52 protein-coding genes are annotated in these 55500 nt (G+C 71.6%); 20 read left to right on the top strand and 32 right to left on the bottom strand.

The annotated features are described in order from the left end of the window. Positions 1-112 precede the first annotated feature (112 nt). Together ACQKM2_RS31050 and purU are read left to right on the top strand one after the other, a co-directional pair. Entirely contained in the window at positions 113-559 is a 447-nt protein-coding gene (locus tag ACQKM2_RS31050; RefSeq protein WP_125603043.1) for an SCO4402 family protein, read from the top strand. Between the two features lie 14 nt (positions 560-573). Further along, positions 574-1461 (top strand): formyltetrahydrofolate deformylase, encoded by an 888-nt coding sequence (purU, locus tag ACQKM2_RS31045; protein ID WP_285343476.1) that lies wholly within the window; start codon positions 574-576, stop codon positions 1459-1461. A gap of 24 nt (positions 1462-1485) precedes the next feature. Here the strand turns inward: purU and ACQKM2_RS31040 are convergent, their stop codons facing one another. Together ACQKM2_RS31040 and ACQKM2_RS31035 are read right to left on the bottom strand one after the other, a co-directional pair. Next, the gene (locus ACQKM2_RS31040) at positions 1486-2451 is read right to left on the bottom strand and encodes an immunity 49 family protein (protein ID WP_427715567.1); all 966 of its coding nucleotides are present in this window, start codon (positions 2449-2451) and stop codon (positions 1486-1488) included. Between the two features lie 122 nt (positions 2452-2573). Next, positions 2574-3089 carry an EF-hand domain-containing protein gene (locus ACQKM2_RS31035; protein ID WP_427715565.1) on the bottom strand — a complete coding sequence of 172 codons (516 nt, stop codon included), beginning with the start codon at positions 3087-3089 and terminating at the stop codon, positions 2574-2576. A gap of 291 nt (positions 3090-3380) precedes the next feature. Between ACQKM2_RS31035 and ACQKM2_RS31030 the strand changes: the two genes are divergently transcribed. After that, the gene (locus ACQKM2_RS31030) at positions 3381-3959 is read left to right on the top strand and encodes a sigma-70 family RNA polymerase sigma factor (RefSeq protein ID WP_007265652.1); all 579 of its coding nucleotides are present in this window, start codon (positions 3381-3383) and stop codon (positions 3957-3959) included. Then, positions 3956-5182 carry a zf-HC2 domain-containing protein gene (locus ACQKM2_RS31025; RefSeq protein ID WP_427715562.1) on the top strand — a complete coding sequence of 409 codons (1227 nt, stop codon included), beginning with the start codon at positions 3956-3958 and terminating at the stop codon, positions 5180-5182. The genes ACQKM2_RS31030 and ACQKM2_RS31025 overlap by 4 nt, the downstream gene beginning before the upstream one ends. Before the next feature lie 72 nt (positions 5183-5254). Here the strand turns inward: ACQKM2_RS31025 and ACQKM2_RS31020 are convergent, their stop codons facing one another. From ACQKM2_RS31020 to ACQKM2_RS31005, 4 genes are all read right to left on the bottom strand, one after another. Continuing rightward, positions 5255-6502 carry a transglycosylase family protein gene (locus tag ACQKM2_RS31020; RefSeq protein WP_427715560.1) on the bottom strand — a complete coding sequence of 416 codons (1248 nt, stop codon included), beginning with the start codon at positions 6500-6502 and terminating at the stop codon, positions 5255-5257. A 142-nt stretch (positions 6503-6644) separates the two neighbouring features. Next, positions 6645-8288: a CHAP domain-containing protein gene (locus tag ACQKM2_RS31015; protein ID WP_427715558.1), complete on the bottom strand. Its 1644-nt coding sequence runs from the start codon at positions 8286-8288 to the stop codon at positions 6645-6647. 219 nt (positions 8289-8507) lie between these two features. Further along, positions 8508-8786, bottom strand: a complete 279-nt coding sequence (locus ACQKM2_RS31010; RefSeq protein WP_427715556.1) for a hypothetical protein — start codon at positions 8784-8786, stop codon at positions 8508-8510. Positions 8787-9095: 309 nt separating this feature from the next. Continuing rightward, the gene (locus tag ACQKM2_RS31005; RefSeq protein ID WP_427715553.1) at positions 9096-10784 is read right to left on the bottom strand and encodes a class I adenylate-forming enzyme family protein; all 1689 of its coding nucleotides are present in this window, start codon (positions 10782-10784) and stop codon (positions 9096-9098) included. A 153-nt stretch (positions 10785-10937) separates the two neighbouring features. Between ACQKM2_RS31005 and ACQKM2_RS31000 the strand changes: the two genes are divergently transcribed. From ACQKM2_RS31000 to ACQKM2_RS30980, 5 genes are all read left to right on the top strand, one after another. Continuing rightward, complete coding sequence (locus ACQKM2_RS31000; RefSeq protein ID WP_427715550.1) at positions 10938-12131, top strand: amidohydrolase family protein; 1194 nt, start codon at positions 10938-10940, stop codon at positions 12129-12131. A 1-nt stretch (position 12132) separates the two neighbouring features. Next, positions 12133-13287: an acyl-CoA dehydrogenase family protein gene (locus ACQKM2_RS30995; RefSeq protein ID WP_427715548.1), complete on the top strand. Its 1155-nt coding sequence runs from the start codon at positions 12133-12135 to the stop codon at positions 13285-13287. A gap of 6 nt (positions 13288-13293) precedes the next feature. Further along, a complete protein-coding gene (locus tag ACQKM2_RS30990) occupies positions 13294-14202 on the top strand; it encodes an acyl-CoA dehydrogenase family protein (protein ID WP_427715546.1) in 909 nt (302 codons plus the stop codon). Between the two features lie 310 nt (positions 14203-14512). Next, positions 14513-14974 carry an ATP-binding protein gene (locus ACQKM2_RS30985; protein WP_427715544.1) on the top strand — a complete coding sequence of 154 codons (462 nt, stop codon included), beginning with the start codon at positions 14513-14515 and terminating at the stop codon, positions 14972-14974. Between the two features lie 185 nt (positions 14975-15159). After that, on the top strand, positions 15160-15579 hold the full coding sequence (locus ACQKM2_RS30980) for a hypothetical protein (protein ID WP_427715542.1): 420 nt from the start codon (positions 15160-15162) through the stop codon (positions 15577-15579). Here the strand turns inward: ACQKM2_RS30980 and ACQKM2_RS30975 are convergent, their stop codons facing one another. The 4 genes from ACQKM2_RS30975 to ACQKM2_RS30960 form a co-directional block, all read right to left on the bottom strand. Then, positions 15580-16473 carry an immunity 49 family protein gene (locus ACQKM2_RS30975; RefSeq protein ID WP_427715541.1) on the bottom strand — a complete coding sequence of 298 codons (894 nt, stop codon included), beginning with the start codon at positions 16471-16473 and terminating at the stop codon, positions 15580-15582. Further along, the gene (locus ACQKM2_RS30970) at positions 16449-17306 is read right to left on the bottom strand and encodes an immunity 49 family protein (RefSeq protein ID WP_427715538.1); all 858 of its coding nucleotides are present in this window, start codon (positions 17304-17306) and stop codon (positions 16449-16451) included. Before ACQKM2_RS30970 ends, ACQKM2_RS30975 begins: the two co-directional genes overlap by 25 nt. 1 nt (position 17307) lies before the next feature. Beyond that, positions 17308-17703 (bottom strand): hypothetical protein, encoded by a 396-nt coding sequence (locus ACQKM2_RS30965; protein ID WP_427715537.1) that lies wholly within the window; start codon positions 17701-17703, stop codon positions 17308-17310. Positions 17704-17823: 120 nt separating this feature from the next. Further along, entirely contained in the window at positions 17824-19896 is a 2073-nt protein-coding gene (locus ACQKM2_RS30960) for a hypothetical protein (protein ID WP_427715535.1), read from the bottom strand. A 372-nt stretch (positions 19897-20268) separates the two neighbouring features. On the opposite strand from ACQKM2_RS30960, the gene ACQKM2_RS30955 reads away from it, so the two are divergent. The 3 genes from ACQKM2_RS30955 to ACQKM2_RS30945 all read left to right on the top strand — a co-directional run bounded on the left by ACQKM2_RS30955 (position 20269) and on the right by ACQKM2_RS30945 (position 22696). Beyond that, positions 20269-20349 (top strand): tryptorubin family RiPP precursor, encoded by an 81-nt coding sequence (locus ACQKM2_RS30955; protein ID WP_221265269.1) that lies wholly within the window; start codon positions 20269-20271, stop codon positions 20347-20349. 87 nt (positions 20350-20436) lie between these two features. Next, positions 20437-21498: a cytochrome P450 gene (locus tag ACQKM2_RS30950; RefSeq protein ID WP_427715534.1), complete on the top strand. Its 1062-nt coding sequence runs from the start codon at positions 20437-20439 to the stop codon at positions 21496-21498. After that, a complete protein-coding gene (locus ACQKM2_RS30945) occupies positions 21488-22696 on the top strand; it encodes a cytochrome P450 family protein (RefSeq protein ID WP_427715532.1) in 1209 nt (402 codons plus the stop codon). Before ACQKM2_RS30950 ends, ACQKM2_RS30945 begins: the two co-directional genes overlap by 11 nt. Positions 22697-22706: 10 nt before the next feature. On the opposite strand, the gene ACQKM2_RS30940 is transcribed toward ACQKM2_RS30945, so the two are convergent. After that, positions 22707-24107, bottom strand: coding sequence for a pentapeptide repeat-containing protein (locus ACQKM2_RS30940; protein ID WP_427715529.1), 1401 nt, complete (start codon positions 24105-24107; stop codon positions 22707-22709). Then, positions 24104-24763, bottom strand: coding sequence for a TetR/AcrR family transcriptional regulator (locus tag ACQKM2_RS30935; RefSeq protein WP_427715527.1), 660 nt, complete (start codon positions 24761-24763; stop codon positions 24104-24106). The genes ACQKM2_RS30940 and ACQKM2_RS30935 overlap by 4 nt, the downstream gene beginning before the upstream one ends. 71 nt (positions 24764-24834) lie before the next feature. Here ACQKM2_RS30935 and ACQKM2_RS30930 point away from each other — a divergent pair, with 71 nt between their 5' ends. Next, complete coding sequence (locus ACQKM2_RS30930; protein WP_427715525.1) at positions 24835-26313, top strand: FAD-dependent oxidoreductase; 1479 nt, start codon at positions 24835-24837, stop codon at positions 26311-26313. Here the strand turns inward: ACQKM2_RS30930 and ACQKM2_RS30925 are convergent. The 3 genes from ACQKM2_RS30925 to ACQKM2_RS30915 all read right to left on the bottom strand — a co-directional run bounded on the left by ACQKM2_RS30925 (position 26296) and on the right by ACQKM2_RS30915 (position 30735). Next, entirely contained in the window at positions 26296-27318 is a 1023-nt protein-coding gene (locus tag ACQKM2_RS30925; protein WP_427715522.1) for a hypothetical protein, read from the bottom strand. The genes ACQKM2_RS30930 and ACQKM2_RS30925 overlap by 18 nt on opposite strands. 94 nt (positions 27319-27412) lie before the next feature. Next, positions 27413-28378 (bottom strand): hypothetical protein, encoded by a 966-nt coding sequence (locus ACQKM2_RS30920; RefSeq protein WP_427715519.1) that lies wholly within the window; start codon positions 28376-28378, stop codon positions 27413-27415. Next, entirely contained in the window at positions 28375-30735 is a 2361-nt protein-coding gene (locus ACQKM2_RS30915) for a hypothetical protein (RefSeq protein ID WP_427715516.1), read from the bottom strand. The genes ACQKM2_RS30920 and ACQKM2_RS30915 overlap by 4 nt, the downstream gene beginning before the upstream one ends. Positions 30736-30954: 219 nt before the next feature. On the opposite strand from ACQKM2_RS30915, the gene ACQKM2_RS30910 reads away from it, so the two are divergent. Further along, a complete protein-coding gene (locus tag ACQKM2_RS30910) occupies positions 30955-31965 on the top strand; it encodes an FUSC family protein (RefSeq protein ID WP_427715513.1) in 1011 nt (336 codons plus the stop codon). Here ACQKM2_RS30910 and ACQKM2_RS30905 read toward each other — a convergent pair. The 7 genes from ACQKM2_RS30905 to ACQKM2_RS30875 all read right to left on the bottom strand — a co-directional run bounded on the left by ACQKM2_RS30905 (position 31954) and on the right by ACQKM2_RS30875 (position 38316). Further along, positions 31954-32604 carry a DNA alkylation repair protein gene (locus tag ACQKM2_RS30905; protein ID WP_427715596.1) on the bottom strand — a complete coding sequence of 217 codons (651 nt, stop codon included), beginning with the start codon at positions 32602-32604 and terminating at the stop codon, positions 31954-31956. The two genes, ACQKM2_RS30910 and ACQKM2_RS30905, sit on opposite strands and share 12 nt — an antisense overlap. A 26-nt stretch (positions 32605-32630) precedes the next feature. Next, positions 32631-33098 carry a hypothetical protein gene (locus ACQKM2_RS30900; protein WP_427715510.1) on the bottom strand — a complete coding sequence of 156 codons (468 nt, stop codon included), beginning with the start codon at positions 33096-33098 and terminating at the stop codon, positions 32631-32633. Further along, on the bottom strand, positions 33098-33958 hold the full coding sequence (locus ACQKM2_RS30895) for an immunity 49 family protein (RefSeq protein WP_427715508.1): 861 nt from the start codon (positions 33956-33958) through the stop codon (positions 33098-33100). The genes ACQKM2_RS30900 and ACQKM2_RS30895 overlap by 1 nt, the downstream gene beginning before the upstream one ends. Positions 33959-33969: 11 nt before the next feature. Beyond that, positions 33970-36549: a hypothetical protein gene (locus tag ACQKM2_RS30890; RefSeq protein WP_427715506.1), complete on the bottom strand. Its 2580-nt coding sequence runs from the start codon at positions 36547-36549 to the stop codon at positions 33970-33972. A gap of 54 nt (positions 36550-36603) precedes the next feature. Further along, complete coding sequence (locus ACQKM2_RS30885; RefSeq protein WP_427715504.1) at positions 36604-37002, bottom strand: hypothetical protein; 399 nt, start codon at positions 37000-37002, stop codon at positions 36604-36606. A gap of 260 nt (positions 37003-37262) precedes the next feature. Next, positions 37263-37460 (bottom strand): DUF397 domain-containing protein, encoded by a 198-nt coding sequence (locus ACQKM2_RS30880; RefSeq protein WP_427715502.1) that lies wholly within the window; start codon positions 37458-37460, stop codon positions 37263-37265. Between the two features lie 4 nt (positions 37461-37464). Beyond that, positions 37465-38316, bottom strand: coding sequence for a Scr1 family TA system antitoxin-like transcriptional regulator (locus ACQKM2_RS30875; RefSeq protein WP_427715499.1), 852 nt, complete (start codon positions 38314-38316; stop codon positions 37465-37467). Between the two features lie 240 nt (positions 38317-38556). On the opposite strand from ACQKM2_RS30875, the gene ACQKM2_RS30870 reads away from it, so the two are divergent. After that, complete coding sequence (locus tag ACQKM2_RS30870; protein WP_427715496.1) at positions 38557-38979, top strand: ATP-binding protein; 423 nt, start codon at positions 38557-38559, stop codon at positions 38977-38979. Between the two features lie 52 nt (positions 38980-39031). Here ACQKM2_RS30870 and ACQKM2_RS30865 read toward each other — a convergent pair whose 3' ends face one another. The 4 genes from ACQKM2_RS30865 to ACQKM2_RS30850 form a co-directional block, all read right to left on the bottom strand. Continuing rightward, a complete protein-coding gene (locus ACQKM2_RS30865; protein ID WP_427715493.1) occupies positions 39032-39559 on the bottom strand; it encodes a hypothetical protein in 528 nt (175 codons plus the stop codon). Positions 39560-39876: 317 nt separating this feature from the next. Beyond that, complete coding sequence (locus ACQKM2_RS30860; protein ID WP_427715490.1) at positions 39877-40830, bottom strand: IS481 family transposase; 954 nt, start codon at positions 40828-40830, stop codon at positions 39877-39879. A 103-nt stretch (positions 40831-40933) separates the two neighbouring features. Next, the gene (locus ACQKM2_RS30855; protein WP_427715487.1) at positions 40934-41428 is read right to left on the bottom strand and encodes a MarR family winged helix-turn-helix transcriptional regulator; all 495 of its coding nucleotides are present in this window, start codon (positions 41426-41428) and stop codon (positions 40934-40936) included. An 81-nt stretch (positions 41429-41509) separates the two neighbouring features. Further along, a complete protein-coding gene (locus tag ACQKM2_RS30850; protein WP_427715484.1) occupies positions 41510-42436 on the bottom strand; it encodes a cyclase family protein in 927 nt (308 codons plus the stop codon). A gap of 106 nt (positions 42437-42542) precedes the next feature. On the opposite strand from ACQKM2_RS30850, the gene ACQKM2_RS30845 reads away from it, so the two are divergent. From ACQKM2_RS30845 to ACQKM2_RS30835, 3 genes are read left to right on the top strand one after another with little or no spacing between them, the layout of a single operon-like run. Continuing rightward, a complete protein-coding gene (locus ACQKM2_RS30845; RefSeq protein WP_427715482.1) occupies positions 42543-43454 on the top strand; it encodes an SDR family NAD(P)-dependent oxidoreductase in 912 nt (303 codons plus the stop codon). Between the two features lie 11 nt (positions 43455-43465). Further along, positions 43466-44662: an acyl-CoA dehydrogenase family protein gene (locus ACQKM2_RS30840; protein WP_427715480.1), complete on the top strand. Its 1197-nt coding sequence runs from the start codon at positions 43466-43468 to the stop codon at positions 44660-44662. Beyond that, the gene (locus ACQKM2_RS30835) at positions 44659-45726 is read left to right on the top strand and encodes a Zn-dependent alcohol dehydrogenase (RefSeq protein ID WP_427715477.1); all 1068 of its coding nucleotides are present in this window, start codon (positions 44659-44661) and stop codon (positions 45724-45726) included. The genes ACQKM2_RS30840 and ACQKM2_RS30835 overlap by 4 nt, the downstream gene beginning before the upstream one ends. Before the next feature lie 28 nt (positions 45727-45754). Here ACQKM2_RS30835 and ACQKM2_RS30830 read toward each other — a convergent pair whose 3' ends face one another. Then, the gene (locus ACQKM2_RS30830) at positions 45755-46654 is read right to left on the bottom strand and encodes a hypothetical protein (RefSeq protein WP_427715475.1); all 900 of its coding nucleotides are present in this window, start codon (positions 46652-46654) and stop codon (positions 45755-45757) included. Positions 46655-46713: 59 nt separating this feature from the next. Continuing rightward, the gene (locus ACQKM2_RS30825) at positions 46714-47328 is read right to left on the bottom strand and encodes a flavin reductase family protein (RefSeq protein ID WP_427715595.1); all 615 of its coding nucleotides are present in this window, start codon (positions 47326-47328) and stop codon (positions 46714-46716) included. 119 nt (positions 47329-47447) lie between these two features. Here ACQKM2_RS30825 and ACQKM2_RS30820 point away from each other — a divergent pair, with 119 nt between their 5' ends. Both ACQKM2_RS30820 and ACQKM2_RS30815 read left to right on the top strand, forming a co-directional pair. After that, on the top strand, positions 47448-48011 hold the full coding sequence (locus ACQKM2_RS30820) for a hypothetical protein (protein WP_427715472.1): 564 nt from the start codon (positions 47448-47450) through the stop codon (positions 48009-48011). Positions 48012-48135: 124 nt separating this feature from the next. After that, positions 48136-48930, top strand: coding sequence for a VOC family protein (locus ACQKM2_RS30815; protein WP_427715594.1), 795 nt, complete (start codon positions 48136-48138; stop codon positions 48928-48930). 55 nt (positions 48931-48985) lie between these two features. On the opposite strand, the gene ACQKM2_RS30810 is transcribed toward ACQKM2_RS30815, so the two are convergent. From ACQKM2_RS30810 to ACQKM2_RS30795, 4 genes are all read right to left on the bottom strand, one after another. After that, positions 48986-51115 carry a DUF11 domain-containing protein gene (locus ACQKM2_RS30810; RefSeq protein ID WP_427715470.1) on the bottom strand — a complete coding sequence of 710 codons (2130 nt, stop codon included), beginning with the start codon at positions 51113-51115 and terminating at the stop codon, positions 48986-48988. Positions 51116-51194: 79 nt separating this feature from the next. Next, positions 51195-53270 carry a lectin-like domain-containing protein gene (locus tag ACQKM2_RS30805; RefSeq protein ID WP_427715467.1) on the bottom strand — a complete coding sequence of 692 codons (2076 nt, stop codon included), beginning with the start codon at positions 53268-53270 and terminating at the stop codon, positions 51195-51197. Next, on the bottom strand, positions 53267-54457 hold the full coding sequence (locus ACQKM2_RS30800) for a DUF11 domain-containing protein (RefSeq protein WP_427715464.1): 1191 nt from the start codon (positions 54455-54457) through the stop codon (positions 53267-53269). Before ACQKM2_RS30800 ends, ACQKM2_RS30805 begins: the two co-directional genes overlap by 4 nt. A 108-nt stretch (positions 54458-54565) precedes the next feature. Further along, positions 54566-55369, bottom strand: a complete 804-nt coding sequence (locus tag ACQKM2_RS30795; protein WP_427715461.1) for an enoyl-CoA hydratase/isomerase family protein — start codon at positions 55367-55369, stop codon at positions 54566-54568. Between the last annotated feature and the right edge of the window lie 131 nt (positions 55370-55500).

Genomic DNA, 55500 nt, shown 5'->3' with positions numbered 1-55500 from the left:
CGGTCACGCGCAGGTGCTTCAAGATCGCACTACTCGGGAACGTACGATCGAAAGCGTGACATTCGCCCAAGGTTCGAAGAACTCTTCCCGCCGCGGCGGCCGCTCCTCCACCATGGGCGGCATGCCCCTCAACGACATGCCGTGGTGGCGCTGGCGCAGCAACGTGCGCTCCGCGCTGCACATGCTTTCCGACCCGCTGTTCCAGGAGGAGGTCTGGGTCGCGGGCGCCGAAGGGTACGGCGACGTCACCGACGCCGTGTACCGGCTCGTCGAGGACACCTGGCTCGACAGCTGGTCCGCCGACAAGTACGTCGGCACGATCTTCCGCGACGCGCAGGAGGCGGCCCTGGTCGACCACGTCGTGCTGCGGGTGCTGCGGATCCTGCACCAGGTCGGTCCCGACGCGCACGTCTCCGCGTACCTCGGCCACCAGGACTGGCCCGAGGCGGTCCGGGCGGCGCGCGAGGCGCACGTGCGGATGTCGACGGCTGACGGGGAGGACCCGGACGACCGGCCGACCTCCGTCGACGTGCTGAAAACGCTGACCCGCGTGGTGTGAAAGGCTGTGCCGTCATGAGCGCAGACCCACAGTCCCAGGCCCAGCCCGAGGCCCAGGCCCAGTACGTCCTGACCGTCTCCTGCCCCGACAAGCAGGGCATCGTGCACGCCGTGTCGAGCTACCTCTTCATGACCGGCTGCAACATCGTGGACAGTCAGCAGTTCGGAGACCGGGAGACCGGGCTCTTCTTCATGCGGGTGCACTTCGAGGCCGAGCCCGCCGTGACGGTGGAGAAGCTGCGCGCCAGCTTCGCCGCGATCGGCGACTCCTTCCGGATGGACTGGCAGATCCACCGCTCCGACGAGCGGATGCGGATCGTGCTGATGGTGTCGAAGTTCGGGCACTGCCTGAACGACCTGCTGTTCCGCTCCCGGATCGGCGCGCTGCCGGTGGAGATCGCGGCGGTGGTCTCGAACCACACCGACTTCGCCGAGCTGGTCGGCTCGTACGACGTCCCCTTCGTGCACATCCCGGTCACCAAGGACACCAAGGCGGACGCGGAGGCGCGGCTCCTGGAGCTGGTGCGCGAGCAGAACGTCGAGCTGGTGGTGCTCGCCCGCTACATGCAGGTGCTGTCGGACACCCTGTGCAAGGAGCTGAGCGGGCGGATCATCAACATCCACCACTCCTTCCTGCCGAGCTTCAAGGGCGCGAAGCCGTACCACCAGGCGCACGCGCGCGGTGTGAAGCTGATCGGCGCCACGGCCCACTACGTGACGGCCGACCTCGACGAGGGCCCGATCATCGAGCAGGAGGTCGAGCGGGTCGGCCACGAGGTCACCCCGGACCAGCTGGTCGCCATCGGCCGGGACGTGGAGTGCCAGGCGCTGGCGCGGGCCGTGAAGTGGCACAGCGAGCACCGGGTCCTGCTCAACGGCTCGCGGACCGTCGTCTTCGCGTAGCCCCGGGCCGCGGGCCGCGGGCCGCTACTTGGCGACCCAGCCGCCCAGCCCGTTGACCTGGGTCCGGCCGGCCAGGCGCATCGCGTCGGTGAAGCCGAGCAGCTCGGGCGGCAGGTAGCCGGAGCGGACGCCGAGCTCCCACTGGTGCGTCTGGACCGCGAGGGCGGCCAGCGCCAGCGGGCCGAGCGGCAGCAGGGTCCGGGGCGCGGGGTCCGGCTCGGCCTCCGCGCCCGCGCGGTGGGCGGCGAGCCGGTCCGCGAGGGCGCTCTCGAAGGCCGCCCGGTCGTCGTCGAGGAGTACGCGCAGCAGCCGCTGGTCCGCGGTCAGCGGGCCGGCGGCGTCCAGGGCGGCGGCCGCCGCGGCGCGCGCGGCGGCGTCCGGCTTGCACAGGGGTACGGTCGGCCAGTCGCTGGGCCGGTGGCCGGTGCTCTCGGCGAGGTAGCCGCACAGGGCGTCCATCGCGGCGAGGTCCCCGGGCTCGGAGTGCGAGGCGTGGGGCGAGTACGGCACCCCGTCGCGGAGGGCGGGCGCGTAGTCGTTCCGCAGCAGCAGGCCGATGACCTTCTGCCAGTCCCACACCAGGCCGCTGACCACGCTGGTCTCGAACGCGTCGAGCCAGGTCCGGGCGGTGGGGGCGGCGGTGACGGCGCCGCGGAAGTCGAGGTCGTCGCTGCTGAGGGTCTCGCCGATCAGCGGGAGCGGGACCTCCTGGTCGCCGCCCGGGAAGCAGCCGATGCTCAGGGCGCCCATGGCGCACTCCGCGGCGGTGTGCAGCGCGGTGCGCGGCCCCTCGCCGAGCCGTCCGCCCTCCGTGGTGCAGGCGGCGACGTGGTCGAGGATCTCCTCGGACAGGCTCCACAGCCGCTCGGGGGACGGGTCGCACTCCAGGCGGGCGTGGCGCATCAGGGTCCGCAGGACGATGTCCTGGAGGGCCGCGGACGTCCGCTCCCCGCCCACCGAGTGCCGTGCCACTTCTCGTACTTCCTGCATGCCGAGCCGCCTCCCGTGATCGTTCCGGCCGGTGGCGGCACGCTATCAGCGCGCTCGGACAGCGCCCGGGGGGACGGCCCCGGGCGGGTGCCGGGCGGGTGCCGGGGCCGGGGGCCCGGGGCTCAGGCGTCGGGGTCGACGCCGCAGTAGCCGGCGAAGGCCTTGAGGATCTCGTCCTCCGAGATGCGGCCGTCGCCGTCCGCGTCCAGGGCCGCCGCGACCTGGGCGGCCAGGGCGGGTTCGGTGCCGAGGACGCGCAGCACGCGGGCCGCCGCCGCGGGGCTCGCACCGGCGCCGTCCCCGTCCGCGACGGCGATCACGGCGTGCAGGAACGGACGGGCGATCTCCGCGAACCGCTCCGGGTTGTCCCGCAGCCGCTTCGCCGCGCCCGTGACGAACTCCTCGCGGGAGACGCGCTGGTTGCCGTTCACGTCGGCGATCCCGGCCATACCCTGCCAGAACGCCTCGGCGCCGTTGAAGACGGCCTGGCCCTTCTCCGAGCGTGCGGCCGTACCGAATTCGGCCAGCACGGCCTTCGCCGCCGTGCTGAAGTCCTCCCGGTCGATATAGCCGGACCCGTCCTGGTCGAAGGTGGCGAATCGGGCGGCGATCTTGCGCTCGTACTCTGCGCTGTCCATGTTCGGCGTTCCGCCTTCACGTGTGCGTTGGGGCTGCGGTCGGGGTTCAGATCAAGACAGGCAGGAGCGTAAGGCTTTCGTGGCCTGCGCGTTAAGCGAAGCGGTCAAGGAGGTGGCCGCATCGAACCCGCGCACGGGGAGCGCGCCGGGGCGCGTACGCGTGTGCCAACGCGCTGACCCGGGCGGGCCCTAGCACGGCGGTCGCACGTGCGGGGGGAGGTTCCCGCAAAACCGGCGCGTTCCGTCCGTTGCCCACTACATTTGACGGGTCGACACACGGTTGGAGGCACGATGGCGAAGGACGTTCCACCGCGCTGGGACCGTCGCATGCAGCAGCGCCTCGCCCGCGGTGAGGCCGCGGCGCTCGGGGAGCTCTACGACCGCTTCGCCTCGCTGGTCCACAGCCTGGCCCACCGGGTCCTCGGCGACGAGAAGGCCGCCGACCGGATCACCCGCGAGGTCTTCGGCTACATCTGGGAGAACCCGGACGCCTACGACCCCAAGCAGGGCTCCATGCGCTCCTGGGTCGCCCGGATCACCCAGGGCCAGGCCGTCGCCCGGCTGCGCCAGGCCGAACTGGGCCGCGGTTCGCGCGAGGAACTGGAGCAGAAGGTGCGCAGCGCCAACGCGGCCGCCCGCGCGGACTACATCGTCACCTCCATGCCCGCGCCGTTGCGGGCCGCCCTGGAGCTGGCGTACTTCAAACGCCGCGACTACCGCCAGGCCGCCGCCGACCTGCAGATCAGCGAGGACGAGGCACGGCGCAGGCTGCGGCTCGGCCTCCAGCTGCTGTCGACCGCCAACGTCCTCCCCCGGGAGGACACCGCCCCGCCCGGATACGGCCCACGCGGATACGGAACGCCCCGATGACAGGACCCTCCGAAGACACCCCGGACGACGCGTACGAGCAGCGGGCGGGCGGTCGCGCACGGATACCGGGTCCCCGCGCGGCCGGTGACGACCTGGACGCCCCCGAGACGCTGCCGCCCGCACCGCCCTCGCACGCCGTGCTGAAGTCACTGCTCGGCGCGTGGGCGCTCGCCGCCTGTTCCGCGGAGGAGACCCAGGCCGTCGAGGACCACCTCACCGAGTGCGCGCCCTGCGCCGAGGAGGCGCTGCGGCTGCGCGACGCGGTGGGCCTGCTGCATCCGGAGGAGAGCCTCGACCTCAAGCCGCTGCTGCGTTCGCGGGTGCTGGAGGACTGCCTGGGCAAGCGGCCCGCCCGCATCCCCGTGCCGGTGTGGGCGACCCCGTACGACACCGAGACGGCGCGGCTCGACGCGCTGCTTCGGGACTTCGGCGACTCGGAGTGGCACACCCCGGTGCGGCTGAAGTGGTTCGAGGAGGAACGGCGGCGCTCGCACCGCACGACGGTCGCGGGGGTGATCGGGCACCTGCTCACGGTGGACGGGATGATCGCGACCGCGCTGGGGCTGGACGACCCGCTGGGTCCCGAGGCGCCGCCGGGCGGCCCGGCCGACCGTACCGAGCACTTCTGGAACTCCTCCCCCTACCCGGTCACCCGCAAGGTCCGCGAGCCCTGGCGGGCCCAGGGGCACACGCTGGTCCGGACGGTCTCCTTCGCGGGCCGGGGCGTGGCCGAACTGTCCGTGGACTACGGCGGGTTCGCGCTGCCGCTGGGGGACGCCTTCCTGGAGCGGGCCTTCGAGTGCTGGGTGCACGCCTGGGACATCGCGGAGGCGGTGGACTACCCGTACGAGCCGCCCTCGGGGCCGCACCTGCACCGGATGATCGACCTCGCCGCCCGGCTGCTGCCCGGAGCCCTGGCGGGCCGGCGTCGTTCGGGGCTGGCGGCGCCGGCGCGCGGCCTGGTCGCGGCGGGCGCTCCGGGCCGGACCCTGCACCTGGAGATCGAGGGCGCGGGCGGTGGCGGCTGGGACATCGCCCTGGACTCCCCGGCGGCGAAACCGTCGCGGGAGCACACGGTGGCGGAAGTCGCTCTGGACGGACTGGAGTTCTGCCAGCTGGCCGCCGGCCACATCTCCCCGGAGGAGGCCGCGGTCGGCCAGACCGGCGACCGGGAGGCCATCCGCGACGTGCTCTTCGCGGCGGCGTCGCTGAGCCGGCTGTAGCAACACGCGCGGGTACGCGGCTCCGGTGGTCCGGAGCCGCGTACGCGGGGTGCTGCCGGGGTGGTCAGACGGTCAGGCGGTCGGCAGGCCGGTGATGAGGGCGGCCGGGACGCTGACGACGTCGTTGAAGCTGAGCTTGCCGGGGCCGAACTCGTCGGCGGTCATGGCCCGCTTCTTGCCGCCGGTGACCTGCCAGACGGTCGCGTCGCCCTGGGCGAGGAGCATGGTGCCGTCGGCGGGGGCGGTCTTGGCGACGGCGGTGCCGAGCCAGGTGCCGGGGATGGTCTCCAGGGGGCGCTTGTCGTAGCCGAGGCCGGTGAAGTCGGCCCAGGTCAGCGAGACGGCCTTGCCGCCGGCCATCACGTAGATGGTGGGGTCGTCGGCCTTCTTGACGACGGTGCCGTTGGCCAGCTGCTTCGCGGCGGCGGCGGCCAGCCAGCTGGTCGGGACGCCCATCTCGGGACGCTGATTGTAGCCGTTGGCGGTCCACTCGGCGGCCGAGATCGGCACGGCGGTGCCGTTGACCATCACGTAGCGGGCCGGGCCGCCGGACTGGTCCATGACCACGGTGCCGTTGGCCGGAGCCTTCGCGGCGGCGGCCTGCAGCCAGGCGGTCGGCACGCCCATGTCCGGGAGGGCGTTGTAGCCGTTCGCGGTCCAGTCGCCGGCGCCGATGTGCAGGGCCGCCCCGGCGATGATCACGTACCGGCTCGCGCCGCCCGCCTGGTCGTGGACGACCGTGCCGGCGGGAGGGGAGGCGGGCAGGGCGTTGAACGCCGAGTCCTCGATCAGCACGATCTTGGACAGGTCGTAGTGGTCAGGCGTGACGTCCGAGCCGGCGACCGGGACGCCCGCACCCTTGATCATGACCTTGACGGCGGGGCCGTTCGGGGACTTCACGAGGGTGCCGTCGGCGAGCGAGGACGGGCTCGGGTAGGTGGGGCCCGACGGGTACGGGTCGGCGTGGTCGTAGGCCAGGCCGGCGGCCGAGCCGCAGCTGCCCCAGGCGCCCGCGCCCTGGCCGGCGAGGATCTTCTCCGCGATCAGGATCTGCTGCTGCTTGGTGGCCTGGTGCGGGTAGGCGGCGTAGGTGCGTCCGCCGAAGGCGTCCCAGGTGCTCTTGAGTATCTGGAGGCCGCCGTAGTAGCCGTTTCCGGTGTTGATGCTCCAGTTGTCGGTGCTCTCGCAGTGCGCCACCTTGTCCCAGGTGGCGACCGAGGCGGCCGAGGCGCTGGTGCTCGTGGCGAGCGGGGCGGCGATGGCGAGGAGGGCGGTGGCGGTGGTGAGGAGTACGGACTTCTTGCGGGCGGCGGAGCGCATGACGGTGTCCTCGGAAGGTCTGGGGCGGCGGCGGGGCGACGGGCCGGCGGGGAGGCGAGGGCCCCGGCCGCCCGGCCGGCGGGGGCCGGGCGGCTCGGGGATGGTGCTCAGGCGGTGCTGCTCAGGCGGTGCCGAGGGACCGTCAGACGGCCGGCGGGGTGGTCGGCGTGGCGGTCGGCAGGCCGGTGATGAGGGCGGCCGGGACGCTGACGACGTCGTTGAAGCTGAGCTTGCCGGGGCCGAACTCGTCGGCGGTCATGGCCCGCTTCTTGCCGCCGGTGACCTGCCAGACGGTGGCGTCGCCCTGGGCGAGGAGCATGGTGCCGTCCGCCGGGACCGCCTTGGCGACGGCCGTGCCCAGCCACTCACCCGGGATGGTCTCCAGGGGGCGCTTGTCGTAGCCGAGGCCGGTGAAGTCGGACCAGGTCAGCGAGACGGCCTTGCCGCCGGCCATCACGTAGATGGTGGGGTCGTCGGCCTTCTTGACGACGGTCCCGTTGGCCAGCTGCTTCGCGGTCGCGGTGGTCAGCCAGTTCGTCGGGACGCCCATCTCGGGACGCTGGTTGTAGCCGTTGGCGGTCCACTCCGCCCCCGAGATGTGGATGGCGGTGCCGTTGACCACCACGTAGCGGGCCGGGCCGCCGGCCTGGTCCATGACCACGGTGCCGTTGGCCGGAGCCTTCGCCGCGGCGGCCTTCAGCCACTCGCCGGGGACGCCCATGAGGGTCATCTCGTTGTACTTGTAGGCGTTCCACTCGGGCTCGGTGATGTGCAGGGCGGCGCCCTCCACCATCACGTAGCGGGCCGGGTCCTTGCCGGTCTGGTCCATGACGACCAGGCCCGTGGTGACCTGCCGCTGCGCGGCGGTCTTCAGCCAGGCGGTCGGGACGCCCATGTCCGGGCGCTGGTTGTAGCCGGCGGCGGCCCAGTCGTCGGCGCCGATCTTCAGGGCCGCACCGTCGATGATCACGTACCGCTCGGCGCCGCCGGCCTGGTCGTGGACCACCGTGCCCGACGGCGGGGCGCTCGCCAGCGAGCGGAACGCCGACTCGTCGATCAGCACGATCTTGCTGAGGTCGTACTTGTCCGGCGTGACGTCGGAGCCGGCGACGGGCACGCCGGCGCCCTTGATCATGACCTTCACGGCGGGGTCGTTGGGCGACTTGACCAGGGTTCCGTCCGCCAGCGAGGCGGGGTTCGGGTAGGACGGCGCGTTGGAGCCGGCCGGGGAGATGTAGCCGCTGATCCGCTGGCCCCAGGGGGAGGAGCCCACCTGCCAGTTGGTGGTGCTGTTGGTGCTGACGTGGCCGGGGTAGCCGCCCTGGTTGCCGCCGGTGATGGTGACGGTGTTGCCGGAGATCCCGGTGACGATGGCCACGTGATCGTCCGAGTAGCCGCCGCCGTGGTTGTAGACGACCGCGTCGCCGACGTGCGGGGTGTTCGAGAGGGTGCCGTACTTGACGCCGTAGTCGTAGAAGCTGTCCGCGAGGTCGTTCAGCGTCGACAGGCCGGTGACCCCGTTGCGGGCCCAGACCCAGCCGGCGAAGTCGGCGCACCAGGCGTGGTCTCTCTGGCCGTTGTAGCAGCTGCTGTTCTGGTTCGGGCCGCCGACGTAACCGCCGTGGGCACAGGCGCCGTTGCCGTTCTCGGTGCGGGCCGTCGCGGCGATGCCGTCGGTGAGCGCCGAGGCGCTGGCCGGGGACACGAAGACCATGGTGGCGGCGGTCGCGGCGAGGGCCGAGGCGGAGGCGACGCGGATGGCGGTGGCCTTGAGGTTCTTGGGCATGGCTGAGCTCCTGTGGACGTGGAGGTACGTGTGATGGCGCCGCGTGCTCGTGCCGCGGGCAGGCCTGGTCGAGGCCGGAAGGACGGGGGCGCGCACCGTGGTGCCGTGCCGGTGGACGGCTGCCCTGCAGGAACAGCGGTCGTGGGAACCGGGCGGACGGTAGGGGGCGCGGAAGGGTGGTGCAGGGGTGGTGCGGGTGGTGTGGGGTGGTGCGGTGGGTCAGTTGGGGATCAGGGGGCCCATCGAGTAGTGGCGGGCCGCACCCGTCCCGAGGACGGACGCGAGGAGGGCGCGGGCCTTCTCGTGGGCCCGGGCGTCGTTCTCGGCCCGGACGAACAGGGCCACGCTCATCCCCTCCGGGAGGGGGCGCACCCGTACGTGTTCGAGGGCGTGCTGCGGGCCGGCGTGGGCCCAGAGGGCGTCCTGGAGGAGGCTCGCCCCGCTCTCCGTACCCGGTGCCCCGGTGTGGCTGATCAGGGGCAGGCGGACCAGGAGCATGCCGCTCAGTCCCACCCGATGGAGCGGTCCGCGGCGTTGCGGATCGCGGCGGTGCGGAGCGCGGTGAGCTGAGCGGTTCTGGACATGGCGGTGCCCCCTGGCGATGGCTGCTGCGGTGGATCCGGAAGGCGGCTGTCCGGGCTCCGGGGGTGGTCGTCGCCCCCGTGGCCCCGGCTTCGGGATTTCGTTCCCGCCGCCGTTCCGGTGATCACCATCCTGCTCGGCCGCCGAGGGCCCGGGAAGGCTTGCGGCCCGGCACCAAGAGGCCTGACACCTTGGTGTCAGGCCCCGCTGGATTCCGGCTCGCGCTCAGCTGTAGCGCTCGCGCAGCCGGTACTTCAGGACCTTGCGCAGGGCGTCGTTGCGGGGCAGTGCGTCGACCAGTTCCAGCTGCTCGGGCAGCTTGTGCGGGGAGAGCCCCTGGGCGCGCAGGTACGCGGTGACCTGGGGCAGGGTGAGGGGGGCGGCGCCGGGCGGCTGCTCGACGACGGCGCAGACGCGTTCGCCGCGTTCCTCGTCGGGCAGGCCGATGACGGCGGCGTCGGCGACCCCGGGGAGCTGGTGGAGGAGGTCCTCGACCTCCTTCGCGGAGATGTTCTCGCCCTTGCGGATGATCACGTCCTTGCTGCGTCCGGTGAGGACCAGGTGGCCGGAGGGGGTGAGGTGGCCGAGGTCGCCGGTGATCAGGTAGCCGTCGGCGTCGAAGGTCTCCCCGTCGGTCTCCGGACGGTTCAGGTAGCCCTGGCAGACGGCCTCGCCGCGCAGCCGGACCTCGCCGTCGGTGCCGGCGGGCAGGGGGGTGCCGTCGGGGGCGGTGATGCGGATGGACATGCCCTGCGGGGGGCGGCCCTCGGTGGTGGCGAGGTTCTCCGGGGTGTCGTCCGGGGAGCCCATGGTGATCATCGGGACTTCGGTCATGCCGTAGCCGTGGGTGAGCTGGCAGCCGAGCTCGCGCACGACGGCGTGGTAGATCTCCGGGGGCTTGGGGGCGCCGCCGCCGGCGAGCAGGCGCAGGCTCGGGAGGAGCCTCACCGAGGGGTCCTTGCGCTGTTCGGCGAGGAACATGGAGTAGAAGGCGGTGGAGCCGCCGGCGACGGTGACCCCGTGGCGGCGGTAGCCCGCGAGCGCGTCCGGCATCGCGAACTTCTCGAAGAGGACGGCGGGGAAGCCGTACAGCAGCAGCATCACCGTGTAGTCCGGCCCGGCTATGTGCGCGTAGGGGAAGGCCATCGAGCCGACGTCGGCCGGGGTCAGGCGCAGGGCGTGGGCGAGGCAGGAGCCGCCGGCGATGAGGGAGCGGTCGGTGTGCAGGACGCCCTTGGGGTCGGAGGTGGTGCCGGAGGTCCAGTAGATCCAGCGGACGGAGGTGCCGTCGGCGGGCGGCGGGGGCAGCACGGCCGGGTCGCCGTCGGGGAGGTTCGCGTACGCCTCGAAGACGCCGCGGGCGCCGAGCCGGTGGGCCATGGCGGTGTGGTCGAAGCCGCGCCAGAAGCCGGGTACGGCGAAGAACTCGGCCTTGGACTCGCGCAGCGCGAAGCCGACCTCGCGGTCGCGGTAGAAGGGGATCACCGGGGACTGGACGGCGCCGAGCCGGGCGAGGGCGGCGGACAGCAGGACGGTCTCGATGCGGGTCGGGAGCTGCCAGGCGACGACGGTGCCGGGGCGTACGCCCATGCCGTACAGGCCCGCGGCGACGCGTTCGGCGCGGTCGCGGAGGGCGCCGAAGGTGAGGGTGCGGTCGGTGGACCCCTGCTCGGCGGACCCCTGCTCGGTGGCGGGCTGCTCGGCGGCCTCGATGAGGACGGTGGCGGCGGGGGTGAGGGCGGCGCGGCGGGCGATCAGCTCCCAGAGGGTGGCGGACCGGCCGAGGTCGGTGGCGGTCGCGTCGTCCGCCGCGGCCCTGGCCGTGTCCGCCGTGGCCCTGGCCGTTCCCGCGGCCGTGTTCGTGGCCGTGGCCGTGTCCGTGGTCGCTCCCGCCGCCGTTTCCGTGGTCGTCATCGCGGACCTCCCTGGGGCGTGCCGGCCGGGCGCCAGCTGACGGTTAGTCAGATCAAGGGCAGAGCGTAGGGCTCCGATGCTTGTCGGTCCAGGGGTGCCGGGGCTAGCTTGTTTCTGACGATGCATCAGATTGGGGAGAAGGAGCGCGCGCCCATGGCACTGGAACTGCCTCGGATCATCAGCGTCGACGACCACGTGATCGAGCCCGCCCACCTCTTCGACGTGTGGCTGCCCGCGAAGTACCGCGACCGCGGCCCCAAGGCCCTCACCGCCGGGATCGGGGAGCTGCAGTACACCGGCGGCAAGTACGTGATCTCCATGGACCCCGACGGCCCGCCCACCGACTGGTGGATCTACGAGGACCTGAAGTTCCCGTACAAGCGCAACATCGCCGCCGTCGGCTTCGACCGCGACGACATGACCCTGGAGGGCATCACCCGGGAGGAGATGCGCCGCGGCTGCTGGGATCCCAAGGCGCGGCTCCTCGACATGGACCTCAACCACGTCGAGGCCTCCCTCTGCTTCCCGACCTTCCCGCGCTTCTGCGGGCAGACCTTCGCCGAGGCCAAGGACAAGGAGGTGGCGCTGGCCTGCGTGCGCGCGTACAACGACTGGATGGTCGAGGAGTGGTGCGGCGACAGCGGCGGCCGGCTGATCCCGCTGTGCATCATCCCCCTCTGGGACATCGGCCTCGCCGTCGCCGAGATCCGCCGCAACGCCGCCCGCGGGGTCCGGGCCGTCACCTTCTCCGAGATCCCCACCTACCTGGGGCTGCCCTCCATCCACTCCGGGTACTGGGACCCCTTCTTCGCCGTCTGCCAGGAGACCGGCACGGTCGTCAACATGCACATCGGGTCCTCCTCCCAGATGCCCGCCGCCTCCCCCGACGCGCCGCCCGCCGTCCAGGCCTCGCTGAGCTTCAACAACGCCATGGCCTCGATGATGGACTTCCTCTTCAGCGGGGTGCTGGTCAAGTTCCCGACGCTGAAGCTCGCCTACAGCGAGGGCCAGATGGGCTGGATCCCGTACGCCCTGGAGCGCGCCGACGACGTCTGGCAGGAGCACCGCGCCTGGGGCGGGGTCCGCGACCTCATCCCCGAGCCGCCGTCCACGTACTACTACCGGCAGATCTACTGCTGCTTCTTCCGCGACAAGCACGGCATCGCCTCGCTCGACGTCGTCGGCCGCGACAACGCCACCTTCGAGACCGACTACCCGCACGTCGACTCGACCTTCCCGCACACCAAGGAGGTCGCCCTCGACCACGTCAAGGGCCTCGACGAGGAGACCGTCTACAAGCTGATGCGCGGCAACGCCATCCGCATGCTCGGCCTGGACCTGGTCTGACATGGACCTCTCCCACACCGAGGAGGAACGGGACTTCCGCGCCCGGCTGCGCGAATGGCTCGCCAAGGTGCTGCCCGAGCTGCCCGCCAAGCCCTCGCCCGACGACTGGCCCGGCCGGCGCGCCTACGACCTGGGCTGGCAGCGGCGGCTGTACGACGCCGGGTACGCGGGCCTGCACTGGCCCGTCGACGCCGGCGGGCGCGGCGCCACCCCGACCCAGCACCTGATCTTCCTGGAGGAGACCGAGCGCGCCGGCGCCCCGTACGTCGGCGCGAACTTCGTCGGCCTGCTGCACGCGGGACCGACCATCGCCGCCGAGGGCACCCCCGAGCAGCGGGCGCGCTGGCTGCCGCCCGTACTGCGCGGGGACGAGGTGTGGTGCCAGGGCTTCAGCGAGCCCGGCGCCGGCTCCGACCTGGCCTCCCTGCGCACCCGCGCGGTGCGCGACGGGGACGCGTACGTGGTCACCGGCTCCAAGATCTGGACCTCGCACGCCGAGGTCGCCGACTGGTGCGAGCTGCTGGTGCGCACCGACCCGGCCGCGCCCAAGCACCGTGGGATCACCTGGCTGGCGATGCCGATGGACGCGCCGGGCGTCACGGTCAGGCCGCTGCGCACGCTCGCGGGGTCGGCCGAGTTCGCGGAGGTGTTCCTGGACGAGGTCCGGGTTCCCGCGGCGAACCGGGTCGGCGCCGAGAACGACGGCTGGCGGGTCACGATGGTGACCCTGTCCTTCGAGCGCGGCACCGCTTTCGTCGGGGAGGTCGTCGCCTGCCGGCGGACGCTGGGCGCGCTGGCCCGGGCCGCGCAGGAGAACGGCCGCTGGGACGACCCGGTGCTGCGGCGCCGGCTGGGGCGGCTGTACGGGGAGTTCGGGGCGCTGTGGCGGCTCACGCAGTGGAACGTCAGCGAGGCGCAGGGCTCGGGCGGCGTCCCGGGCACGGGCGGCAGCGTCTTCAAGCTGGCGTACTCGCACGCCCGGCAGGAGCTGTACGAGGCGGCCGCGGAGGTCCTGGGCGCGGAGTCCCTGTCGCTGGAGGAGGACTGGACGGCGGAGCGGCTCTCCTCGCTGTCGTACACCATCGCGGCGGGCACCTCGCAGATCCAGCACAACATCGTGGCCGAGCGGATCCTCGGCCTCCCGAAGGGGCGGTGAGCGGTCGTGGACTTCCGGCTGACGCAGGACCAGCGGGACGTGCGGGCGGGCGTCCGGGAGCTCCTCGCGGGGCGGTACGGGCGCGAGGCGCTGCGGTCGTCGCTGGACCGGGGCGCGGACGTCGACCGGGTGCTCTGGCGGGAGCTGGGGGAGGCGGGCTTCTTCTCCCTCCGGCTGCCGGAGTCCGAGGGCGGGGTGGGGCTCGGCCTGCCGGAGGCGGTGCTCGTCTTCGAGGAGGCCGGGCGGGTGCTGCTGCCCGGGCCGCTGGTGGCCACGCACCTGGCCGCCGGAGTGGTCCCGGGGGCGGCATCGGGCACGGCGGTGGTGACGGCCTTCGACCTGGACGGGCCGCTGGTGGCCCACCTGGGCGGGGCCGACGCCGTGCTGGGGATGCCGGAGGTGCCGGCCGGGGTGCCGGTGCGCTCGGCGGACCCGCTGACCCCGCTGTGGCGTGCCCCGGGCGTGCTCCCGGCCGGGTACCGGGACGCGGGGGCGCTGCTGACGGCGGCGCTCCAGGTCGGGAGCGCGCTGCGGACGGTGGAGCTGGCGGTGCGGTACGCGGGGGAGCGCGAGCAGTTCGGGCAGCCCATCGGGGGCTTCCAGGCCGTCAAGCACCTGTGCTCGGGGATGCTGGTGCGGGCCGAGGTGGCCCGTACCGCGGTCTACGCGGCGGCGGTCACCGGTGACCCGGCGGAGATCGCCGCGGCGAAGCTGCTCGCGGACGGGGCGGCGGTGCGGGGGGCGCGGGACTGCCTCCAGGTGTACGGCGGGATGGGCTTCACGTGGGAGGCGGACGTCCACCTGCACCTGAAGCGGGCCTGGGTGCGGGCGGAGCAGTGGCGCACGGCGGCGGGGGCGGAGGAACTCCTCGCGGAGGCCCTGCTGGCGGAGGCGTCGGCGGGTAGCACCGTGTGATGGAAGGGCACGGGAGGGACGGCGCGGGACGCATGTCCGATTACAGAGAGTTGATATCGGTTTGTGTCCTTCGCCCGGCTCGATGCGGCCCGGAGGCGGGGGCGTGCCGCGATACGCTCCCACGATGCGAGCGGTTGAGCGGCGTGAGCGTCGCACAGTATGCACCACGCCTACTCCTTCGCGCTGGAATATGCCCGAAGCGCTTGTTGTGGTGACTGTATGTCAACCATGCTGCTCGGCACGGGGATCACGGTCGGTGATCCCATCCTGTCGCGAGGCGAAGTGTCCGCCGGTTCGGATGGTGTGAGCGGTGCAGGTGCTTCAGGTACAGCTTGAGGTAGGACCCGACCCCGCCGAGGTCGGCCGGGCGCGCCGGTGGGCGCGGTCCCGGCTGGCCGGCTCGGGGATGGGGGACGACGAACCGCTCGCCGAGACGCTGATCCTGCTGATCTCCGAGCTGGTCACGAACGCGGTCGTGCACACGGGCTGTCCGGCCGTGCTCCGGATGCTGTTCGGGGGGCCGGGCGTACGGGTCGAGGTGGCCGACGCCAGCGACCGCGCCCCGGCCCGGCGGCAGGCCGGCGGCGAGGACACCGGCGGGCGCGGCCTGGAGCTGGTGGACGGCCTCGCGGACCGCTGGGGCTGGCAGCGCGAGGGCGCGGGCAAGCGCATCTGGTGCGAGGTCGACCGTGCGGCGGGCGGGGCGGCGGAGGCTCCAGAGCAGGCTCCGAAAAATTGTGGGCTTATGCGGGAACCGCGCGTGTACCTCTAACGAGGTGTTGACGGTTCGTCACCTGTTGATCACCCTGGTGTTGAGCGATTCGTCGCGAGGGGACGCCAAGGGTCCTGTGCCTTGACGAGTGCGGGTCGTGGGGTGGCGGCTGCCGTGCCGCGCTCGGGGTGTGCACGACCGCACGCCGCCACCCGCAGGTTCCTCCGCCGCATAGGCTCGGCGGCATGGCCGACCTCTACGCCCTTGAACTCGCCCTGGACCTCGACGCCTCCACCCCGGAACCGGTCCTCGCCCTCATCCGGGACCACATGGAGCCGTACGGCGAGGACGCCGGCCACTACGACGAGGACCTGGACGCGTACATACCCCCGCCCTTCAAGGTGCTGGCGGAACGCGGCCCGGCGTACCGCGTCGGCGGCGAGTGCACCGCGCACCTCACCCGCACCCCGACCGGCTGGACCCTCACGGCCCGCCAGGAGGTCCACGCCGAGTCCCTCCCGGACGTGGAGCAGTTCCTCACGGCCCTGACCCCGCACCTCACCACCCCCACGGCCCCCCTGGGCACCCTCCGCTTCTACGAGGACGCCGACCCGGAGCCGATCAGGCTGGACGCGTCGGGGGCGGTCCGGCTACCGGGATGGTGATCACGTACTGATCGTGTCGAACTCGCCGACCCAGCTGCGGGCGACGAGGTGCTTCGGCAGGTACTCGGACTCGACGGTCAGCGGGAATCCGGCGTCGCGGGCCAGACAGGCCATCGCCAGCGGGCCAAGGGCGACGAAGCTGCTGCAGTTGCCGGTGTTCGTGCCTCCGTCCACACGAGTCCAGTACTCCTTGTGCCGCCGGAGCGCATCGGCGAGGGCTTCGTTGAAGCGAACGTGGTCTCCGGTGATGTAGCGCAGGAAGAGGTTCATCGGGGGGTAGATGATCCGCAGTACGAGATCTCGGTCGCCGTCCTCGAGCTCCTCCGGATCGGTACCGTCGAACGCGGCGCTCAGCAGGCCGCCCAGATCGCCACCGCGAAGCCACCAAGTCTGCAAGGCCGAGATCCACGAGTAGATGTACTCGTCGTAGTCGGCACCCGAAGCCCGCAGGACCTCCAGCGGGACCTGAGCCAGCGCGGTCATCCGCTCCTGCTCGCCGCAGGCGATGGTCAGCCAGAAGGCGTTGAGCCAGTTCTCCGCATTGCTGTGGAACTGGGGCCCGGTCGCCCGGATGGTCCGCACCTGGTCCGTGATGCGGCACTTCACCGTGCCGGTCGTCGCGGTGGAGGTGGCGAAGAGGGCGGAGCCGACCTGTGTGGCCGTCACCCATGCCTCCCAGGTGGGCAGGTCGGCCGCACGAGGGTCTTCGCCGCAGTGCGTGAAGGCGGCGAGCAGCGCCGTACCGAAGGCCAGCCTGAAACCCGCCGGCGGCGACTCCAGCCACTCGACGTTCGCCACGGTGCTCTTGTCGAGCTCCTCGGCGCGACCTCCCAGCCCATTGGGCAGCTCATGCCGGGGGACGGGTACGGTCAGGTGGGGAATTCGCCAGCCCATGCGCGTTCCAGCAGGTACTTCGGCAGGTACTCGGACCGGACCTCGATCGGGAAATCCGCGTCATGGGCGAAGCAGGCCATGGCCAGCGGTGCGAGTGCTACGAGGCCGGTGCTCTGCAAGGCGCGGTCCTCGTCGCTCCAGTACTCCTTGTGCCACTGGAGTGCTTCCAGTAGTGCCCTGTTGAAACCGTCGTTGTCGCCGCGAATGATGCGGTGGAACAGCTCCATGGGGGGATAAATGATCTTACCCGTCAGTTCATGGTCGGCGGTGGGGATGACCGAAGGGTCGGTCCCGTCGACTGCGGCGACCAGCTTGCGACCCAGCCCGGAGCCGCCCAGCCAGTAGGTCTGGAGCGTGTCGACCCACGCGTATACATACTCGTCGTACTGGTTGTCGGCCGCGTGAAGCAGGGACAGGGGAATGCGGCACAGCGCGGTCAGTCGTTCTTTCTCGCGGCAGACGGCCGCCAGATAGAAGGCCGTCAGCCAGGCTCCTGCGTCGGCGTAGCGATGGGTGCCCGCCGTCGGCAGTGTCCGGTCCTTGTCCGCGATGCGGCAGGTTACGGACGCTTCGCCCGAGGTGGCTGCGGCGAACAGTGCGGACCCGGTTTGCATGGCGGTCACCCAGGCCTCCCAGGTGGACAGCTCGCCTGACTCCGGGTCCAAGAGGCAGTGAGATTTCGCCAGCGTCAGTGTCAGGCGCAGGGCGTCTCCCAGATCGGAGGGCGGGTCCTCCAGACCGCCGATCAGCCGACCCGCACTTCTGGTCAGCACCGCAAGACCCTCGGCGGCATGTTCCGTGGGGAACGAGTGCCGGGCAACGGTTGCAGTCACCTTATGACTCCTCGAATATCTTGAAGTACTTGAGCTCGGCCCCAGCATACGTTCCGCTGTTCTCGACGGCAGTCACGAGCACGTATTGCAGGGTCTTGTTTTCGATGGCGATACGGATTTCTTCTGCGTATTTGCCGTCCTTCGGTGACGCTATTGCGCGAGTTTCCATGTCGGAAGCGACAGTGCGAACATATCCGAGAGTTCCTTGCTTCACCTGCGTTTTTTCGTCCAGGTCTCCAGCGCCTTGGCGCCATTTGAGGTCGCCATTGGGGGCCTTCGCCTCGACAACCAGAAGATTTCCGTCCTTCGTGCGCCAAAGTTGGTCGAAGCGGCGTGAGCCGTTGGGAGTTTCGGGAAGGTCTGTAATCTCCCTGGCCCCTTCGAACTCCTTCAGCAACAGCATATGGCGTCTGGCGGCCTCCTCGCCCAGCGCTTCGCCGAGTTTGGTGTTGTTCGAGACTCCTCTCCCAGCCCGGTCCGTGAAGGACTCCTTGGCCAGTCGGAGGGCCTCCAGCTTCTACATGATCGGGTCCGCCTGGAACTTGGTCTGAGCCTCCGTGAGTTCCATGCCGGCTCTCCGCCCGTCGGCAACCTTGTCGAGATGCTGGAGGTCGGCGTCGTCCGGTACGGTGCTTCTTCCTCGCTCCAATGGTTCGAGTCGGAACTTCTCGGAGTCGCCAAATGGGAGATCGTCCACGTTCATCCATCCGCCCCCTGGCTTCTTGGTGAGCTGGGGGAGGATCTGGCCGTCGACTTTTCGGTAAATGCTGCGCCGACGCCTGATGTCGTTGTAATTCTTTTCGCGCCAGGCGTCATCGTCGTTGACGAGCCGCACGTGCTCTCGGGAGATGGCGGCCCGTTCCGCAGGTGTCCGCTGCTCAGGCGGTATCGAACGTGCCCGCTCATACTCTGCGGCGTGACGGGAAGCTGCGGTGGGGCCGGAGCCGCCACTACTGCTCTGATGGCTGCCGTTGCCATTCGTTGGGCCGGGGCCGTTGCTCTGGCGGCCTGTGGAGGGGGTTTCGGCGTGGCTGCTGCCGGTGGGGGTGGCGTCGGGGTTGCCGTGGCCTCCGGTGCTGCCGCTGGGTTCGGTGTGGCTGTTGTGTGGGACGGTATCCGCCGTGCCGCCCGGGGTGCGGGTCGTGCCTTCGCCCGGGGTGTGGTTGGTGGCGTCTGTATGACGGGCGCCTCCGCTGACGGTGACTTCCTGCTTCTTCGGGACCTCGGCGAGGGGGTGGTCGGGGCCCTTGGGGACAGCGGTGAGGTCGTGTTTGGGGAGGCCGTTGTGGTCGAGGAGTTGGCCGGTGACCTTGTCGAGGTATTGGGGGCGGCCGAGGGCGTCGTCGGGGAGGCGGGCCGTGTCGTTGGGGTGGGGGAAGGTGACGCCGGGGGCGTCGGCCTTGGGGAGGTTGGTCCAGGTGACGTCGTCGACCTTGGGGAAGGTGCCGTCGGCGGTTTTGCCGAGGTTGGAGAGGAGTTCGCCGATCTTGAGTTTGCTGAAGGTGAGGGATGCGGCTTTGCCGGCTGCTTGGCCGACGTAGGTCATGGGGTCGATGAGGCGTCCGGCTTTGCCCGCGATGCTGATGGTCTTGGCGAGGCCGCCGGTTTTGACTCCGGTGCCGACGCCGCCGGAGAAGATGGTGGTAAGGGCGTTGAAGGTGACGGCGCCGGCGGCGCGGGCGGGGTTCTTGCCCCATTCGTCCCAGGCGACGAGGGCTTTGCCGGTCTCCTTCATGGTGTTGCGGGAGTCGCGGAACCAGGCGGGCATGGCCTTGTCGTCGGCGTTCCAGAAGACGAAGGCGGTGCCGGGGGAGCTGCTGAGGGCGATGCCGGTGGCGAGTTTGGCGAGGCCGGTCCAGGCCTGGCCGGCGGCGGCGGAGCCGTCCCATCCGACGAGGGTGCCCAGGCCGTGGACGGTGCCCACGATGCCGTCCATGATGAGGCCGTCCCAGATGAAGGACTTGGCCCAGTGGCCGACGTCGTACCAGCGGTGGGACTGCTCCAGTTGTGAGCCCCAGGGGACGTCCTGGATCTTGTTGAGGTCGGCGGCGCGGTAGCCGTGCATGCCGTCGGCGTGCGTGCCGTCGTCGACGGTGAGCGCGGGCCGGCCGTACAGGGCGCGGATCTTGCTGGCGCAGGTGCGTTCGGCGGCCCAGAAGGCTTCGGCTGCGGCGTTGACGTCGTGGATCAGGTCGTTGTTCTCGTCGGTCTTCTTCCCGTCGTCCTTCCAGTGGGCGTCGCCCTGGATGGTGTTGGTGAAGGCCGTTGCCTGTGCCTGGAGTTGTTTGAGGCGGGCCACGATGGGGCGGGCTTCGGTGGCGAACTCGCCGAGGGCCTGGGCGGCGACCTCGAGTTGGTCGGCGAAGTAGTCGCTTTCCGTCTGCACCCGGTTGGTGGTGGCGAAGAGCTGGGCGGCCTCCGGTGCGGAGTAGAAGGAGGCCAGGCCCTGGAAGGTGTTGTCGACGTTCGCGCCGGTGTCGCGGAGGGTGGACGCGGCCGCGGCGATGGCCGCGCGGTCCTGCTCCAACGCGTCCAGGTCACCGGTGAACTGAGGAATCGTGCACGGATTGATCGGTATGTGGTCTGCCACTGCTGTCCCGCCCCCCGGCAGATCGATCTACAAGCGGAGCCCTGTCTACCGGCGAGCTGATGCGAACGCAAGATCGACATGCCCGGGAGCGGGTGGCTTCGGCCAGGGGCGGCGGGACGGGGCGGAGGGTGTGGGGGCGGGCTGGGTTTCGCCGCGGTGCAATATCGGCGGGAAGTCGGGGGTGGGCGGCTGGAATTGGGGGGTGGGGTTGGTAGGAGCGTACATAAAGGGCAAGGGGGCGTTGTTTTGGGGTCCGGGGGGTGCTTACGGTGGCGGCGCATTCTCAGCGGGCCGTTGCCGGTACGCCTCCGGCGGGGGTTCGTGATCCTTTGATTCGGGCACAAGCCATGGATTGGGAGAGGGGGTACGGCGATGAAGATGCTTTTCGCCATCCGTAACGCTGTTTCCGGTCAGAAGAGCCTCAAGAAGAGCGCCTGGTACTTCTGGTACTAGACCGGCACAGCCGCCCCGGTCGCCCGGTCGCCCGGCGGCCGGGGCGGCGCCGAGGCCCCGACCGACGGCTGCATCGGAGTTCCCCGCATGTCCATCGCCTCCGTTCAGGCCGCGCGGACCACGCAGTTCGCGCCCCGGCTGGCCGCCCTGCTGCGCGAGCACACCGGCCAGGACGCCTTCCGCCTGGAGCCCGACACCATGGGCGTCGCCGGCCACGAGCTGGCCGACAGGGTCCTCGCCGCGCGCCGTGCCACCGAGACCGAACGCCCCACCTTCAAGCCGCTGCACGGCCGCTCCATCGAGCGCAACGAGGCCTCCGCCGTCATGCGCGTCATCGGCAAGGACGTACGGGAGGCCCTGGAGCGGCCCCTGGTGAGGAGCGTCGACCTCACCGGGAGCTGGCCCCTCACCGGGCACCTGTTCCTGCGCGACCTCATTCTCGGCAGCGACCCGCGCCGCCTGCGCATTCTCATGAGCCGGAATCTGGAACTGACCCCGAAACTCACCTGGTCGGTGATAGCCGCCGGAGCCGCCATTCCCCGGAGGGGGAGGGGAAACGCGGAGTCGAGCGGAATTGCGCGGCTGTTCGCCGAGGCCGGCGGATATCACGACCGGCGTTACGCGATGGGGATCTACCGCAGGGCCGCCGCGCCCGTCTGCTTCACCGTGTCCACCCTCGTCGCGAACGCCCTCTGGCTCGGCTCCCCCTTCGACGAGGGCACCTCGAACCGCAACGTCCTCCACGAGGCCGCCCGCCTGCTGCCGCCCTCCTGGAACATCCTGCGCTACGCCTCCCCCGAGTACGGGGCCCTCGACGCGCGCATCGGCGAGCTGGACGACGTACTCGTACTGCCCCTGCTGTCCCACCGGGACCTCGCGCTCTGGGAGGACCCCGACGCCTTCCGGCCCGGGCGGTGGGACCACCTCGACCCCGACACCGCCCCCGGCTACCTGCCCTTCGGGCACTCCTCCGAGCGCTGCTGGGGCCGGCACATGGTGATGCCGCTCGCCGAACTGCTGCTGGACCTCGTCCGGGGCGCCGGGCTGGAGGTCGACCCCGCGCAGCGCCGGGCGAAGGTGCCGCTGGTCGGGCTGCTCGGGGTGGAGGACGTGCGCCTGGTCAAGGGGGCGGTGCGGCATGGGCGTTGAGGAGGTGCCGGTGTCCTTCTTCGACGACCCCCACCCCGACTACCGGCGCTGGCGGCAGCTGGCGGGCGGGGCGCACCGGGTGCGGATCCTCGGGGAGGCGCCGCTGGAGGGGTGGGTGGTCACCGGGCACGCCGACTGCCGGGCCGCGCTCGCCGACCCCAGGCTGAGCAAGAACGCCGCGACCGAGGTCTTCGACCGGCGCGACGGCTCCGAGGAGGGCCCCGGCCCGGGGCGGGCGCTGACCGCGCACATGCTCAACTCCGACCCGCCCGCCCACACCCGGCTGCGCCGCCTCGTCCAGCAGGCGTTCACGGCACGGCGGGTGGCCGCGCTGCGGCCGGTGATCGAGGGGCACGTGAGGAGGCTGCTGGACGAGATGGAGGCGCGCGGGCCCGCCGTCGACCTGGTGCGGGACTTCGCCGTGCCGCTGCCGCTCGCCGTGGTCTTCGACCTGCTCGGCGCCACCGAGGGCGCCGAGGGCGTCCTCAAGGCCTGGGCCGCCACCCTCAGCGGCGAGGAGGGCGACGGGGAGGTCTCCGTCGACACCGCCGAGGCGCTGGTGGGGCACATCCGGGCGCTCATCGACCTCAAGCGGGCCCACCCCGGCGACGACCTGCTGACCGCGCTGATCGCGGCCCGCGACGAGGGCGACCGGCTCAGCGAGCAGGAGATCACCTCCATGGGGTTCCTGCTGGTGGCGGCCGGCCACCAGACCACCGCCAACCTCATCTCCAACGGCGTCCACGTCCTCCTCACCCACCCCCGCGAACTGGCCGCGCTGCGCGCCGACCCGGCCGGGCGGACGGGCCCGTTCATCGAGGAGGTGCTGCGCCACGAGAGCCCGTTCTCCATCGCCACCATGCGCTACACCACGCAGCCCGTGACCATCGGCGGCACCACCGTCCCCGCCGGGGAGTTCGTGCAGGTCTCCATGCTGTCGGCCAACCGGGACCCCGCCGTCTTCGCCGACCCCGACCGCTTCGACTCCTCCCGCCCCACCGCCGGCCACCTCGCCTTCGGGCACGGCATCCACCACTGCCTCGGAGCACCCCTGGCCCGGCTGCAGGCCGAGATCGCCTTCGGGGCGCTCCTCGCCCGCTGGCCGGAGCTGCGTCCGGCCGCGCCGGCCGCCCGCCCGCTGTGGTGGCGCAACCCGCGCCACCGGGGACTGCGCACGCTGCCGGTGCTGCTGCGCTGAGGACTCCGGGTCAGGGCCGGCGGCCGCGCGGGGCGATGACCCGTACGTCGCCCCCGCGCGCCCGGATCCAGTCCTCCAGGGCGGTGCCGGCGAGGGCGGTGCGGGTGCCGTCGGCCGCGACGTGTTCCGCCGGGCCGAACACGGTGCCGGTCAGGCCCGCCACGCGGGTGGCGTCGTCCAGCGTCACCTTGAAGCCGTTCTCCTGGAGCACCGCGCCGCTGAGGTCGGCCCCGCGCAGGTCGGTGTCGTACAGGCCCGCCCCCAGGATGCGGGCGCCGCGCAGGCTCGCGCCGCGCGCGTCGGCCCCGTACAGCTCGGCGCGTACGAGGTCGGCGCCGTCGAGGACGGTGCCGCGCAGGTCGGCGTCGTCGAGCTGGGCCCGTACGAAGCAGGTGCCGGTGGCGTCGGCGCCGGACAGGTCGGCGCGCTGGAGGAGGGTGCGGTAGAAGTCGGTGCCGGTGAGGCGGGCGCCGGCCAGCTTGGTGTCGAGGAACAGGGACGAGGAGAAGTCGGCCCCGGTCAGGTCGGCGCCGCCGAGGTCGAGGTCGGTCATGTCGGTGCCGCCGGGCTTGCCCTCGGCGCCTTCCTCGACCCACTTCCACAGCCAGCCGGCCGCCTCCGGGTCGGCGGGCAGCAGCACCCGCCACGGCAGTACGGCGGGCCGCCGCAGCCGGTACCAGGGCGCGGTGGCCGGGTCGGAGCCGAGCTCGTGGCCGGCGTCGTCGACGGTGACGGCCCGGAAGCGGGCGTCGAGGGCTTCGAGGCGGGGATCGCCCTCCAGGTCGCTGCCGCGCAGCGCGTCCCTGGCGTCGAGGTCCTCCTCGTACATGCCGGCGCCGTACCAGCGCAGGGGCGGCCATCCCCCGGCTTCCATGCGGCCGATCAGGTCGGCCCAGGCCCACAGGCGGGGGTCGGTGCCCGGGGGTGCGAAGGGCACGGTGCGCACCGCCTCGGGGATCCCGCGTACGGCGGCGTCGGGGAAGGCTGCGACGCGGGCCTGGGTGGCGGTGACGCGGAGGGCGGGGCGGTCGTCGCCGTCGAGGTCCTCGACGGCGGCGATGGTGGATCCGCCATCGGGGGTCAGTACGTGGTAGAGCCACGGCTCTGTGGCGTGTTCCCGCAGGACGGCCGTACCCAGTCCCCCGGCCAGGGCCCGCGCGATCGTCTCGTCGGACGGCGGGTCCGGGACGGCCGGGCCGGCGTAGAGGAGGAGCTGGCAGGAGATGTCCCCCGGCTCGAACCACGTGATCTCGCACTGGACCGGGGTGTCCCACCGCCACCCGTCGCTCTCTCCCGCGGGCCCGACTTCGACGGCCCCGTCGCCGAGGGCGAAGACGGCGTCGAGTACCGGGCCGAGGGCGGCCGGATCGGGCGGGGCGGCGACGAGGAAGCCGTAGTCGCGTCCGGTCATGACGCGGCTCCGTACCCGTACCGGGCTTCGATGCCGGCGATCACGAGGCGCAGGCCTTCCTCGAAGCCCTGCTCGTAGTCCTGGAAGAGCTCGGCCCCGGCTTCGGCGGACAGGGGGAAGTCGGCGAGGCGTTCGGCGCGTTCGGCGACGTCGTAGCCCTCGCGGCGTTCGCCGGGGAGCGGTTCGACGCCCTGTTCCTCGGTGACGAAGCCGAGGGTGAAGAAGTACGCGGTGGTGGTGGCGCGGACGGCCTGGGGGAGCGTGAACCCGGCGCCGGTGAGGGCGGCCAGGTGCTCTTCCATCTGCGTGGCGTGCTCGGTGCCGGTGAAGCGGGAGCCGCTGAAGACCTTGGCGCCGTCGCGGTAGCGGAGCAGGGCGGTGCGCAGGGCGCGGTTGGCGGTGAGGAGGCGGTCCTGCCAGGGGAGGTCCGGGGGGAGCGCGGCGGCGGCGGTCATGCGGCGGTACATCTCCGTCGCCATCTCGTCGAGGAGCTCCTGCTTGTTCTTGAAGTGCCAGTACAGGGCGGGTGCCTGGACGTCGAGCTCCTTGGCGATGGCGCGCAGGCTGAGGCCGTCGAGGCCGAGGTCGTTCAGCAGGCGGAGGGAGGTCTCGACGGCCTGCTTCTTGTCCAGCTTGGGGGATCTGCGGGTAGCCACGCTTGACAGTTTAACAGCGTTAAGTGCACCCTCGTGGAGCCAGCTACTTAACACCGTTAAGGAGAAGTGGGATGAACACGGACGCAGTGACCGACGTAGTGACGGACGCCGTGACGGACGCCGTGACGGACGTACTGATCGTCGGCGCGGGCCCGGCCGGACTCGCCCTCGCCGTGGACCTCGCCCGGCGCGGGGTGCGGGCCATGGCCGTGGAACGCTCCGCCGGCCTCTTCCCCGGATCGCGCGGCAAGGGCATCCAGCCGCGCACGCTGGAGGTCTTCGACGACCTCGGCGTGTACGACGCGGTCCGCGCGGCCGGCGGCCCCTACCCGGTCGGGATGATCTGGCAGGACGGGAAGCGGGTCGGCGAGCACGCCATCCTCGACCCCGACGAGACCGGCACGGCCGACGAGGCCACCCCCTACGCCGAGCCCTGGATGGTCCCCCAGTGGCGCACCCAGGAGATCCTCCTCGCCCGCCTCGCCGAACTGGGCGGCGAGGTCGCCTTCGGCCGGGAGCTGGCCGGCATCACGCAGGACGCGGACGGGGTGACGGCCGAGTTCACCTCGGGCCCGCCGGTCCGGGCGCGGTACGCGGTCGCCGCCGACGGCGGGCGCTCCACGGTGCGGCGCGCGCTCGGCATCGGCATGACGGGGGAGACCGTCGACCCGACCCCGATGCTGGTGGCCGACGTACGCATCACCGGCCTCGACCGCGACAACTGGCACGTCTTTCCGCCGGCCGACGGCGCGGGCGGCTTCCTCGCGGTCTGCCCGCTGGCGGGCACGGAGGACTTCCAGGTCACGGCCGCACTCCCGCAGTCCGAGGGCCCCGTGGACCTCTCCCCGTCCGCCATCCGCACCCTGATCGCCGCCCGCTCGCACGTCGACCCGGCGGACGTCACCGAAGTCCGCTGGGCGTCGGACTTCCGGCCGCGCGCGGCGATGGCCGACCGGTTCCGGGAGGGGCGGATCTTCCTCGTCGGCGACGCGGCGCACGTCCACTCCCCGGCGGGCGGGCAGGGGCTCAACACCAGCGTGCAGGACGCGTACAACCTCGGCTGGAAGCTGGCCGCGGTCCTGCGCGGGGCGGCCCCGGAGTCCCTCCTCGCCACCTACGAGGAGGAGCGCCTCCCGGTAGCCGCCGAGATGCTCGGCCTGTCGACCCGCATCCACCGCGGCGAGGCCAGCCGGGGCGCCGCCACCCGCCAGCTCGGCCTCGGCTACCGGGACTCCTCCCTCGCGGTGGAAACCCGCCCCGCCCTCCCGGCCGACGCCCTCCGCGCCGGCGACCGCGCCCCGGACGGCGTCCGCGGCGGCACCCGCCTCTTCGACGCCTTCCGCGGCCCGCACTGGACCCTGCTGACGGTGGGCACCGCCCCGGAGGCCACCCTCCCGGGCGCCCGCACGGTCCGCATCCCGGCGTACGAGGCGTACGGCGACGGCGTGTTCCTCATCCGCCCGGACGGCTACGTGGCCTGGGCGGGGGCGACGCCGCAGGGCCTGGCGGAGTACGCGGCGGGGGCGGGGGCCTCACTCCAGGGCGAGTAGCGCGAGCTCTCCGAACTCACCGACCTCGACGGCGGCTTCCGGCTGGGGCAGCCCCGCCACGGCATCACCGGGACTCCCGCCCAGCTCTGCGAGGGCCGCGCTCGGGGACAGCCCCTGGTCGTACGCGTCCTGAAGCCGCTCCAGCCAGACCAGCCCGGCCCGATAGGCGTCGAGGTCGGCGGCGTCACGCGGCTCGAAGCTGGCGGCGCTCTCGGAGTCGGAGGCCCAGAGGTAGCCCAGCACCTCGCGGGCTCCGGCGACGGGAACGTACCGCACGGGCCCCGAAGCCTGCCGCCCGTACCCGGCGGTGAACTTCGGGGTCTGGCCGAAGATTCCGTTCCGGTAGGGGATCTCGAACCGCCCCCATACGTCGGACGGGGTGCCGTCGTCGTCCTCTAAGTGGTTCTCGACCCCCGACTCCGTCGGAATGCCGAACCAGGTCGAGTCGTCGGGATCGGTCTCCAGACCGAACACCTCGGCCATCTCCACGAGGGCGGCGGCCAGTCGGGGCCGGTTCGCCGCGCACACCGCCTCCTGCGCGCGCCCACGCAGATCGAACGGCATCCAGGCGTCGGAGAAGGTGGTCAGGTCGACGACGGAGTACTCCCCGTACGTGTGCGCGGCCAAGTGGAAGAGGCCCTCCACCGGCTCGGCGCAGACCTCTGTTTCCACACTGCCGTCACAGGCGGCGGACAGGTGCACGCTGGCCATCGCGCCGGCGGCGATGCCCTGCCTGATCTGCTCCACCAGGGACTCGGCGAGCTGCGGCTCCGCTGCGGTACCGATCGCGCGAGCATCGAGGGGGAAGTCCGTATGGAGCAGATCGCTGCGGCCGCCCATTTCCGAAACCCGCACGGACACCAGCCCGCCGTGCGGGGTGCCGAGCTGGTGCCGGGCGAGGATCCTGAGCGCCACGAAGAACCGCCGAACGGCATCGTGGACCAAGTCGGTGTCGTGCCTGAACTCTCCCCACGTCCACCGCGCGACGGTTGTGCCGGCAATCAAGGCTGTCCTCCTTGGACTCAGGGGCGCCGGACTTGGCGATGGAAGCAGATGGGTTTCACAATTCGGCCCGGCCCCGCAGGGCGCTGAAGCGGCGCTACGCCGGTAGGTCCTCGCTGGCGATTTCCCGAAGTGAAGCAAGATCCAGACTGCGGGGCTTATCAAACTCTGGTTGCCTGGTGAGCTCGGTGAGCGCTTGAGAGGGTGATAGCCCGCGTGTATATGCGGCGTTCAACCGCTCCAACCAGATGTATCCAACCTTGAAACCTTCTTCGCCGGCCGAGTCCCTGGGCTCGAAGCTCGCGGCTGCTTCGGCGTCAGAAGCCCAGACGTATCCGAGTACCACGCCGTGTGAATTCGAGACGGCTACGTACTGCACTTCGCCACCAGAAGTTCGCTTGTATGAGGCGTCGAAAGCAGGGGCGTGATGGAAGGGTTGCTTTCGGTAGGGCATCTCGAAGCTGGACCAGACGTCGGAAGCGTGTCCGTCCCTGTCGTAGAAATTCTCCACACCTGTCTCGGTTGGCTTGCCGAAATAGGTTGGATCTTCCGGATCCGTATCCGAGTCGAGCGTTTCGGCGAGGCGCTGTAGGGCCCTTGATAGTCTGGGTGCGTTGGCAGCGTAAGAGTCCGGTTGGGCATTCCCTCTGAGGTCATGCCTCATCCAGATGTCCGAGTATGTGATCAGTTCGACGGTGATGAAGCCTTCGTCAGCGGAGGCTCGCAAAAGGAATGCGTGCTCATCCGGCTCGCCGGATACGCGCGCGTCAACGGATCCGATAAGTCCCGGATGAAGTGCCTTCTGTGTCTCCCGATAGAGGAATTCGATCGATTGGGATGGGTGCTGCTCTATCGGTAGGCTGAAGTTGACTTCAAGTAGATGGCTCTTCGGATTTCCCCACTCCGGAATGGAAATGTGGACCGCGGCTCGGCCTGAGGCCATCAGGTGATCCCTGAGGATCGAGTGTGCGGCCATGAGATCAGTAATACAACTCAGGGTGAGGTCGGTGGATTCGGTATCGCGCCCCCAGGTCCAGCGGGCAACGGGCGTGCTGGCGATCAAGGCCTCACCTCCGGTGTGAAGTGACCGTCATGCGGAACGAAAATAATTCCGTCCGGTGTGCGGATGACGAACTGGACTCTCTTTGACTCGAAGCGCTGCTTGAACTCGTCGATCTGTTCGAGCATCTCGGCCTTCGGTGCCTTTACTTCGGCTATGAGCGTCTGGATATCCGCATTGGAATCCAGTAGCTGGCCCATGCTCTTCAGGATGTTGCGTCTGATCTTAAGCGGTTCGACAGGTGATTTGGGGCCCGTCATGTCCTTGAACTGCCAACCATGGATCCTGCCGTTGGCCTCTCGTACCATCACGTCGAGATCTGTAGCTGGACCGGTGAATACGCCGGGCTTGATCTGATGTCCATCTTTGATTTCGAAAGATATGTCAGTGAATCCATCATCGTACAACCGGTTGGCGAGACGGATCTGCTCGATGCACCCCGATGCATCCTCCGGCCTGGAGAGGTTCGAGATGACGCGTCCGAATCCCTCGGAGTCTCTGAACCTTCCCGAGGCGACGGTCTCTGCAACCTCTCGCCCCGCGGCATTATTAGCCAGTGTCTCAAGGATTGCAGGGACATCGCCCTGCTTGGTCGAAAGGCCGCGCACCTGTTCCCGGAATTGCTGCTCCAGCTTCCCTCCGAGTTCGAGGGGGCCCGACCCTCGAGCCCGCTCCCACCCGGCGGGGCCAGGAGCGTTGTCACCTGCAGCCCCCGTGGGGTGAGCCTGTCCGCCCCTCAGCCCGTCGCCCTGGTGCGGGACAGTCGGACTGTCGACGTGTACGCCGCCGGAGCCATCGCCGTGGCCGCCCATGGAGGGGGTGTCGGTATGGCCGCCGCCGGTGGGGGTGGTGTCGGTGTTGCTGTGGCTGCCAGTGCCGCCGCCGCCAGGTTCGGTGTGGCTGTTGTGCGGCATGTTGTCCGCGGTGCTGCCCGGGGGGTGAGGCCTGCCGCCGCCGGGGGCGCCGACAGTGGCTTCCTGGCGGGTGGGGACCTCGGCTAGGGGGTGGTCGGCGCCCTTGGGTATAGCGGTGAGGTGTTGTTTGGGGAGGCCGTTGTGGTCGAGGAGTTGGCCGGTGATCTTGTCGAGGTATTGGGGGCGGCCGAGGGCGTCGTCGGGGAGGCGGGCCGTGTCGTTGGGGTGGGGGAAGGTGACGCCGGGGGCGTCGGCCTTGGGGAGGTTGGTCCAGGTGACGTCGTCGACCTTGGGGAAGGTGCCGTCGGCGGTTTTGCCGAGGTTGGAGAGGAGTTCGCCGATCTTGAGTTTGCTGAAGGTGAGGGATGCGGCTTTGCCGGCTGCTTGGCCGACGTAGGTCATGGGGTCGATGAGGCGTCCGGCTTTGCCCGCGATGCTGATGGTCTTGGCGATGCCGCCGGTTTTGACTCCGGTGCCGACGCCGCCGGAGAAGATGGTGGTGAGGGCGTTGAAGGTGACGGCGCCTGCGGCGCGGGCGGGGTTCTTGCCCCATTCGTCCCAGGCGACGAGGGCTTTGCCGGTTTCCTTCATGGTGTTGCGGGAGTCGCGGATCCAGGCGGGCATGGCCTTGTCGTCGGCGTTCCAGAAGACGAAGGCGGTGCCGGGGGAGCTGCTGATGGCGATGCCGGTGGCGAGTTTGGCGAGGCCGGTCCAGGCCTGGCCTGCGGCGGCGGAGCCGTCCCATCCGACGAGGGTGCCCAGGCCGTGGACGGTGCCCACGATGCCGTCCATGATGAGGCCGTCCCAGATGAAGGACTTCGCCCAGTGGCCGACGTCGTACCAGCGGTGGGACTGCTGGAGTTGTGAGCCCCAGGGGAGGTCCTGGACCTTGTTGAGGTCAGCGGCGCGGTAGCCGTGCATGCCGTCGGCGTGCGTGCCGTCGTCGACGGTGAGCGCGGGCCGGCCGTACAGGGCGCGGATCTTGCTGGCGCAGGTGCGTTCGGCGGCCCAGAAGGCTTCGGCTGCGGCGTTGACGTCGTGGATCAGGTCGTTGTTCTCGTCGGTCTTCTTCCCGTCGTCCTTCCAGTGGGCGTCGCCCTGGATGGTGTTGGTGAAGGCCGTTGCCTGTGCCTGGAGTTGTTTGAGGCGGGCCACGATGGGGCGGGCTTCGGTGGCGAACTCGCCGAGGGCCTGGGCGGCGACCTCGAGTTGGTCGGCGAAGTAGTCGCTTTCCGTCTGCACCCGGTTGGTGGTGGCGAAGAGCTGGGCGGCTTCGGGTGAGGAGTAGAAGGAGGCCAGGCCCTGGAAGGTGTTGTCGACGTTCGCGCCGGTGTCGCGGAGGGTGGACGCGGCGGCCGCGATCGCGGTGCGGTCCTGCTCCAACGAGTCGAGGTCGCCGGTGAACTGAGGAATCGTGCACGGATTGATCGGTATGTGGTCCGCCACTGTTGTCCCGCCCCCCGGCAGATCGATCTATGTAGGGGGCTCTTCTTACCGGCCGACTGTTGCGAACGTGAATTCGAAACGGGTTACGGGGGAGTTAGGGCCGGAAAACGTGGGTGGTTGACCGGATCCGGACATGCTGCATTCGGCCCAATGGTGGGGGAGTGGGGGTGGGTGGCGGAGGCTGGGGGTCTTGGGTCGGCTCTGGGTCAGGGGACTCCTGTGGGTGGTGTGCGCGGGCTCGGGCGGGTGCCCCGGGGGGAGGCGGCCGGGGCCGCGCGGATCGTGGTGACCGTCGTCGCGGCGTGGCAGGTGGCCCTGTGGCTCGGGGCCGATCAGCCGCCCGTGTACGCGGCCGTCGTGCCGCTCGTGGCCCTGCGCGGGGATCCGGTGACGGCGCTCGGGGCTTCGGTGCAGCGGTCGCTGGGGGTGGTGGCGGGGGTGCTGATCGGGATCGCCGTGGTGAACCTGTTGAGGCCCTCGACCGCCGCGCTCGCGGTGGTGGTGGCGCTGGGGCTCGGGGTGGGGATGTTCCTGCGGGCCTCGGGCGGGCTGAACATCCAGGTGGCGGCGTCCTCGCTGCTGGTGTTCGCGAGTGCGTCGCCGGACGCGTACGCCTGGCACCGGGTGTGGGAGACGGTTGCGGGTGCGGTGGTGACGGTCGGGCTCGCGCCGCTGCTGTGGCCGCCCGATCCGTACCGGGCGCTGGCCGGGATCGCCGAGGACTGCCGGGTGCGGGTGACCCGGTCCCTGACCGGCACCGCCGCCGTGGTGGGCGGGGAGCCGGGTACGGCCCGGGACAACCTCGCCCTGGTGCGGGAGCACGCCGAAGCCGTGCACGCGGATGCCGAGCGGGCACGGGAAGCCGAGCGGGCCATGCGGTTCAACCCGCTGCGGCGGCGGCACCAGGAGGACGTACGCGTCCGGGCGCGCGGGATCGCCGCCGTCGACCGGGCCGCCGGGGAGCTGGTGGTGCTGGCCGGGGAGGTGGCCGCTTTCGCGGGCCGGGAGGAGACGGCGGCCGATCTGGCGCGGGCGCGGGCACCGCTCGCGGAGCTCGCGGCGCTCGTGGTGCGGGTCGTCGAGGACGTGCTGAGCGGTGCCGATCCGGGGCCGGCGGCGGGCGCTGCCCGGGCGGCCCTGGCGGAGTACGCGCGTACGGATTCCAGCCCCGTCGCCGTGGCGTTGCGGCGGCCGTTCGTACGGATCCTGGAGGCGTCCTCAGGGGGTTGACGGTGAGGACCGGCGGACCATTTCCCCGATCCAGGCCGGGGCGTACGGGGAGGTGCAGCCCGGGGAGGTCGGGTAGTCCTTGAGGACCTCCAGGCGCTCGCCGATGGCGATCGCGCGGGCGCGGAGGGCGGGGTGTTCGATGCCGATCTGGGCGAGGCAGTGGTTCATCGCCCACTGGAGGCGGTCCGGGGCGTCCTTCATGTTCGTCTCGATGAGGTCGAGGAGGCCGGGGAGGTCGAGTCCCTCGGGCTTCTTCGCCACCCGGTCGGTGGTCAGCGCCCAGCCGGCGCTCGCGACGACCGGGTCCGGGTCGGCGAACCAGGCCCGGCGCAGCTCCTCCGCGTGCGGGCTCTTCTTGACGACGTAGCCGACGAGCCAGTCGTGCACCTTGGGCGTGCGGGCCCCGCGCAGCATGGTGTCCAGGTCGGTGAAGTCGTACGCCTTGGGGCGGCAGATCAGGATCGCGAGGAGGCGGGCGGCGCTGTCGTCCGTGGCCCAGAGCTCGCGGGCGAGGTCCTGCTGCGTCTTGAGGCGTTTGGCGAGGGCGCGCAGCTTGGTGAGGTTCACGGCGTGGTCGTCGCCGTGGCGCGCGTTCACGGCGCGGATCTTCGGGTCTTCGAGGTCCGCGAGCTCGGCCATGACGGTAGCGAGCTTGGGCGTGTCGGTCACCTGGTCGGTTCCTGTCCGTCGTGCGCGCAGTCGGTGCAGACGTGGAGTTCGTGCGCGGCGGTGGAGAGCATCCCCACGATATCGACGGGCGGGTCGCGGAACTCGCCGGCGACCACGGCGAACGGGTCGAGACGGTGGGTGCCGCCGTCCAGGCCGGGGGCTTCGAGCACCCAGTGGTACCCGGGCGGCGTGCCGGGGGCGTCGACCGTGCGCCAGGCGGCGCCGTGACACCGGATCATCACGTCCGCGAGATATGCGACCAGGTCGCAGTGGAACGTGATCCAGTCCGACTCCTCGAACTCGTCGAGCGGGGCCCTGTGGACGTAGTCCTGGAGGGGCAGAATCAGGGTGGTCGGGTCGGCTTCGTACGCCGCGGCGGGGACCCCGAGCATGTCGGCGAGGCCGCAGGCGTTCTGGTGGTTTCCGTCGTGCCATTCCCGGACGTCCGGGGGGACCGTGGGCATCAGACCTCGAACTCGCCGAGCCAGGAGCGCTTGAGGAGGTGCTTGGGGAGGTAGGGGGACTCGACGTTGACGGGGATGCCGCCGTCGTGGGCGAGGCAGGTGACGGCGAGGATGCCGATCGGGACGAGGCCGTCGATGTCGTTGGCGCGTTCGGGGGTGGCGGTCCAGTACTGCTTGTGGAGTTCCAGGGATTCCAGGAGCGTGGCGTGGAAGCCTTCCTCGTCCTTCTGGAGGAACTTGTAGAAGAGGTTGATCGGCGGGTAGGCGACCTGCTGGATGTAGTCGCGTCCGGCAATGACGGCGACGTCGGGGTGGGAGCGCTGGAAGGTCAGGGTCAGTTCCGGGACCAGTTCGGGGCGCTTCAGCCAGTAGGCCTGGAGGGTGGCGACCCAGTGGTAGAGGTAGTCGTCGTGGTCGGCGCCCGAGGCGCGCAGGACGTCGATCGGGAGCTCGCACAGCTCGGTCATGCGGGGCTGGTCCCGCGTGATGATCGCGTACCAGAACGCTTCGGTCCATGCCTCTGCGTTCGCGTCCCACGAGGGGCCCGCCGCCGGCAGGGTGCGCATCGCGTGGTGGATGCGCACCTCGGTCGTTCCCTCCGCCATCCCCGCCGTACGGAACAGCGCGGAGCCCAGCTGCGCCGCAGCGACCACGGCCTCCCACGTGCCCAGCTCGGCGGCCTGCGGGTCCACCCCGAACCGGGCGTTGACGTTGAAGGTGGCGTCCTTCCATGCCGACCTGAGGTCCCGGGGTGATGAAGAGAGGTCGTCGAGGTCCTCGACCAGGTCCTCGGTGAGCCCATCGACCCAGGCGGCGCTGTCCGGCCTCGGCTCCGCATGGCCGGCCACGAAGACGGTCATCGCTTCTCCTGTCATTTGGTGAGGTCGAAACGGCGAATAGTGTATCCGGCGTAAGTTCCTGTGTTATCGGCTCCCTTGACGACGACGTAGTCGATCCGCGGGGGATCCGCCTTCAGTGCCGCCTTGAGGGCTTCATACAGGTCCTTTTCGCTTTGGATGTCTCTTCCGCGCTTCTTCATTTGCTTGAGGATGTCCTCGAAGTACTCACGGGTTCCCTGCGAGACGCGTTTACCGCCGATCCGTCGTTCGCCCAGGTCCGTGGTGACGTGGCTCTTCGCCTCGACCACGACGTACCGGTCACCGTGCTTGTAGACCTGGTCGAACTGGTCGTTCCCGTTGTCGGGGCCGTGCAGCTTCTCTTCCTTGGCCCCGGGGAACTCCTTCGGTATCGCGTGTTCCCTGGCTATGGCCTCGCCGTAGGCCTCGCTCTTCTTGGAAAGGGCCTCGTGGAACGGTGCGTGCTTCGCCTTGGCCGCGTCGAGCGCCGCCTGGGTTTCCGCCGTGGGGTTGTTCTTGTGCGCCGTTTTGGCGTCGCCGTAGGCGTCGTGGGGCCCCTTGTCGGCGGTGATGGCGTCCTGACGCTCCTTCGCGGCCTGATCGAGCGAGTCCCGCATCTCCTTGGTGACGGAGACGTCCTTGTGGCTGACCGAGTCGGCCTTGCCCAGGTAGTCCGGCGGCACCGGCGGCGGAATGTCGGACTTCGGCACCCAGACGTCGGGAGCGGTCTCCACGAGCTGCGGCGGCACCAGGCCGGTGTGGTCGGGCACGTCGGCCCGCAGGCGGTAGCCGAGCTTGTTGTAGTACTTCTTGAAGTAGGTGTCCGTCGGGTCGTTCGCCCGGTGGACCTGGTACTCCATGATCTGCCGCTTCTCGGCGTCCGTGTACTTGTGGGCGTTCTCCCGGTGCGGGGGAAGCTCGGGCCGTCCGCCGTGGCCGGGCACGCCGTCGCCCTGGTGCGGGACGGTGGGGCCGTCGCCGTGGCCGCCGCCTGTGGAGGGGCCGTCGCCGTGGCCGCCGCCTGTGGAAGGGGTATCCGCGTGTGTTGCTCCGCCGCCGGTGGGGGTGGTGTCGGTGCCGCCGTGGCTGCCCGTGCCACCGTTGCCGCCGGGTTCGGTGTGGCTGTTGTGCGGCATGTTGTCGGCGGTGCCGCCCGGGGTGTGGGACGCGGTGCCGCCCGGGGTGTGGGTGGTGGCGTCGACCTGGTGGGCCGGGCCGCCGACGGTGACTTCCTGCTTCTTCGGGACCTCGGCGAGGGGGTGGTCGGGGCCCTTGGGGACCGAGGTGAGGTCCTGCTTCGGGAGGCCCTTGTGGTCCAGGAGCTGGTTGGTGGTCTTGTCGAAGTACTGGGGACGGCCGAGGGCGTCGTCGGGCAGGCGGACGGTGTCGTCCGGGTGCGGGAACTTGATGCCCGGCGCGTCGGCCTTGGGGAGGTCCTTCCAGACCACGTCGTCGAGCTTCGGGAACGCGCCGTCGACCTTGCCGAGGTTCGCGAACAGGTCGCCGATCTTCAGCTTGGCGAGGGAGCCGGCCTTGCCGATGTAGGTGATCGGGTCGATGATCTTGCCGGCCTTCCCGGCGACGGAGAGGACCTTCGCGATCCCGCCCGTCTTCGCGGCCGTGCCGGCGCCGCCGGTGAAGACCGTAGTCAGGACGTTGAAGGTGACCGCGCCTGCCGCGCGGGCGGGGTTCTTGCCCCACTCGTCCCACGCGACCAGCGCCTTGCCGGTCTCCTTCATCGCCGTGCGCGAGTCCTTCAGCCAGCCCGGCAGCTGCTTGTCGTCCGCCATCCAGAAGGCGGTGCCGACACCGGGGATGGAGGTGATGGCCAGGCCGGTGGCGAGCTTGGCCAGGCCGGTCCAGGCCTGGCCGGCCGCGTCCCAGCCGTCGACTCCGACGAGCGTGCCCAGGCCGCGGATGGTGCCCCAGATCCCGTCGACGATGATCCCGTCCCACACGAAGGACTTGACCCAGTAGCCGACCTCCCACGCCCGGTGGGTCTCCTCCAGCTGCGAACCCCACGGCAGGTCCTGGACCTTGTTCAGGTCATCGGCCTTGTAGCCGTACATGTTCGCGCCGTTGGAACCGTCGTTGACGGTCAGCGGCGGGGCGCAGTACAGGGCGCGGATCTTGTTCGCGCAGGTCCGCTCCGCCGCCCAGAACGCCTCACACGCCGCGTTGACGTCGTGGATGAGGTCGTTGTTCTCGTCGGTCTTCTTCCCGTCGTCCTTCCAGTGCGCGTCCCCGGCGATCTTGTTGGTGAACGTCGTCGCCTTCGCCTGCAGCGCCTTCAGGCGCGCCACGATCGGGCGGGCCTCGGTGACGTACTCGCCCAGCGCCTTCGCCGCCGATTCGAGCTGGTCGGCGAAGAAGTCGCTGTCCGTCTTCACCGGCTTCGTGGTGGCGAACAGCTGCGCCGCCTCGGGAGCGGTGTAGAAGGCCGAGAGGCCCTGGAACTCGGAGTCGACGTTCGCGCCGGCCGTGCGGAACGTGCCCGCGGCCGCCGTGATCGCCGCGTGGTCCTGCTCCAGCGCGTCCAGGTCACCCGTGAACTGCGGGATCGTGCACGGATTGATCGGTACGTGGTCGGTCACTTCTGACCAGCCCCCCGAGGTCGAGCTGTGTTCGCGAGCATTCTTGTCTACCCGTCAAGTGACGCGAACACAAATGCGAATGGTTCCCGTGGGGGTCGGGGTGAGGGAGAGGTAGTCGACGGGCCGGACGCGCCATTCGGGGCGTAGGCCGCCGCGCAGGACGATGCTGAAGCCGGCGGTTTCGCCGCGGTGGAGGGCGGCCAGGGCGTGGATGCGGCCGCCGCCGTCGGCCCAGGTCAGGGCGCGGTGCACTTCTGCGGGGGAGAGGGCGAAGGGGTGCGCGGTGCGGATCTGGAGGCGGATGAGGCGGACGGCCTCTTCGGGGGTGTCCAGCATGGCGCGGTCGAGGAGTTCGGGTGGCCGGTCGCGGGCGTCGCGGTAGCAGAGGGCCTCGAACCAGTACCCGGTGCGGATGGCCACGGTGTGGTCCAGGGGGAGGGGTTGCGCGGGCATGTACGGCTCTCCTGCCGTCGCTGAGGGTCGCCCCCTCCGGACCGTGACGAGCGGTGGGAAGGGGCGACGGGTCACTCCCTCGAACTGGCGCAGTGCAAGAGGGAGTTGCGGCGGCCAGGGGCGAGCCCGGCCGTCGCGCTTCGACGGTAGCCCTGGACGCGGAGGCGTAGCAACCGTTTGACGTCTAACGGGTGATACGGCGTATGCGGGCCGGCCCCCTGCCCGTGGCGGGCGGGGGGCCGGCGGGTGGGTCGGGAGGCTCAGGCGAGGTCGTCGAACTCGCCTGCGGAGGCCCCGTCGATGAATGCCCTGAGCTTCGCTCGGGACGTCCTGATCACGACGCCGGGGTCATCGCTCTCGCGGATGAGGATCTCGCCATCCTGCACCGCCACTTCCAGACAGTTCCCCGTGTCCGCGGACATGGAGGATTTGCGCCACTGAATTTCCACTGTTCTCACGCCTTCACAGTTGTTGCGCCATCTCGCGGATGAAATCGCGAGACCGTTCGGGGTCGAGTGCCCGCTCCTCGGTCCGGTCCAGGACCGCCCGGTAGTTGGCGAGCCGTGTCTCGGCGTCGAGCAGCACGCTTCCGGTGGGGATGTCGGTCTGGACGGTGTCCAGCTGCGGAACCGGACCGTAGGCGTAGAGCGTCGGGCCCCCGGCGTTGGGGAAGCCGCCGGCTTCGAAGGGGATGACCCGGACGGTCAGGTTGTCCCGCTCGGACTGCTTCAGCAGGTAGTCGAGCTGGCTGGACGTGACCCTGCGGCCGCCGAACCGCATCCGCAGGGCGGCCTCGTGGATGAGGAAGGTGAACGCCGGTGCGTCCTTGCGGTCGAGCACGTCCCGGCGGCGCATCCGCAGTGAGAGGTATCGCCGCAGGTCCTGAGGGTGCAGGGGCGGCACGGCTTCCTCGAAGACGGCGCGGGCGTAGTCCTCGGTCTGCAACAGCCCGGGCATGTGCATGATTTGCACGCTGCGGAGGGCAGCGGCGTGGTGTTCCAGCTCGCACAGGTCGAGCAGGCTCGCCGGGAGTTCGTCGCGGTAGTCGTCCCACCAACCCCGGCCGCGTTCGTCGGCCATGGCCGCCAGGGCTTCCACGTAGGCGGTGTCCGGGCAGCCGTAGTGCCTCGCCCAGGTGCGCACGCGGTCGCTGCTGACGCCGAAGCGCCCGCTCTCGACGTTGCTCATGTTGGTCCGGTCGGTGCTCAGTTGGGACGCGGCCTCGGTCATCGAGATGCCGGCCTGTTCCCGGATCTTGCGGAGCTCGCTGCCCACTCGGCGCTGTCGGGCGGTCGGAGCCTTCCTTGGCGGCATCGGCGTCCCCTCCTGTCGGCTCTCATCTTGGCCTGTGGCCGGGAGCGGGGTCCACCTGTCGCTTCAGTTTTACGGTTTGCGTAGCAACCGTATGACGGAGTGGCTACAGTCGGTGCCCGCACCACGTCGCACGGCAACCAAGACCGAAGTGCAGCCGCCGGCATGCGCCTCGGGCGGCCATCGCCACGGCATGCCGGGCAGACGGGGAGCGTGAACTCGTACCGCATCGGGAGGAGTGTCATGAGCATCAGCGCCGTACCGGAGGGTGGACTCACCTACCGGATGGTCGCGCCCAGTCGGGCCGAGGCCGTGCGGGTGGCCCGGGACTGGGTCGTGGCCGTGTTGCGGAGTGCCGGTTGCGGGGCGGAGGTGGGGGAGCGGGCTCGGCTCTGCGTGTCCGAGGTGGTGACCAACGCGCACCGGCACACCGACTCCCCCGAGATCGCCGTCGAGGTGGCCCTGCTCGGGGGGCGGGTCACCGTCTACGTCTACGACTGCGCGCCCGAGCGGTGGCCCGAGCAGGGCCGCAGCCGCGGGGTGATGGCCACCCACGGGCGGGGCCTCGCGCTCGTCGCCGCCACCGCCGACGACTGGGCGGCCGTGGCTCAGGGGGACTGCGTCAAGGTGGTGTGGTTCGGCTTCGCGGCGGCGGAAAGCGGGTGAGGCCGCCCGGGCCCGCGGGCGGGATCGGGCGGCCTCGTCGGCGCGGAGCGGCTCAGCAGGGGCGGATGTGGAAGACCGGGGTCCAGTTCGCGGTGCCGGTGTCCTTGGCCACGTTCGACCAGCGCTCGCTGCCGTCGCTGTTGTAGAAGCGGGCGCGGGTGCCGGGGGTCTGGTTGTTGTTGAACGTGCCGTTGCCGACGCCGTTGAAGTCGTAGTAGCCGCAGCGGTAGTAGTCGTAGTTGTTGCCGTTGCCGTCCGTGATGCACAGGTGGCCGTTGCCGCAGGCCAGTGCAGCGTCCGGCGCGGCCAGGTCGCGGGTCTCGGTCTGGCCCGGGGCCCGCAGCACCACGCTGCCGCCGGCGGTGGACAGCTTGTTCGCGGAGACCTGGCGGGCCCCCGGCTCGGCGGCGAGTAACGCGTCCACCTGCTGCCGGAGTTCGGCGGTCTGCGCGGCCGTGAGGCCGGCGGCGCGGGTCTGCTGGGAGAAGGCGGTGGTCGTCGAGGCTTCGGCGGTCAGTACCGGGCCCGCTATCAGGGCCGCGGTGGCGGTCATCGTCGCGAGGATCTTGCGCGGTGACATGGGTGTTCCCCTTCTTCTGCTTCGGCAGCCGGGCGGTCGCCGCTCGTGACGGCGGTCGCTGAGTCGCGGGACTCATCGTTCCGAAGTCGGGTCTGGGCATGAAGGGGGGATTCGGCCGGGTTGCGGCTCTTGTCGCGATACCTCGGGTGTGCGTGTGTCTCAGGAGTCCCGGGGGTTTCCGAACTGATGCGTGGTCCATGCATCGTTCCCCCTGGCCGGGCGGGGTGTTTCGTCACCGTCCGTTGCGTTTGGGGTGGCTTGGCGTGATGAGGACGGAGCGGGTGGCCGTCGGCGCGGGGTGGGGCGGTCGGCAGGGCCTAGCTGTATTGACCCGGAGCGTTGTTCACGCGGCTGATGGGTGGGTTGCCGTTGAGTGCGGTGTGGCAGCGGTGGTGGTTGTAGGTGTGGAGGAAGTCTGCCAGGGCCGCTGTCCGCTCGGTGTTCGAGGTGTAGGGCCGCAGGTAGGCCCACTCGTCGAGGAGGGTGCGGTTGAAGCGTTCGACTTTGCCGTTGGTCTGCGGCCGGTAGGCCTGGGTCAGCTTGCCGGTCGCGCCGAGTTCCGCGAGGGCGGCCTTCCAGGCCAGGCCCTTGCGATAGGCCCAGGCGTTGTCGGTCAGGACCCGCTCGATGCGGTCGATGCCCTGGGCCTGGAAGAACGCGGCCGCGCGGGTCAGGAAGCCCGCGCAGGTCGCGACCTTCTCGTCCGGGTGGATCTCGCTGTAGGCGAGGCGGGAGTGGTCGTCGACGGCGGAGTGGACGTAGTCGAAGCCCATGCCGCGGATCGGGCGGCCGGCCTGGCGGCCGTTGGTCTTGTGGCCGCCGCCGTCGGGAATCCGGCCGAGCTTCTTCACGTCCACGTGGATCAGCTCGCCCGGTCGCTCACGCTCGTAACGGCGGATCACGACTCCGGTCGGCCGGTCGATCCAGGCCAGCCGGTTCAGCCGGCGGCGGGTCAGGATCCGGTGCACGGTCGAGGTGTGCAGGCCCAGGATCGGGCCGATCCGGGCCGGGCCGAGCTTGCGGGTCCGCCGCAGCTCGCAGACCCGATCTTCCATCGCGGAGGCGGTCCGGTGCGGGGTGGTGAGAGGCCGGCTCGACCGGTCGTGCAGGCCCGCCTCGCCCTCGGTCCGCCACCGGCGGATCCATTTGTGGGCGGTGGCCCGGGAGATCCCCATCTCGGCCGCCACATGAGCAACCGGACGGCCTGAGCAGACACGTTCGACCAGCAGTCTCCTACCGAAGACGGTCAGCCGGGCATTACGGTGGGGCACGAAGACCTCCGTGCGGTGAGTTCCTAGACAGCTCCCACCACACCGGAGGTCTTCGCCATGTTCAAGACCAAACCAGTGTCAACAACGCTCGTGATCAATACACCTAGCGCGCCGCGGCCTTGACGTTGTCGGCCATTCGGCGGAGCACCCGCAGTGCGGCGACGTACTCCTCGTCGGTGATGCCCTCGTGGATCTCCGCGCGGAGGCCGGTGACCAGCTCGCGGATCCGCTCGATGGCCTCGCGTCCGGTGTCGCTGACGGTCAGCAGCTCGCCGTTGCCGTAGCTGTCCAGCCAGCCGCGGTGGATCAGCTGGTCGACCGCGCGCGGGACCTCGTGCGGGGACTCCGCGAACTCCGCCAGGTCCGCGAGGACGGTCTCGCGGGGGAGCGGCCCGCCGGCCCGCTGGACGCGGTTGAGCGTCCACCACTGGGGCTGGGTGACGTCGACCCGGGCCATCGCGTCCCGGATGTGCCCGATCACGGCCCGGTGGGCGACCCCGCTCCAGTACCCGATGGGCTGGCTGGGCAGCATCTCGTCGGTGGCGGCGGGGTCGGCGGGGGCGGCAGGGGTGGCGGTGAGCTGGGTCTTTGTGGTCATGCCTACGACCGTAGGACCCCAAGTCCGCTTGAGGTCAACCCGCTTGGTCGAGGATCGCTCGACCCGACGCGTCCGGGGGGCTCAGAGCACCGCCACCGGGGCCACCGGGGTGCCCGTGCCGCCTACGAAGGGTTCCGGCATCGCCGAGAGGAGGAAGGAGTGGCGGCCGGCTTCCGCACAGGCTGTGGACAGTTCCTCCAGGTTCCAGTTCTGGCCCTGGTGCATGCCCATCTCGACCAGGTCCAGCGCGTGCACCGGCAGCCACAGGTTCTCGATCTCCGGCGGGAAGATCTCGAAGGTCAGGGTGTCGTTCGCGACGGCCGCCACGTCCCGGGCGTGGAACCACTCCGGGGTGTGGATGGAGAGGCCCGGGGACGGGTAGCCGTAGCCGTGCTTGTCGCCCGCCAGGTAGGCCTGGATCTGGCCGGTGCGGACGAGTACGACGTCGCCCGCGCGGACCGTGACGCGGCCGAACTCCTCCGCCTCCGCCAGGTCCCCGGGGGTGACCGCGTGGTCCCCCGGGAGCCGGTCCAGGCCCTTGGCGCGGGCCACGTCCAGCAGGACCCCGCGCGAGACGATGTGCCGGGCCTTGTCGATGCCGCTGAACTCCGCCCGCCCGTGCGCGGTGATCGTCGACGCCGGGCGGCCGTTGTAGATGCGGCCCGAGTGCGAGACGTGCGTGAGGGCGTCCCAGTGGGTGGCCGACTGGAGGCCCATCGTCACGGCGTCGTCGGAGCACGCCACCGTGCCCGGGCCGAAGAGCTCCTGGTTGATCTGCACCATGGTGTGGAAGGGGTTGACCCGGCCCGGGATCATCCCGGACTGCACCCCGTCCTCCTTGAGGGGGAGGGCCAGGGGGATCCGGCGGCCCGTGCGGATCTCCGTCGCCGCCGCCCGGACGACCTCGTCGGTGATCAGGTTCAGGGTGCCGATCTCGTCGTCGGCGCCCCAGCGGCCCCAGTTGTTGATCCGCTTGGCGATCTCGTGGAACTCGGGAGGGAGGGACACCGGCCATCAGCTCCTAGGGCTCGGGGCTTGCTCAGGGCTTGTGTGAAGGGATCTGACTGGTCATAGAATCTAACGGTCCGTCAGAAAACAGGGGAAGGGGTCGGCCGTGGGGAACTTCTTGGCAGGAAAGGTGGTCGCCGTCACCGGCGCGGGCCGGGGCATCGGCCGGGCGGTGGCGCTCGCCGCCGCCGCCGAGGGCGCCAAGGTCGTCGTCAACGACTACGGGGTCGGGATCGAGGGCGGCGAGCCCACCAGCGAGATCGCGGAGAACGTGGTCAAGGAGATCCAGGCCGCCGGCGGCGAGGCCGTCGCCGTCGCCGACGACATCTCCACCATGGCCGGCGGCCAGCGCATCGTGGACACCGCCCTCGCCGAGTACGGGCGCGTCGACGGCGTCGTCTGCGTCGCCGGCATCCTGCGCGAGCGGATGCTCTTCAACATGTCCGAGGAGGAGTGGGACCCCGTCGTCGCCACGCACCTGAAGGGGACCTTCACCGTCTTCCGGGCCGCCTCCGCCGTCATGCGCCGCCAGGGCTCCGGCACGCTCATCGGCTTCACCAGCGGCAACCACACCGGATCCGTGGCCCAGGCCAACTACAGCGCCGCCAAGGGCGGGATCATCTCCCTCGTCCGCAGCGCCGCCCTCGGCCTCCACAAGTACGGGGTCACCGCCAACGCCGTCGCACCCGTCGCCCGGACCCGGATGTCCGCCAACGTGCCGATGGAGCTCAAGGAGATCGGCGACCCCGAGGACGTCGCCGCGCTCGTGACGTACCTGCTCAGCGACCGCGCCAGGGCCGAGGACATCACCGGGCAGGTCTACACGATCGCCGGCCCCAAGATCGCCGTCTGGGCGCAGCCGCGCGAGCTCCGCGCCGGCTACGCCGAGGGCGCCTGGACCCCCGAGAGGATCGCCGACTTCCTCCCCGGCACCGTCGGCACCGACCCGATGCCGATGCTCGCCCAGCTCGACGCCATGGCCAAGGCCGCCGCCGCCAAGGACCGGCCCAACGCCTGAGGGAGCACGCCGTGGACTTCAGCTTCGGGGCCGAGGACGAGGAACTGCGCGCCCGTGCCCGCGCATGGCTCACCGGGCACCTCGTCGGCCCGTACGCACAGGCGGCCGGCCTCGGCGGACCGGGCAGCGAACACGAGGGGGTCGAGGCCCGCCGCGACTGGGAACGGGAGCTGGGCCGCGGCGGCTGGATCGGCCAGGGCTGGCAGGAGGAGGGTTACGGCAACCGGCGGCTCTCCCTCACCGGGCAGGTGGTGTGGGCCGAGGAGTACGCGGCGCTGCGCGCCCCCGCCCGGGTCGGCCACATCGGGGAGAACCTCCTCGCCCCCACCCTGATCGCCTACGGCAGCCGCGAGCAGAAGGACCGCTTCCTGCCCGCGATCGCCCGCGGCGAGGAGCTGTGGTGCCAGGGCTACAGCGAACCGGACGCCGGATCCGACCTCGCCGGGGTCCGCACCGCCGCCGTACGCGACACCGCCGACGGGCTGCTGCGCGTCACCGGGCAGAAGATCTGGACCTCCCTGGCCCGCGAGGCCGACTGGTGCTTCGTCCTGGCCCGCACCGAGGCCGGCTCCCGCCGCCACCGGGGGCTGTCCTTCCTCCTCGTACGCATGGACCAGCCCGGCCGCGTCGAGGTCCGCCCGATCCGGCAGATGTCCGGGACGGCGGAGTTCAACGAGGTCTTCTTCGACGGGGCCGTCGCCTCCGAGGTCGTCGGCGGCGAGGGCAACGGCTGGGCCGTCGCCATGGGCCTGCTCGCCCTCGAACGCGGCGTCTCCACCCTCGTCCAGCAGATCGGCTTCGCCGCCGAACTGGAGCGCGTGGTCACGGCGTACGCGGCCTCCGGCACGCCCGACCCGGTCCTGCGCGAACGCCTCGTACGGCAGTGGGCGGAGCTGCGCACCATGCGCTGGAACGCCCTGCGCACCCTGGGCGGCGCGGCCGGTGACCCCGGCGCGCCCAGCGTGGCGAAGCTGCTGTGGGGCGGGTGGCACCGGCGGCTCGGGGAGCTGGCCGTCCAGGTCCGGGGCGCGGCCGCGGCGGCCGGGCCGGGGTTCTGGGCGCAGGGGGACCCGTACGAACTCGGGCTCGACGAGGAACAGCGCCTCTTCCTGTTCACCCGGGCCGACACGATCTACGGCGGCTCGGACGAGATCCAGCGGAACATCATCGCCGAGCGGGTGCTCGGCCTGCCTAAGGAGCCCAGGTGAGAGGCGTCGTGTTCGACGGCAAGCAGGCCCAGGTGGTCGGGGATCTGGAGCTCCGGGACCCGGGGCCGGGGGAGGTGCTGGTCGCGATAGCGGCGGCCGGGCTGTGCCACAGCGACCTGTCGGTGATCGACGGGACGATCCCGTTCCCGCCGCCGGTGGTGCTCGGGCACGAGGGCGCCGGCGTGGTCGAGGCGGTGGGGGCCGGGGTGACGCACGTGGCGCCCGGTGACCACGTGTCCCTGTCGACCCTCGCGAACTGCGGGGCCTGCGCGGACTGCGACCGGGGCCGGCCGACGATGTGCCGCAAGGCCATCGGGATGCCGGACCGGCCCTTCTCGCGGGCCGGGCAGCCGCTGTTCCAGTTCGCCTCGAACTCGGCGTTCGCGGAGCGGACCCTCGTCAAGGCCGTGCAGGCGGTGAAGATCCCGGACGACGTGCCGCTGACCTCGGCCGCCCTGATCGGCTGCGGGGTGCTCACGGGCGTGGGAGCGGTTCTGAACCGGGCGAAGGTGGGCCTCGGGGAGACCGTCGTGGTCATCGGCACCGGCGGGATCGGGCTCAACGTCATCCAGGGCGCCCGGATCGCGGGCGCGTCCGTCATCGTCGCCGTGGACGCGAACCCGGCGAAGGAGGCGGTGGCCCGGCAGTTCGGCGCCACCCACTTCGTGGACGCCTCGGCCGTGGACGACACCTCGGCGGCGGTCCGGGAGGTCCTGCCGACCGGCGCGGACCACGCCTTCGAGTGCGTCGGCAACGTCAGGCTGATCCGGCAGGCCGTCGACCTCCTCGACCGGCACGGGCAGGCGGTGCTGCTCGGCGTGCCGGGCTTCAAGGAGGAGGCGTCCTTCCTGGTGTCCTCCATGTACCTGGACAAGACGATCATGGGCTGCCGGTACGGGTCCTCCCGCCCGCAGCGCGACATCGCCCTCTACGCCGAGCTGTACCGGCAGGGGAAGCTGCTGCTGGACGAGCTGGTGACCGAGGTCTACCCGGTGGAGGACTTCGCCAAGGCCGTGGACGACGCCCACCACGGGCGGGTCGCGCGCGGAGTGCTCACCTTCTGATCCGGGTGGCAGGGGGTGGCCCGCCGCACTATGCGCGGCGGGCCATCCAGGTCAGCGCCAGCGCGGGCGCGGGGAGCGCGAGGAGGGCCCAGAGGCGGGTGAAGCCCGCCACCGGCGCGTCCAGGGCCACCGGCAGCAGCGCGAGGGCGCCGAGGAGCAGCAGCCCGAGGGCGGGCAGGTGCGTGCCGGGGTCGAAGCGGCGCATCCGCTCCAGGGCCCGCGGTTCGATGTACGACTTGATCGCGGCGCCCGCGACGAAGGGCCACGGCCCGAGGGCGATGAAGAAGACCACGGCGATCAGCTCGCCGCCCACCCGGGCGGGCGAGGTGCCCACGCCGACCTCGGGGTGGCCGGGGGCGAAGAAGACCTCGGCCGTGCTGCCCGGCCCGGGGCGCTCCCAGGTGGACACCCCCGTGACGGCGACGTCCCGGGGGCCGTCGTCGTAGGGGACGCTGAGGATCACGTCGGTGCTGTAGTAAGCGTCGTCGTCGTCCGTGGCCGGGTGGTGGACCGGTTCGCCGGCCAGCCGGACGATGCGGGCCTCGTGGCGGTCGTACCCGGCCAGCTCCAGCCGTTCGACGCGCCTGCCCTCCTCGCCGGACTCGGTGAAGCACAGGACGAGCGCGGCGAAGGTGGCGAGGGGGATCCCGAAGGCGACCAGGATCCGCAGCAGGCGGCCGCGCGGCCGTCCCGGCGGGCGTTTGCGCAGGTCGGCCTTGGGCGGGACGCGGCGGGCGTGGAGGGAGGCCGCCACCCAGCACGCGGCGAAGAGGGCGGAGGCGCCGGCCAGGCACACCTCCACCGTCAGCGGCGGGTACGGGCTCGCCCCGACGACGGCGCACAGCACCGCGGCCGCGGCGCTGCCCAGCATCAGCCACCCGGTGGTGCCGGTCCACCGGGTGCGCCCCGGCTCGTACGTGTTCCCCACCGCGGCCCCCCGCCCTGATGTCGACCGCAGGAGGATAACGGCCGGTCGGGGCGGGGGAGTCAGTCGGCCAGGCGGGCGAAGCGGCCCTTGTGGAAGAGGAGCGGCCCGCCCTCGCCGGCGGCGCCCATGGCCTCGACGCGGCCGACCACGATGAGGTGGTCGCCGCCGGTGTGGACGGCGTGGATCCGGCAGTCGATCCAGGCCGGTACGTCGTCCAGCTGCGGGGAGCCGGTCGCGGGGGCGGGCCGGTGGGGGACCCCGGCGAACTTGTCGGCGCCGCTGACCGCGAAGGCCCGGCACAGTTCGCCCTGTTCGGCCCCGAGGATGTTGACGCAGAACACCCCGGCGCGGGCGATCCGCGGCCAGGTGGTCGACGTACGGGCCACCATGAAGGTGACCAGGGGCGGGTCCAGGGAGAGCGAGGCGAAGGACTGGCAGGCGAAGCCGGCCGGGCCCTCCTCGCCCTCGGCGGGCGGGGCGGTGATGACCGTGACCCCGCTCGCGAAGTTGCCCAGTACGGCCCGGAACTCGGCGGGGCTGACGGGCGCGCGCTCGTCCTCGCCGACGGCCCGGAGGTCGGGGCGGGGCAGAGCGTCGACGTGTCCGGCGGAGGTGGGGGAGCCGGCTGACCTGAGGTATCGGACGACGGTGGCCGCCATCCCTGCGTGTCCCATCACCCTTCCGATTGAAGCTGACGGTGCGTCAGATGGGAAGAGGTGTGGGGCTGGAGGCGGGGCCGGGTGTAGGGTGCGAGCGTATTGAACACGTTCAAGTATGGGGTGGGTGGGGCGTGATGGCGTACGCGGTACGGGTGCGCGGGCAGGTGCCGCAGGTCCGCGAGCCGGCGAGCGTGTGGAACCGGGAGCTGCCCGGGTCCCTGGTCCTGGCGGCCGGGCAGCCGCTGCTGCTGCTGGTGGCCTCCGTGTTCTTCTCCCTCCGGCAGTCGGACTACGAGTCCGCCAACGGCGGGGCCTTCGGCGTCATGGTCCTGTTCTGCGTGGCCCCCCTGCTGTTCCCGCTGCTGGGACTGCTCCACACCGCGCTGTTCGCGCTGCCCGTCACCGCCGCCGCCCGGGCCCTCGGCCGGCGCACCCGCCTGCCCGCCCCGGCCCTGGCCGTCCTGCTCGGCGCGGCCCTCGCGGCGCTCTACGCGGCCGAGGGATGGCGGCACGGGCTGCCCTTCGGGGCGACCTGGGCGTGGGTCGGCGGCCTCGCGGTGCTGCCGGTCGGCGGCGCGCTGTACGCGCGGGCCCGGGACACGCGCCCGGCGCGGACGCTCGCCCTGGGCGCCGCCGTGACCGTGGTCCTCCTGCTGGTGCTGCTGCTCTTCGGCACCGGCTTCCTCATCGCGGGCTGAGGACCGGCCGGGCATCCCCCGGGCGGGTGAATCCGCCGGGGCCCGGGCGCCCGTACGCCGTCACGCGCGCGGGGCGTGGGCATGGTGGCCAGCGACCGTGTCGCCCCACCCGCTGGAGGACCCCATGCTCGGCACCGCCTTCCGTACCGGATCGCCCAACTGGCTCGACCTCGGAAGCCCCGACACCGCCGCGGCCGCCGCCTTCTACGGGTCCGTCTTCGGCTGGGAGTTCGCCTCCGCCGGGCCCGACGCGGGCGGGTACGGGTTCTTCAAGCTCGGCGGGAAGACCGTGGCCGCGCTCGGCCCGCTCACCGAGAAGGGCGCCACGTCGGCGTGGATGGTGCACTTCCAGAGCGCCGACATGCAGGCCACGGCCGAGGCGGTGCGGGCCGGGGGCGGGACCGTGCGCATGGAGCCCATGGACGTCATGGGCGAGGGCTGGCTGGCGCAGTTCACCGACCCGCAGGGCGCCCAGTTCGCGTCCTGGCAGCCCGGCAAGACCGGCGGGCTGGAGGTGGCCTCCGACGTGAACACCCTGGTGTGGGCGGAGCTCCACGTCCCGGACCCGGTCGCCGCGATCCGCTTCTACGCCGGTGTGTTCGGCTGGCGGTACGTCGAGATGGAGACGCCGGGGATGACGTACCGGGTGCTCAGCATCGGCGAGGGCGACCAGGAGGACGGCTCCTTCGGCGGCGTGGCCCCGCAGGGCGAGGGCGCGGGCGGCGCCTCGACGATGGTGCCGCGCTGGGTGCCGTACTTCCACGTGGCGGACGTCGACGCCACCGTCACCGCCGTCGAGGGCAACGGCGGCGCGGTGCTGATGCCGGCCGCCGACGTCCCCGACGTCGGCCGGATCGCCTGGGCCTCCGACCCGGCCGGAGCGGTGTTCGCGCTGCTGAAGCCGGACCCGCGGATGTAGCGGTACGGGCGCCGGGTCCGGCCGGCGGGGCGTGCGCCCCGCCGGCCGGACCGGTTCACGGAGTCGTCTTGCCCACCTCCAGGTCGGCCGTCGGCTCCTTGACCGTGCCCGCGGGCGGGCCGGCCGCAGCGCTGGTGTTGTTCGCCGGACGCGGGTCGGCGGTCAGCGAGTCCACCGTCGCCGTGTTGCGGATGTCCGTGCCGTTGCCGGTGTACTCCGGGTCCAGCTTCACCTTGATCACCCAGGTCACCGAGGCGCCCGGGGCCAGGTGGGCCAGCGGACCGCAGGTGACCGTCCGGCCCGAGACGCAGGTCGCGTCACCCGAGACGAAGCTCAGCGCCGTCGGCAGGCTGTCGGTGACGGAGACCTGGTCGGCCTGCGAGGGGCCGTTGTTGGTGACTGTCAGGGCGTAGTCGAAGGTCTCGCCCGGGGCGATCGCCGTGGTCTGCACCGCCCGCTTCACGATGGCCAGGTCGGCCGACGGCTCCGCCACGTGACCGCCGGGGACGGTCGCGGTGCCCTTGTCGTTCTCCGACGCCGGGTCGATGTTGTCGGCCGTGACCTCGGCCGTGTTCTTCAGGTCGGAGCCCGTGCCCTTGTAGCCGGGGTCGATCTTCACCGTCAGCAGGTACTCGACCGTCTCGCCGACCTTCAGCGGAGCGGTCCGCTTGCACGAGACGAGACGGCCGGCGGCGGTGCAGCCGGACGGCGTGGAGGACACGTACGACAGGCCCTCGGGCAGGTTGTCGGTGAGCTTCACGTTGAACGCGTCCGCCGACGGGCCGTAGTTGCTGACCCGGATCCGGTAGTCGAAGGTCTGGCCCGGGACCGGCGGCGTGCTGCCGACGGCCTCCTTGTGCACCCCGAGGTCCGCGGTCGGCTTGTTGACGCGGCTGCCCGGCAGGCCGGCGGGGCTGCTCGTGTTGTTCTCCGGCTTGGGGTCCTTGGTCCGCGCGGCGGCGGTGGCCGTGTTGCGGATGTCGGAGCCGTCACCGGTGTAGTTGCTGTCGAGGCGGACCGTGAACCGCCACGCCCGGGACGCCCCCGGCTCCAGCACGGCCTGCGGGCCGCAGGTGACCGTGCCGTCGGTGGCCCGGCAGCCGTCGGACGACGGCGAGGACACGAACGCCAGCTGCGACGGCAGCCTGTCGGTGACCGTGGTGTCCACCGCGCGCGACGGGCCGTCGTTGGTCGCCGTCACCACGTACTCGAAGGTCTGCCCGGGGGCGATCACCGTGTCGTTCGCGGTGCGCTTCACCGTCCACACGTCGGCCTGCGGCTCGGTCACCCCGCCCGGCGGCAGCACCGGCTGCGAGGTGTTGTCGGCGGGCTCGGGGTCCTTCGACGCGGAGGTGGAGGTGGCCGTGTTGCGGAGGTTCTCGCCGTCACCGGAGTAGGCCGCGTCCAGCTTCACCTTGAACGTCCACACCACGTCCCCGCCGGGGATCATCCGGGCCAGCGGGCCGCAGGTGACCGTCCGGCCGGACGCCGCGCACGGGTCGGCGGAGGAGACGAAGGTCAGCCCGTCGGGCAGGGCGTCCGTGACCGTCACGTTGCGCGCGTCCGAGGGGCCCTTGTTGGACGTACGGATCTCGTACTCGAACTCCTGCCCGGGGACCGTCGGCCCCGACCCCAGCGGGGTCTTGACGGTGGCCAGGTCCGAGACCGGGTCGAACGGACCGGGTGGCCGCACCGGGTCGGGCTTGTTGTTGCCCGGGTCGGGGTCGGTGGCGTCCGACGTGCCGGAGGCACTGTTGCCGAGGTTGGAGCCGTCGCCCTGGTACGAGGGGCTCAGCCGGGCGTGGAAGCGCCAGCTGCGGCTCTGCCCGGCCGCCAGCTGCGGTTCGGGCCCGCAGGTGACGGTCTGGTCGACGGCCGTGCAGCCGTCGGAGGAGTCGACGAAGGTGATCCCGTCCGGCAGCCGGTCGGTGGCCTTCACGTTCCGGGCGACCGAGGGGCCCTTGTTCCTCGCGGTGAGGGTGTAGGTGATCAGGTCACCGGGGGCCTCGGCCGCCTTCGTGACCGCCAGGCGGGTGGTCACCTCGGCCGGGCCGAGCCGTGCGGTCGCGGCCTGTGCGGTCGCGGTCTGTGCGGTCGCGGGGGCCGGCGCGGCCCACAGTGCGGCCGCGCAGAGCAGCGGGGCCAGGGCCCGCGCCACCGACCGCCGGCCTGGGGTCGTCGTCATCGCGCATCGTTCCGTTTCGTGCGTGAGAGACCGTACAGAGCGCTGTACGGGAGATCCGGGGGTGCGGGGCCGGCGGGGGTCAGCCCGCGCGTACGGCCTTGGACAGTTCGATGTCGGCGGTCGGCGGGCGGACCCGGCCGCCCGGTGTGCCGGCCGAGCCGCTGTTGTCGGCGGGGTTCGGGTCGGCGGTGTCCGACACGGCGGTCGCGGTGTTGCGCAGGGCCGTGCCGTCGCCCGCGAACGCCGGGTCGACCCGCACCGTGAACGTCCACGCCCGGCTGCCGCCCGGGTCCACGGCCGGCTCCGTCCCGCAGGTCACCTCCTGTCCGGAGGCGGTGCAGCCGTCGCCCGAGGAGACGAACGCCAGGCCCGTCGGCAGCGGGTCGGTGACCCGTACCCTCCGGGCCGTGGACGGGCCCGCGTTGCGGACGGTCACCGTGTACGTGAAGGTCTCCCCGGGTGCGACCGGCGTACGGTCCTGCGCCGCCTTGGCGAGCGACAGGTCGGCCCGCGGCGGGGCGAGCCCGCCGGGCGGTCCGGCCGCCGCGCTGGTGTTGTTCTCCGGCCGGGGGTCGGGCAGGCCCTGGCGGACGGACGCCACGTTGCCGAGGTCGGAGCCGTCGCCGGTGTACGCCGGGTCCAGCCGTACGCGCACCGTCCACGAGGCGCTCGTACCGGCGTTGACCGGCCCCCGGGGCGGGCAGGACAGCCGCTGCCCGGCGGCCGTGCAGCCGCTCGCCGAGGAAACGAACCGCAGCGGGTCCGGCAGGGTGTCGGACATCAGGACCGTCTGCGTGTGGGAGGGGCCGAGGTTGCGCGTGGTGATCCGGTACTCGAACTCCTGGCCCGGGGCCACCGGACCGGCACCGACGCCCTCCTTCTCGGCGGTGATGTCGGCGTGGGCCGTGACGGTGACGTCGGAGGCGGTGGAGGTGTTGTCCGCCGGGTTCGTGTCCGTACGGTCGGCCGGGGCGGTGACCGTTGCCGTGTTGGTGAGGGTGGCGGGCTGGGCGGGGGCGTTGCCGGTGACCGTGTAGGTGACGGAGCCGCCGCGTCTGAGGTCGGCCTTCGTGTCGAGGGTGCTGCCGCTGCCGGAGGCCGCGCCGCAGGTGCCGCCGGTGCCGGCCTTGCAGGTCCAGGTCACGTCGGTGAGGCCCGGCACGGTGTCGCGTACGAGGGCGCCCGTGACGTCGTTGGCCTGGCTGTTGGAGACGGTGACCGTGTACGTCACCGGGGCGCCGGCCGGGACCGTCGACTGGGCGGTCGACTTCACCACCCTCAGGTCGGCGGGCACGTTGATGGTCAGGTCGTCGATCTCGTGGATGTTCGTCGCGCCGCCGGTGCCGGCCGAGAAGCCCACCTTGAGGGTGGACGGGAGGGCCGGCTGGTTGGCGATCGCGGTGACGTCGTAGTCGGTGATCAGCTGGGTGAGGGCGGTGTCCGGGCCGCTGTCCGACCACACCGAGAGCAGCATCTTGCCGCCGCTGGGCAGCAGCGAGACGCGTACGCGGCGCTCCTTGGCGCGGCTGCCGGTCTCGACGGTCGATCCGGGCCCGTCGGCGGCCGTGGCGTAGCGGTAGCCGGTCGTGCCGCTGCCGCCGCCGCGCACCACGATCTTGTTGGCCTGGGTGCCGGGGCCGCCGTTGCCGACGGAGCCGGAGGAGAAGTTGCCGAACTCGTCGAGGCCGATGCCGAGGTACGCGCCGGGCACGCCCGAGGTCACGCAGCGGTTGGCCGTGCCCGAGCAGGCGTAGCCGAGGCTGCCGCCGGAGGGGCCGGTGGCGTCGGCGGCGGATCCGTCGGTGAGGTAGAAGGACAGGCCGTCGCCGCGCTTGCCCTCGAAGGCGGTGCCGCCGTAGGTGGCGTAGCGGAACTCGGCGACGATGCCGAGGGTGGTGGAGAAGGTGTCCTTCATCTTCCAGGTGCCGGCCTGGCTGTTGCTCGCGGACGTCAGCCGCAGCCAGCCGCCGCCGGTGGGGTAGGAGGCGTTGCCGCTGGTGGTGCCGAGGTTGGTGGAGCTGTCGAAGGTCTCGTTCACGGGGAAGGCCAGGGCCGCGCGGGGGCGGGCCTCGGCCTTCGCCGGGTGGGGGGCGGGGGTCAGGAGCGCGGCCGCGCAGAGCAGGGCGGCGGCTGCGAGCAGGCGGGGCGTCCTCATCGGCGGCGCGCTGCGGCGCGGAGGGCGGTGCCGCAGGCGAGCAGTCCGGCGGAGGCGCCGGCGAGCCACGGGGGGAGGCGGGTGCCGCAGTCGGCGAGCTCGCCGGGGTCGGGTGCGGGTGCGGGCGGGGGCGGGGGTGCGGGCCGGCCGTGGTCGGGCTCTTCGGCCTCGTGGGGGTCCGGCTTCCGGGGGTGGTCGTGGTGGTCGTGGTGGTCGTGGTGGTCGCGGCCGGGACGGGCGCCGTGCACCAGGCAGAGGCGGCCGCCGTCCGGGCCGGTCGTGCCCGGGGCGTTGGCGTTGTCGGAGGGGTCCGGGTCGCGCACGGCGGAGCTGACGCGGGCGGTGTTCTCGATCGCGGTGCAGCGGCCGCCGGGCGGGTTGGCCCGGTCCTCCTCCCCGGTCAGGGCGCGGACGGTGATCCGGAACTCCGCCGTCTCCCCGGGCGGGAGCCGGTCGAAGGCGGGACACCGGACGAGGGGCTCCTCACCCGGGGCGGACGCACAGTCGTCCGGGGAGGACAGCAGGGCGAGGGAGTCCGGGAGCCGGTCGGTGACCGCGACCTGCCGGGCCGTGGCCGGACCCGCGTTGTGCACCTTGATCAGGTACGTGAACTTCTCGCCCGGCCGCACGTCCTTGCGGCCCTTGGCGAGTACGGCCGTCTTGGTGAGGGAGAGGTCGGCCAGGAGGGCGCTGGGCGGGAGGACGAGGCCGGTCAGGGAGGTGGAGTTGTTCGCGGGGTGGGGGTCGGTGGTGCCGGCTTCGACGGCGGCCTCGTTGACGATGTCCCCGCCCTCGCCCCGGTAGCCGGGCGCCAGCCGCACCGTGATCACCCAGGTGTGCGAGGCGCCGACGGCGAGGGTGGGGAGGGGGCCGCAGACCACGGTCCGGCCGGTCGCCGTGGCCGCGCAGCCGTCGCGGGAGGCCAGGAACTCCAGCGCGGTGGGGAGGCGGTCGGTGACGGTGACCTGCCGGGCGGTGGAGGGCCCGTGGTTGGTCACCGTCACGAGGTAGTCGTACGTCTCGGTGGCGCGGGTCGCCTGCTGCGGGCGTACGGCGGCCGTGACGGTCAGGTCGGCGGGTTCCTCCGGGGCGGGTGAGGCCGCCGCACGGGCGGCTGCCGCGGACAGGAACACGGAGGCCGCCGCCGCGCACAGTGCGGGAAGCGTGCGCGGCAGACGGGTTTTCACGCGCCAGGTAGGACCCATGCGGTCAGCTATTCACATGAATGGGGCGCGGGGTGTCCGGTCAGTTGATCACTGCTGCCTCACGGGTGATCGATTTCAGTCGTTCGGGGGTCAGCGGCCCAGGTACTTCGGGGTGCGGCGCTCCACGAAGCTCGCCACGCCCTCGTTCGCGTCGGCGGTGGTCATGTTGATCTCCTGGGCGGTGGCCTCGGCGGCCAGCGCGGTGGCGCGGTCGCTGTCGAGGGAGGCGTTGACCAGCTGCTTCGTGAGCGCGAGGGCGCGGGTGGGGCCCTGCGCGAGCCGCTCGGCCCACTCGCGGGCGGCCGCCTCCAGCCCGTCGGCGGGCACCACCTTGTTGACCAGCCCGAGCCGGGCCGCCTCCGCGGCGGGGACGGCGTCGCCGAAGAACATCAGCTCCTTGGCCTTCTGGGGGCCGAGGAGGCGGGGCAGGAGGTAGGCGCCGGCTCCGTCGGGGACGAGGCCGCGGCGGACGAACACCTCGATGAAACGGGCGGTGTCGGCGGCGATGACGAGGTCGCAGGCGAGGGCGAGGTGGGCGCCGATGCCGGCGGCGGTGCCGTTGACGGCGGCGATGACGGGCTTCTCGCAGTCGAGGACCGCGGTGATCAGGCGCTGCGCGCCGAGCCGGATCATGCGGGCCACGTCGCCGGCGACGCGCTCGCCGGTGTCGGTGCCGCTGCCGCTGCCGCTGCCGCTACGGAGGTCGGCGCCGGCGCAGAAGCCCTTGCCGGTGGCGGTGACGACGACGGCGCGGATGCCGGGGTCGCCGGAGGCGGTGTCGAGCAGCGAGATGACGCGCTCGCGCTGGTCCCGGGTGAGGGCGTTCATGGCGTCGGGCCGGTTGAGGGTGATCCAGCTGACGCCGGCGTCGGTGCGGTGCAGGATCTCGTCCATGGCTGTGCGCTCCTGTTCGGGGTGGGGTGTGGTTGGTGCCGCTGGGCTGCCGCTGCGCGGGGCTCGGCCCCTCCCCGCCCTTCACCCGTTCTCGCCTCAGTCGCCGGCGAGGCTATACATAGCCTCGCCGG

Source organism: Streptomyces sp. NPDC004126 (assembly GCF_050275515.1).
GTDB lineage: Bacteria > Actinomycetota > Actinomycetes > Streptomycetales > Streptomycetaceae > Streptomyces.
Note: the sequence above shows the minus strand (reverse complement) of the source record. Positions and strands in the feature narration are given on the sequence as shown.

What these genes read in the sequence shown, in the direction of transcription:
- ACQKM2_RS31025 (WP_427715562.1), top strand. Translation starts at nt 3,956, where the DNA reads ATGACAGGACCCTCCGAAGACACCCCGGACGACGCGTACGAGCAGCGG.
- ACQKM2_RS31015 (WP_427715558.1), bottom strand. Translation starts at nt 8,288, where the DNA reads ATGCCCAAGAACCTCAAGGCCACCGCCATCCGCGTCGCCTCCGCCTCG.
- ACQKM2_RS31050 (WP_125603043.1), top strand. Translation starts at nt 113, where the DNA reads ATGGGCGGCATGCCCCTCAACGACATGCCGTGGTGGCGCTGGCGCAGC.
- ACQKM2_RS30885 (WP_427715504.1), bottom strand. Translation starts at nt 37,002, where the DNA reads ATGCCCGCGCAACCCCTCCCCCTGGACCACACCGTGGCCATCCGCACC.
- ACQKM2_RS30815 (WP_427715594.1), top strand. Translation starts at nt 48,136, where the DNA reads ATGCTCGGCACCGCCTTCCGTACCGGATCGCCCAACTGGCTCGACCTC.
- ACQKM2_RS30995 (WP_427715548.1), top strand. Translation starts at nt 12,133, where the DNA reads ATGGACCTCTCCCACACCGAGGAGGAACGGGACTTCCGCGCCCGGCTG.
- ACQKM2_RS30795 (WP_427715461.1), bottom strand. Translation starts at nt 55,369, where the DNA reads ATGGACGAGATCCTGCACCGCACCGACGCCGGCGTCAGCTGGATCACC.
- ACQKM2_RS30810 (WP_427715470.1), bottom strand. Translation starts at nt 51,115, where the DNA reads ATGACGACGACCCCAGGCCGGCGGTCGGTGGCGCGGGCCCTGGCCCCG.
- ACQKM2_RS30870 (WP_427715496.1), top strand. Translation starts at nt 38,557, where the DNA reads ATGAGCATCAGCGCCGTACCGGAGGGTGGACTCACCTACCGGATGGTC.
- ACQKM2_RS30825 (WP_427715595.1), bottom strand. Translation starts at nt 47,328, where the DNA reads ATGGGACACGCAGGGATGGCGGCCACCGTCGTCCGATACCTCAGGTCA.
- ACQKM2_RS31000 (WP_427715550.1), top strand. Translation starts at nt 10,938, where the DNA reads ATGGCACTGGAACTGCCTCGGATCATCAGCGTCGACGACCACGTGATC.
- ACQKM2_RS30855 (WP_427715487.1), bottom strand. Translation starts at nt 41,428, where the DNA reads ATGACCACAAAGACCCAGCTCACCGCCACCCCTGCCGCCCCCGCCGAC.
- ACQKM2_RS30875 (WP_427715499.1), bottom strand. Translation starts at nt 38,316, where the DNA reads ATGCCGCCAAGGAAGGCTCCGACCGCCCGACAGCGCCGAGTGGGCAGC.
- ACQKM2_RS30900 (WP_427715510.1), bottom strand. Translation starts at nt 33,098, where the DNA reads ATGCCCACGGTCCCCCCGGACGTCCGGGAATGGCACGACGGAAACCAC.
- ACQKM2_RS31030 (WP_007265652.1), top strand. Translation starts at nt 3,381, where the DNA reads ATGGCGAAGGACGTTCCACCGCGCTGGGACCGTCGCATGCAGCAGCGC.
- ACQKM2_RS30980 (WP_427715542.1), top strand. Translation starts at nt 15,160, where the DNA reads ATGGCCGACCTCTACGCCCTTGAACTCGCCCTGGACCTCGACGCCTCC.
- ACQKM2_RS31020 (WP_427715560.1), bottom strand. Translation starts at nt 6,502, where the DNA reads ATGCGCTCCGCCGCCCGCAAGAAGTCCGTACTCCTCACCACCGCCACC.
- ACQKM2_RS31005 (WP_427715553.1), bottom strand. Translation starts at nt 10,784, where the DNA reads ATGACGACCACGGAAACGGCGGCGGGAGCGACCACGGACACGGCCACG.
- ACQKM2_RS31010 (WP_427715556.1), bottom strand. Translation starts at nt 8,786, where the DNA reads ATGCTCCTGGTCCGCCTGCCCCTGATCAGCCACACCGGGGCACCGGGT.
- ACQKM2_RS31035 (WP_427715565.1), bottom strand. Translation starts at nt 3,089, where the DNA reads ATGGACAGCGCAGAGTACGAGCGCAAGATCGCCGCCCGATTCGCCACC.
- ACQKM2_RS30820 (WP_427715472.1), top strand. Translation starts at nt 47,448, where the DNA reads ATGGCGTACGCGGTACGGGTGCGCGGGCAGGTGCCGCAGGTCCGCGAG.
- ACQKM2_RS30945 (WP_427715532.1), top strand. Translation starts at nt 21,488, where the DNA reads ATGGGCGTTGAGGAGGTGCCGGTGTCCTTCTTCGACGACCCCCACCCC.
- ACQKM2_RS30905 (WP_427715596.1), bottom strand. Translation starts at nt 32,604, where the DNA reads ATGGCCGAGCTCGCGGACCTCGAAGACCCGAAGATCCGCGCCGTGAAC.
- ACQKM2_RS30950 (WP_427715534.1), top strand. Translation starts at nt 20,437, where the DNA reads ATGTCCATCGCCTCCGTTCAGGCCGCGCGGACCACGCAGTTCGCGCCC.
- ACQKM2_RS30895 (WP_427715508.1), bottom strand. Translation starts at nt 33,958, where the DNA reads ATGACCGTCTTCGTGGCCGGCCATGCGGAGCCGAGGCCGGACAGCGCC.
- ACQKM2_RS30865 (WP_427715493.1), bottom strand. Translation starts at nt 39,559, where the DNA reads ATGTCACCGCGCAAGATCCTCGCGACGATGACCGCCACCGCGGCCCTG.
- ACQKM2_RS30930 (WP_427715525.1), top strand. Translation starts at nt 24,835, where the DNA reads ATGAACACGGACGCAGTGACCGACGTAGTGACGGACGCCGTGACGGAC.
- purU (WP_285343476.1), top strand. Translation starts at nt 574, where the DNA reads ATGAGCGCAGACCCACAGTCCCAGGCCCAGCCCGAGGCCCAGGCCCAG.
- ACQKM2_RS31040 (WP_427715567.1), bottom strand. Translation starts at nt 2,451, where the DNA reads ATGCAGGAAGTACGAGAAGTGGCACGGCACTCGGTGGGCGGGGAGCGG.
- ACQKM2_RS30940 (WP_427715529.1), bottom strand. Translation starts at nt 24,107, where the DNA reads ATGACCGGACGCGACTACGGCTTCCTCGTCGCCGCCCCGCCCGATCCG.
- ACQKM2_RS30975 (WP_427715541.1), bottom strand. Translation starts at nt 16,473, where the DNA reads ATGGGCTGGCGAATTCCCCACCTGACCGTACCCGTCCCCCGGCATGAG.
- ACQKM2_RS30805 (WP_427715467.1), bottom strand. Translation starts at nt 53,270, where the DNA reads ATGAGGACGCCCCGCCTGCTCGCAGCCGCCGCCCTGCTCTGCGCGGCC.
- ACQKM2_RS30955 (WP_221265269.1), top strand. Translation starts at nt 20,269, where the DNA reads ATGAAGATGCTTTTCGCCATCCGTAACGCTGTTTCCGGTCAGAAGAGC.